Source organism: Kineosporia babensis (genome assembly GCF_021129305.1).
GTDB classification, from domain to species: domain Bacteria; phylum Actinomycetota; class Actinomycetes; order Actinomycetales; family Kineosporiaceae; genus Kineosporia; species Kineosporia babensis.
This window is the reverse complement of record NZ_JAJOMB010000001.1, coordinates 341,484-395,868: the sequence shown is the minus strand read 5'-3', so window position 1 is coordinate 395,868 and position 54,385 is coordinate 341,484. Positions and strand designations below refer to the sequence as shown.

General features: G+C 68.6%; 60 protein-coding genes and 6 tRNA genes (1 of these 66 running past the window's edge). 35 read left to right on the top strand and 31 right to left on the bottom strand.

Annotated elements, in window-relative coordinates:
• Window positions 1-75 precede the first annotated feature (75 nt).
• Together LR394_RS01830 and LR394_RS01825 are read right to left on the bottom strand one after the other, a co-directional pair.
• Window positions 76-384 carry an AzlD domain-containing protein gene (locus LR394_RS01830; RefSeq protein ID WP_231438541.1) on the bottom strand — a complete coding sequence of 103 codons (309 nt, stop codon included), beginning with the start codon at window positions 382-384 and terminating at the stop codon, window positions 76-78.
• A 94-nt stretch (window positions 385-478) separates the two neighbouring features.
• Window positions 479-1,150 (bottom strand): AzlC family ABC transporter permease, encoded by a 672-nt coding sequence (locus LR394_RS01825; protein WP_231438540.1) that lies wholly within the window; start codon window positions 1,148-1,150, stop codon window positions 479-481.
• A gap of 85 nt (window positions 1,151-1,235) precedes the next feature.
• On the opposite strand from LR394_RS01825, the gene LR394_RS01820 reads away from it, so the two are divergent.
• The 3 genes from LR394_RS01820 to LR394_RS01810 all read left to right on the top strand — a co-directional run bounded on the left by LR394_RS01820 (window position 1,236) and on the right by LR394_RS01810 (window position 2,951).
• Window positions 1,236-1,805 carry a helix-turn-helix domain-containing protein gene (locus LR394_RS01820; protein WP_231438539.1) on the top strand — a complete coding sequence of 190 codons (570 nt, stop codon included), beginning with the start codon at window positions 1,236-1,238 and terminating at the stop codon, window positions 1,803-1,805.
• A 215-nt stretch (window positions 1,806-2,020) separates the two neighbouring features.
• Entirely contained in the window at window positions 2,021-2,470 is a 450-nt protein-coding gene (locus LR394_RS01815; RefSeq protein ID WP_231438538.1) for a DUF1810 domain-containing protein, read from the top strand.
• An 85-nt stretch (window positions 2,471-2,555) separates the two neighbouring features.
• The gene (locus LR394_RS01810; RefSeq protein ID WP_231438537.1) at window positions 2,556-2,951 is read left to right on the top strand and encodes a universal stress protein; all 396 of its coding nucleotides are present in this window, start codon (window positions 2,556-2,558) and stop codon (window positions 2,949-2,951) included.
• 87 nt (window positions 2,952-3,038) lie between these two features.
• Here LR394_RS01810 and LR394_RS01805 read toward each other — a convergent pair whose 3' ends face one another.
• On the bottom strand, window positions 3,039-3,878 hold the full coding sequence (locus LR394_RS01805; RefSeq protein ID WP_231438536.1) for a universal stress protein: 840 nt from the start codon (window positions 3,876-3,878) through the stop codon (window positions 3,039-3,041).
• Window positions 3,879-4,153: 275 nt separating this feature from the next.
• Between LR394_RS01805 and LR394_RS01800 the strand changes: the two genes are divergently transcribed.
• Window positions 4,154-4,795, top strand: a complete 642-nt coding sequence (locus LR394_RS01800; RefSeq protein WP_231438873.1) for a response regulator — start codon at window positions 4,154-4,156, stop codon at window positions 4,793-4,795.
• A gap of 27 nt (window positions 4,796-4,822) precedes the next feature.
• On the opposite strand, the gene LR394_RS01795 is transcribed toward LR394_RS01800, so the two are convergent.
• Window positions 4,823-5,329, bottom strand: coding sequence for a putative immunity protein (locus LR394_RS01795; protein ID WP_231438535.1), 507 nt, complete (start codon window positions 5,327-5,329; stop codon window positions 4,823-4,825).
• 24 nt (window positions 5,330-5,353) lie between these two features.
• Between LR394_RS01795 and LR394_RS01790 the strand changes: the two genes are divergently transcribed.
• Window positions 5,354-5,842, top strand: a complete 489-nt coding sequence (locus LR394_RS01790) for a GNAT family N-acetyltransferase (protein WP_231438534.1) — start codon at window positions 5,354-5,356, stop codon at window positions 5,840-5,842.
• Here LR394_RS01790 and LR394_RS01785 read toward each other — a convergent pair.
• The 6 genes from LR394_RS01785 to kdgD are packed head-to-tail and all read right to left on the bottom strand — an operon-like array spanning window position 5,823 to window position 11,666.
• Complete coding sequence (locus tag LR394_RS01785) at window positions 5,823-6,404, bottom strand: phosphate-starvation-inducible PsiE family protein (protein WP_231438533.1); 582 nt, start codon at window positions 6,402-6,404, stop codon at window positions 5,823-5,825. The two genes, LR394_RS01790 and LR394_RS01785, sit on opposite strands and share 20 nt — an antisense overlap.
• Before the next feature lie 53 nt (window positions 6,405-6,457).
• Window positions 6,458-6,832, bottom strand: coding sequence for a universal stress protein (locus LR394_RS01780; protein WP_231438532.1), 375 nt, complete (start codon window positions 6,830-6,832; stop codon window positions 6,458-6,460).
• Between the two features lie 11 nt (window positions 6,833-6,843).
• Window positions 6,844-7,779, bottom strand: a complete 936-nt coding sequence (locus tag LR394_RS01775; protein ID WP_231438531.1) for a 2-hydroxyacid dehydrogenase — start codon at window positions 7,777-7,779, stop codon at window positions 6,844-6,846.
• A 43-nt stretch (window positions 7,780-7,822) separates the two neighbouring features.
• On the bottom strand, window positions 7,823-9,181 hold the full coding sequence (locus LR394_RS01770; RefSeq protein ID WP_231438530.1) for an enolase C-terminal domain-like protein: 1,359 nt from the start codon (window positions 9,179-9,181) through the stop codon (window positions 7,823-7,825).
• Window positions 9,178-10,755, bottom strand: a complete 1,578-nt coding sequence (locus LR394_RS01765) for an aldehyde dehydrogenase (NADP(+)) (protein WP_231438529.1) — start codon at window positions 10,753-10,755, stop codon at window positions 9,178-9,180. The genes LR394_RS01770 and LR394_RS01765 overlap by 4 nt, the downstream gene beginning before the upstream one ends.
• Window positions 10,755-11,666 (bottom strand): 5-dehydro-4-deoxyglucarate dehydratase, encoded by a 912-nt coding sequence (kdgD, locus tag LR394_RS01760; RefSeq protein ID WP_231438528.1) that lies wholly within the window; start codon window positions 11,664-11,666, stop codon window positions 10,755-10,757. Before kdgD ends, LR394_RS01765 begins: the two co-directional genes overlap by 1 nt.
• Window positions 11,667-11,859: 193 nt before the next feature.
• Here kdgD and LR394_RS01755 point away from each other — a divergent pair, with 193 nt between their 5' ends.
• The 5 genes from LR394_RS01755 to LR394_RS01735 are packed head-to-tail and all read left to right on the top strand — an operon-like array spanning window position 11,860 to window position 17,226.
• On the top strand, window positions 11,860-13,416 hold the full coding sequence (locus LR394_RS01755; RefSeq protein WP_407936959.1) for an ABC transporter substrate-binding protein: 1,557 nt from the start codon (window positions 11,860-11,862) through the stop codon (window positions 13,414-13,416).
• Window positions 13,413-14,342 carry an ABC transporter permease gene (locus LR394_RS01750; RefSeq protein WP_231438526.1) on the top strand — a complete coding sequence of 310 codons (930 nt, stop codon included), beginning with the start codon at window positions 13,413-13,415 and terminating at the stop codon, window positions 14,340-14,342. The genes LR394_RS01755 and LR394_RS01750 overlap by 4 nt, the downstream gene beginning before the upstream one ends.
• Entirely contained in the window at window positions 14,339-15,274 is a 936-nt protein-coding gene (locus LR394_RS01745) for an ABC transporter permease (protein WP_231438525.1), read from the top strand. The genes LR394_RS01750 and LR394_RS01745 overlap by 4 nt, the downstream gene beginning before the upstream one ends.
• A complete protein-coding gene (locus LR394_RS01740) occupies window positions 15,274-16,239 on the top strand; it encodes an ABC transporter ATP-binding protein (protein ID WP_231438524.1) in 966 nt (321 codons plus the stop codon). The genes LR394_RS01745 and LR394_RS01740 overlap by 1 nt, the downstream gene beginning before the upstream one ends.
• Before the next feature lie 3 nt (window positions 16,240-16,242).
• Window positions 16,243-17,226 carry an ABC transporter ATP-binding protein gene (locus LR394_RS01735; RefSeq protein ID WP_231438523.1) on the top strand — a complete coding sequence of 328 codons (984 nt, stop codon included), beginning with the start codon at window positions 16,243-16,245 and terminating at the stop codon, window positions 17,224-17,226.
• A 46-nt stretch (window positions 17,227-17,272) separates the two neighbouring features.
• On the opposite strand, the gene LR394_RS01730 is transcribed toward LR394_RS01735, so the two are convergent.
• The 4 genes from LR394_RS01730 to LR394_RS01715 all read right to left on the bottom strand — a co-directional run bounded on the left by LR394_RS01730 (window position 17,273) and on the right by LR394_RS01715 (window position 21,150).
• Window positions 17,273-17,866: a hypothetical protein gene (locus LR394_RS01730; protein WP_231438522.1), complete on the bottom strand. Its 594-nt coding sequence runs from the start codon at window positions 17,864-17,866 to the stop codon at window positions 17,273-17,275.
• 41 nt (window positions 17,867-17,907) lie between these two features.
• Complete coding sequence (locus LR394_RS01725) at window positions 17,908-18,867, bottom strand: 2-hydroxyacid dehydrogenase (RefSeq protein ID WP_231438521.1); 960 nt, start codon at window positions 18,865-18,867, stop codon at window positions 17,908-17,910.
• Complete coding sequence (locus LR394_RS01720) at window positions 18,864-20,126, bottom strand: glucarate dehydratase family protein (protein ID WP_231438520.1); 1,263 nt, start codon at window positions 20,124-20,126, stop codon at window positions 18,864-18,866. Before LR394_RS01720 ends, LR394_RS01725 begins: the two co-directional genes overlap by 4 nt.
• Before the next feature lie 214 nt (window positions 20,127-20,340).
• Window positions 20,341-21,150, bottom strand: a complete 810-nt coding sequence (locus LR394_RS01715; RefSeq protein WP_231438519.1) for an IclR family transcriptional regulator — start codon at window positions 21,148-21,150, stop codon at window positions 20,341-20,343.
• A 103-nt stretch (window positions 21,151-21,253) separates the two neighbouring features.
• Here LR394_RS01715 and LR394_RS01710 point away from each other — a divergent pair, with 103 nt between their 5' ends.
• On the top strand, window positions 21,254-21,673 hold the full coding sequence (locus LR394_RS01710) for a hypothetical protein (RefSeq protein WP_231438518.1): 420 nt from the start codon (window positions 21,254-21,256) through the stop codon (window positions 21,671-21,673).
• Window positions 21,674-21,717: 44 nt separating this feature from the next.
• Here the strand turns inward: LR394_RS01710 and LR394_RS01705 are convergent, their stop codons facing one another.
• From LR394_RS01705 to LR394_RS01680, 6 genes are all read right to left on the bottom strand, one after another.
• Window positions 21,718-22,755 carry a TerC/Alx family metal homeostasis membrane protein gene (locus LR394_RS01705; RefSeq protein ID WP_231438517.1) on the bottom strand — a complete coding sequence of 346 codons (1,038 nt, stop codon included), beginning with the start codon at window positions 22,753-22,755 and terminating at the stop codon, window positions 21,718-21,720.
• A gap of 470 nt (window positions 22,756-23,225) precedes the next feature.
• Window positions 23,226-24,704: a nitronate monooxygenase gene (locus LR394_RS42625; protein WP_231438516.1), complete on the bottom strand. Its 1,479-nt coding sequence runs from the start codon at window positions 24,702-24,704 to the stop codon at window positions 23,226-23,228.
• Window positions 24,705-24,996: 292 nt separating this feature from the next.
• Complete coding sequence (locus tag LR394_RS01695) at window positions 24,997-25,716, bottom strand: MadR family response regulator transcription factor (RefSeq protein ID WP_231438515.1); 720 nt, start codon at window positions 25,714-25,716, stop codon at window positions 24,997-24,999.
• Window positions 25,717-25,912: 196 nt separating this feature from the next.
• Window positions 25,913-26,188 (bottom strand): hypothetical protein, encoded by a 276-nt coding sequence (locus LR394_RS01690; RefSeq protein WP_231438514.1) that lies wholly within the window; start codon window positions 26,186-26,188, stop codon window positions 25,913-25,915.
• A gap of 326 nt (window positions 26,189-26,514) precedes the next feature.
• Window positions 26,515-28,116, bottom strand: a complete 1,602-nt coding sequence (locus tag LR394_RS01685; protein WP_231438513.1) for a phytoene desaturase family protein — start codon at window positions 28,114-28,116, stop codon at window positions 26,515-26,517.
• A gap of 488 nt (window positions 28,117-28,604) precedes the next feature.
• Window positions 28,605-29,501, bottom strand: coding sequence for an SDR family oxidoreductase (locus LR394_RS01680; protein ID WP_231438512.1), 897 nt, complete (start codon window positions 29,499-29,501; stop codon window positions 28,605-28,607).
• Between the two features lie 149 nt (window positions 29,502-29,650).
• On the opposite strand from LR394_RS01680, the gene LR394_RS01675 reads away from it, so the two are divergent.
• Window positions 29,651-30,247 carry a TetR/AcrR family transcriptional regulator gene (locus LR394_RS01675; RefSeq protein ID WP_231438511.1) on the top strand — a complete coding sequence of 199 codons (597 nt, stop codon included), beginning with the start codon at window positions 29,651-29,653 and terminating at the stop codon, window positions 30,245-30,247.
• A gap of 16 nt (window positions 30,248-30,263) precedes the next feature.
• Here the strand turns inward: LR394_RS01675 and LR394_RS01670 are convergent, their stop codons facing one another.
• Window positions 30,264-31,283 carry a LysR family transcriptional regulator gene (locus LR394_RS01670; protein WP_231438510.1) on the bottom strand — a complete coding sequence of 340 codons (1,020 nt, stop codon included), beginning with the start codon at window positions 31,281-31,283 and terminating at the stop codon, window positions 30,264-30,266.
• A gap of 128 nt (window positions 31,284-31,411) precedes the next feature.
• On the opposite strand from LR394_RS01670, the gene LR394_RS01665 reads away from it, so the two are divergent.
• From LR394_RS01665 to LR394_RS01655, 3 genes are all read left to right on the top strand, one after another.
• Window positions 31,412-32,131, top strand: a complete 720-nt coding sequence (locus LR394_RS01665) for an aspartate/glutamate racemase family protein (RefSeq protein WP_231438509.1) — start codon at window positions 31,412-31,414, stop codon at window positions 32,129-32,131.
• 234 nt (window positions 32,132-32,365) lie between these two features.
• Window positions 32,366-32,438: transfer RNA gene (locus tag LR394_RS01660), tRNA-Trp, on the top strand.
• Window position 32,439: 1 nt separating this feature from the next.
• A tRNA-Leu gene (locus LR394_RS01655) sits at window positions 32,440-32,513 on the top strand.
• Window positions 32,514-32,521: 8 nt separating this feature from the next.
• Here LR394_RS01655 and LR394_RS01650 read toward each other — a convergent pair.
• The 3 genes from LR394_RS01650 to LR394_RS01640 form a co-directional block, all read right to left on the bottom strand.
• A complete protein-coding gene (locus tag LR394_RS01650) occupies window positions 32,522-33,115 on the bottom strand; it encodes a TetR/AcrR family transcriptional regulator (RefSeq protein WP_231438508.1) in 594 nt (197 codons plus the stop codon).
• An 18-nt stretch (window positions 33,116-33,133) separates the two neighbouring features.
• Window positions 33,134-33,811: a type 1 glutamine amidotransferase domain-containing protein gene (locus LR394_RS01645; RefSeq protein ID WP_231438507.1), complete on the bottom strand. Its 678-nt coding sequence runs from the start codon at window positions 33,809-33,811 to the stop codon at window positions 33,134-33,136.
• 132 nt (window positions 33,812-33,943) lie between these two features.
• The gene (locus LR394_RS01640) at window positions 33,944-34,135 is read right to left on the bottom strand and encodes a hypothetical protein (RefSeq protein ID WP_231438506.1); all 192 of its coding nucleotides are present in this window, start codon (window positions 34,133-34,135) and stop codon (window positions 33,944-33,946) included.
• Window positions 34,136-34,252: 117 nt separating this feature from the next.
• Here LR394_RS01640 and LR394_RS01635 point away from each other — a divergent pair, with 117 nt between their 5' ends.
• From LR394_RS01635 to LR394_RS01625, 3 genes are all read left to right on the top strand, one after another.
• Window positions 34,253-35,227: an aldo/keto reductase gene (locus tag LR394_RS01635; protein ID WP_231438505.1), complete on the top strand. Its 975-nt coding sequence runs from the start codon at window positions 34,253-34,255 to the stop codon at window positions 35,225-35,227.
• A 470-nt stretch (window positions 35,228-35,697) separates the two neighbouring features.
• Window positions 35,698-36,234: a hypothetical protein gene (locus LR394_RS01630; protein WP_231438504.1), complete on the top strand. Its 537-nt coding sequence runs from the start codon at window positions 35,698-35,700 to the stop codon at window positions 36,232-36,234.
• Between the two features lie 63 nt (window positions 36,235-36,297).
• Window positions 36,298-36,492, top strand: a complete 195-nt coding sequence (locus LR394_RS01625; protein ID WP_231438503.1) for a hypothetical protein — start codon at window positions 36,298-36,300, stop codon at window positions 36,490-36,492.
• A gap of 44 nt (window positions 36,493-36,536) precedes the next feature.
• Here the strand turns inward: LR394_RS01625 and LR394_RS01620 are convergent, their stop codons facing one another.
• The 4 genes from LR394_RS01620 to LR394_RS01605 all read right to left on the bottom strand — a co-directional run bounded on the left by LR394_RS01620 (window position 36,537) and on the right by LR394_RS01605 (window position 40,226).
• Window positions 36,537-38,288: a sensor histidine kinase gene (locus LR394_RS01620; RefSeq protein ID WP_231438502.1), complete on the bottom strand. Its 1,752-nt coding sequence runs from the start codon at window positions 38,286-38,288 to the stop codon at window positions 36,537-36,539.
• A gap of 45 nt (window positions 38,289-38,333) precedes the next feature.
• Complete coding sequence (locus tag LR394_RS01615) at window positions 38,334-38,807, bottom strand: pyridoxamine 5'-phosphate oxidase family protein (RefSeq protein WP_231438501.1); 474 nt, start codon at window positions 38,805-38,807, stop codon at window positions 38,334-38,336.
• Between the two features lie 234 nt (window positions 38,808-39,041).
• Window positions 39,042-39,512, bottom strand: a complete 471-nt coding sequence (locus LR394_RS01610; protein WP_231438500.1) for a universal stress protein — start codon at window positions 39,510-39,512, stop codon at window positions 39,042-39,044.
• A gap of 93 nt (window positions 39,513-39,605) precedes the next feature.
• A complete protein-coding gene (locus LR394_RS01605; protein ID WP_231438499.1) occupies window positions 39,606-40,226 on the bottom strand; it encodes a hypothetical protein in 621 nt (206 codons plus the stop codon).
• A gap of 409 nt (window positions 40,227-40,635) precedes the next feature.
• On the opposite strand from LR394_RS01605, the gene LR394_RS01600 reads away from it, so the two are divergent.
• A complete protein-coding gene (locus LR394_RS01600) occupies window positions 40,636-40,830 on the top strand; it encodes a DUF4926 domain-containing protein (RefSeq protein ID WP_231438498.1) in 195 nt (64 codons plus the stop codon).
• 58 nt (window positions 40,831-40,888) lie between these two features.
• Here the strand turns inward: LR394_RS01600 and LR394_RS01595 are convergent, their stop codons facing one another.
• Window positions 40,889-41,776 carry a DUF2268 domain-containing protein gene (locus tag LR394_RS01595; protein ID WP_231438497.1) on the bottom strand — a complete coding sequence of 296 codons (888 nt, stop codon included), beginning with the start codon at window positions 41,774-41,776 and terminating at the stop codon, window positions 40,889-40,891.
• 277 nt (window positions 41,777-42,053) lie between these two features.
• Here LR394_RS01595 and LR394_RS01590 point away from each other — a divergent pair.
• The 7 genes from LR394_RS01590 (at window position 42,054) to LR394_RS01560 (ending at window position 44,264) form a co-directional block, all read left to right on the top strand.
• A tRNA-Glu gene (locus LR394_RS01590) sits at window positions 42,054-42,126 on the top strand.
• Window positions 42,127-42,147: 21 nt separating this feature from the next.
• Window positions 42,148-42,221, top strand: a tRNA-Asp gene (locus LR394_RS01585).
• Window positions 42,222-42,255: 34 nt separating this feature from the next.
• Window positions 42,256-42,332 (top strand) — tRNA-Phe (locus tag LR394_RS01580).
• Window positions 42,333-42,975: 643 nt separating this feature from the next.
• Window positions 42,976-43,221, top strand: a complete 246-nt coding sequence (locus tag LR394_RS01575; protein ID WP_231438496.1) for a hypothetical protein — start codon at window positions 42,976-42,978, stop codon at window positions 43,219-43,221.
• On the top strand, window positions 43,218-43,628 hold the full coding sequence (locus tag LR394_RS01570) for a type II toxin-antitoxin system VapC family toxin (protein WP_231438495.1): 411 nt from the start codon (window positions 43,218-43,220) through the stop codon (window positions 43,626-43,628). Before LR394_RS01575 ends, LR394_RS01570 begins: the two co-directional genes overlap by 4 nt.
• Window positions 43,629-43,829: 201 nt before the next feature.
• A tRNA-Asp gene (locus LR394_RS01565) sits at window positions 43,830-43,906 on the top strand.
• Between the two features lie 91 nt (window positions 43,907-43,997).
• Window positions 43,998-44,264 (top strand): hypothetical protein, encoded by a 267-nt coding sequence (locus LR394_RS01560; protein WP_231438494.1) that lies wholly within the window; start codon window positions 43,998-44,000, stop codon window positions 44,262-44,264.
• 3 nt (window positions 44,265-44,267) lie between these two features.
• Here the strand turns inward: LR394_RS01560 and LR394_RS01555 are convergent, their stop codons facing one another.
• Window positions 44,268-45,011, bottom strand: a complete 744-nt coding sequence (locus LR394_RS01555) for a class I SAM-dependent methyltransferase (protein WP_231438493.1) — start codon at window positions 45,009-45,011, stop codon at window positions 44,268-44,270.
• A gap of 185 nt (window positions 45,012-45,196) precedes the next feature.
• Here LR394_RS01555 and LR394_RS01550 point away from each other — a divergent pair, with 185 nt between their 5' ends.
• The 7 genes from LR394_RS01550 to LR394_RS01520 all read left to right on the top strand — a co-directional run bounded on the left by LR394_RS01550 (window position 45,197) and on the right by LR394_RS01520 (window position 52,593).
• On the top strand, window positions 45,197-46,123 hold the full coding sequence (locus LR394_RS01550) for a heme-binding protein (protein WP_231438492.1): 927 nt from the start codon (window positions 45,197-45,199) through the stop codon (window positions 46,121-46,123).
• 98 nt (window positions 46,124-46,221) lie between these two features.
• Window positions 46,222-46,995, top strand: a complete 774-nt coding sequence (locus tag LR394_RS01545) for a DUF899 family protein (protein ID WP_231438491.1) — start codon at window positions 46,222-46,224, stop codon at window positions 46,993-46,995.
• Between the two features lie 41 nt (window positions 46,996-47,036).
• Entirely contained in the window at window positions 47,037-47,726 is a 690-nt protein-coding gene (locus LR394_RS01540; RefSeq protein WP_407936958.1) for a class I SAM-dependent methyltransferase, read from the top strand.
• 145 nt (window positions 47,727-47,871) lie between these two features.
• A complete protein-coding gene (locus tag LR394_RS01535; protein ID WP_231438489.1) occupies window positions 47,872-49,179 on the top strand; it encodes a hypothetical protein in 1,308 nt (435 codons plus the stop codon).
• Between the two features lie 5 nt (window positions 49,180-49,184).
• Window positions 49,185-50,369: an AAA family ATPase gene (locus LR394_RS01530; RefSeq protein WP_231438488.1), complete on the top strand. Its 1,185-nt coding sequence runs from the start codon at window positions 49,185-49,187 to the stop codon at window positions 50,367-50,369.
• A complete protein-coding gene (locus tag LR394_RS01525) occupies window positions 50,366-51,661 on the top strand; it encodes a vWA domain-containing protein (protein ID WP_231438487.1) in 1,296 nt (431 codons plus the stop codon). The genes LR394_RS01530 and LR394_RS01525 overlap by 4 nt, the downstream gene beginning before the upstream one ends.
• A 65-nt stretch (window positions 51,662-51,726) precedes the next feature.
• Window positions 51,727-52,593 carry a diacylglycerol/lipid kinase family protein gene (locus tag LR394_RS01520; RefSeq protein WP_231438486.1) on the top strand — a complete coding sequence of 289 codons (867 nt, stop codon included), beginning with the start codon at window positions 51,727-51,729 and terminating at the stop codon, window positions 52,591-52,593.
• On the opposite strand, the gene LR394_RS01515 is transcribed toward LR394_RS01520, so the two are convergent.
• Window positions 52,580-53,245 carry a dihydrofolate reductase family protein gene (locus LR394_RS01515; protein ID WP_231438485.1) on the bottom strand — a complete coding sequence of 222 codons (666 nt, stop codon included), beginning with the start codon at window positions 53,243-53,245 and terminating at the stop codon, window positions 52,580-52,582. The two genes, LR394_RS01520 and LR394_RS01515, sit on opposite strands and share 14 nt — an antisense overlap.
• Window positions 53,246-53,374: 129 nt before the next feature.
• On the opposite strand from LR394_RS01515, the gene LR394_RS01510 reads away from it, so the two are divergent.
• Together LR394_RS01510 and LR394_RS42620 are read left to right on the top strand one after the other, a co-directional pair.
• The gene (locus LR394_RS01510; protein WP_231438484.1) at window positions 53,375-53,881 is read left to right on the top strand and encodes a hypothetical protein; all 507 of its coding nucleotides are present in this window, start codon (window positions 53,375-53,377) and stop codon (window positions 53,879-53,881) included.
• Between the two features lie 43 nt (window positions 53,882-53,924).
• On the top strand, window positions 53,925-54,385 hold the beginning of the coding sequence (locus LR394_RS42620; protein ID WP_407936968.1) for a sensor histidine kinase. Its footprint extends 631 nt past the window's final position; the window shows 461 of its 1,092 coding nt (coding positions 1-461); its start codon is at window positions 53,925-53,927; its stop codon lies off the right edge, out of view.

Below are 54,385 nucleotides of genomic sequence, written 5' to 3'. Positions count from 1 at the left end.
CAAACCACCGACGCCGAGGCCGCCCTCTTCCACGACGCCGAAGGCCGGTGCCAGGACTCGGATCCAGTCCCGCACTCAGGCCACGCCGAACTGACGCAGCACCGCCGTGGTACCGGCCGCCGCAATCACCACCAGCGGAAACGGAGCCTTGGCGAGCACCAGCACCACCGCCAGGCCAACCCCCGCGAACCGGGCCCAGCCCGCGAAAGCGCCGTCCTGGACCAGGGTGCTCGTGGCGATCAGGGCGGCCAGCAGCGTGGTGGCCGCCGAGGTCATCCAGGCCTGGGCCGATTCGGAGAACTGGTAGTGGTCGGCCAGCAGCGGTCCGGCCCTGCGAAAGGCGAAAGTTCCTGCGGCCAGGGCGAAGATGGCGGCGATCGGCATGATGGCGGGCCTTCGGTGATGAGGGACCTGGTGGTCGGGTCGGTCGGAACGCCTGCGGTGGGGCGGCTGGTTGAGTGGGTATGCAGGGCCGGCTCTACCGACCGCGGTCAAGGACCTTGCCTTGGCGGGCAAGGGCGATGAGGCCGGTGAGGGAGGCGAGCACGGGTAGTCCGGCGGCCAGGAAGGGGGTGCTGAGAACGGCTACGGCCGAGCCGATTCCGGCCGAGAGGCGTAGCCGGGTGCTGTTGAGGGCGGGCAGCACGATGGCTGCCAGTACGGCCGGGAAGGCGGCGTCCAGGCCGAGGGCGTCGGTGTCGCCGATCCAGGAGCCGGCCGCTGCACCCACTGCCACGCCCAGGTTCCAGCAGATGAAGAGCGAGATCCCGCAGGCCCAGAACACCGCTGCCCGGCGTTCGCGGTCCCGTTCGGTGATGGCCATGGCTACGGTCTCGTCGGTGACGATCTGCGCACCGAACGCCTGACGTAGCGGACTGCCACCTTTGATCGCGTCGGCCACGCTGAAGCTGAACGGCAGCAGGCGGGCGTTCAGGAGCAGGCCGGTGGCCACGGCGGCGGTGGCCGAGCCGCCGGAAAGGACCGTGCCGACCGCTGCGAACTGGGCGCCACCAGCGAAGACGAGCAGTGACAGGACGATCGGGATCCAGGGTTGCAGGCCGCCGCCGACCGCGATCGCCCCGAACGACATGGCCACCAGGGCGTCGGCCACGCACAGTAAGGCGATGGCCCGCGCGTGCTTTCTCTCCACCGTTCGCCATACTGAACGCATGTCCGTAAGGATGAACGCACCCTAGGGCGTTCGTCAAACAGAACGAGTGATCGGTATAGCGAACATGCTTCCCGAAGACGAAGTTCAGCTCGATCCGAAGGCCGTGCTGGCGGCCGCCCTGCGCAGCGAGCGCGAGCGCAGCGGGATGTCGCTCAGCGAGCTGGCCAAGCAGGCCCGGCTGGCCAAGTCCACGCTGTCCCAGCTGGAGTCGGGCGCCGGTAACCCGAACGTGGAGACGCTCTGGGCGCTGGCCACCGCGCTCGATCTGCCGGTCAGCCGGTTGGTCGATCCGCCGCGCCCCAAGATCGGCGTGGTCCGCAACGGCGAGGGTACGGCGCTGCAGTCCGAGCAGGGCGACTATGCGGCGTATCTGATGTCGGCCGGGCCGGCCGGGGTGGCGCGGGACTTGTACCGGCTGAACGTGGAGATCGGTCCGGGCCGGATCTCCGACCCGCATCGGGTGGGCACCATCGAGCACGTGATCGTGGGCTCGGGGCAGGCGCTGGTCGGGCCGACGAGCAACCCGGTCGAGCTGGGCCCGGGCGACTACATGGTCTACCCCGGCGACGTGGAGCACATGTTCCAGGCGCTCACTCCGGGCGTGATCGCGACGCTGATCAGCGAGAGCCGCTGACCGGCGCGGTCCTGCACCCGGAGAGAACCAGGCCCTAGGGGGCCTGTCCTGCGGATCTTTGCCTACTGCGGGGCACCCGTGACGCCGTCTGACCGCGTCCGGCGTGGCCCCACGCAAAACCATTGCGAGGGGCCCCACCGGCCACGTCAGCCAGCGCCCCGGGCACCTCCTCGCTACGGCCCTGATCCACAGGACAGGCCCTAGGCTCGCGACCCATGAACGATGACCCCTTCGACCTGGCCCGGTTCGTCGAGGCGCAGGACTCCGGCGGCACCTACGCCCGGGCGGTCGCCGAGCTGCGCGCGGGCGAGAAGGTCGGTCACTGGATGTGGTTCGTGTTTCCGCAGGTCGCCGGGCTGGGGCTGAGCGCGATGTCGGTGCGCTACGCGATCGACGGCCTGCCCGAGGCCCGCGCCTACCTGGCCCATCCGGTGCTTGGCCCGCGTCTGCAGGAATGCGCCGGCATCCTCGACGGCCTGCCCCGGTCCGACGCCGACCAGATCCTGGGCCCGGTCGACGCCGCCAAACTTCGTTCTTCGATGACGCTTTTCGCGTACGCCGCTCCGGAGCGCGAGGAGTTCCGCTCGGTGCTGAAGAAGTATTTCGGCGGGGTGGAGGACAGCGCCACAACGGCTCGGCTGGGCGAGGCGTTCCCCGAGGAATAGCTTCGGGACCTTCGGCCCCTCTCAGGGTGGGAACGGCTGCTCAAACTGATCTGGAATCCCATTTGCGCCGATTCCGGAGGCCCTCATGACGCGTCCCCTGTTCGCTCCGCTCGAGCAGACGAGCCGGGACGTGGTGGTGGTCGGCGTGAGCTACTCCGAGTGCAGCCGTGGCGCGATCGTCTTCGGCGCCGACGAGGCCTACCGCCGGGGCGCCGCGCTGCGTCTGGTGCAGGCATGCGAGCCGCCCGAGCAGGACTCGACCCAGTCCGGCCTGGACACCCTGGCGATGATGATCCACGCCGAGTACCCCTGGCTGCCGGTGATCACCTGTGCGCGGCCGGGCCGGGCCGAGGAGGTCCTGCTCCAGGAGTCCGCCCAGGCCACGCTGATGGTGCTGGGGTCGCAGGAGTGTCAGGCGCTGGCCGGGGCCGCCGCCTGCCCGGTGATCCGGATCCAGCACCGGCACGAAGCCCTGGCCTGACCAGGCTCTGGATCAAACGCCGGAACCAAAGCGCCCCTGATCATGCCCGGCCCGCCCCACCAGCCAGGGCGAGCCGGACATGAGTCCTCAGGAGACGGCCGTGACCGGCAGTTCGCGGGGGATGGCCAGCACCGGGCAGGGCGGGGCCAGCAACACCCCGCGGCTGATCGACTCGCGCACCGGCCGGTAGAGCTCGCCCGGGCGGCTGCCCACCACCAGCAGTTCGGCGTCCTGCCCGAGGTCGGCCAGTGCATTGGCCGGGTCGCCGGTGGTCCGCACCACGCTGAACTGCACGTCCGGCACGCTCTTGACCGCCTCGGCGACACCCCAGCCGGAGTTGCCGTGGCTCGGCTCGACGTGCAGCACCTGCAGATCGAACCCGCGGCGCCGGGCCTCCACCGCCGCCGCCTTGACCACCTGCATGTCGGAGGGGTGCGGCCCGACCGCGGCCAGGACGAACGGATGGGCGCCGAGCGGGCGGCGGGGCGCGTTCTCCGGCACCACCAGCACCGGGCAGCCGGCGGCCCGCAGCAGGGCGGCGCTGACCGAGCCGGGCTCGCAGGCCGGGGCGTTGTAGCGGCCGGAGGAGCCGATCACCAGCAGCCGGGCGGCGCTGATCGGGAAGGCGCCGGGCTGGATGTCCGCGTCGTCCAGGCAGTATCCGCTGATGTTGGGCAACGGGTAGCGCAGCCGCAGCGCCTCCACCGCGTCGGTCAGCCGTCGCCAGGCCGCCACCACACTGGGGGCGTCGTCGCGATGGGTGTCGCGCGGGTCGCGCCCGGCCCCGGTCCGCCGGCGCAGGTCGGTGATCAGCGTCAGCGGCAGATGCCGGCGTTCCGCCTCCTGGGCGGCGCGGTCGAGCAACTGGGTGTGCTGCCAGCGGCCGTCGAAACCGGCCACGATCCGTGGCGTGTGTTCACCGTTCATGGCCATCTCCCATCTTCCCGGCGGCCTCATCGACCAGATCGATGGGTGTGAACCGCATCTCCAGAATCCGCTGCGTTACCACAGCAGTTCAGAGGCCCTGGACATCGGGGTTCGGGACCTAAGTCCCGTCACTGTGCGCACAGGTGGGGTCCAACGACTTTCGCCTGTACCGGAATAGATCGATACGGTTGGGGGCGAGAGGCTTTCCGCAACCGGGCGGAGGGCATCGAGAGGTGGTCCGGCGGACCGCCAGCGACGAAGGCGAGGAGAGGACTTTGATCCGGGTCTTCCTGCTCGACGACCACGAGGTCGTCCGGCGTGGACTGGTCGCCCTGCTCGAGGCGGCCGGTGACATCGAGGTCGTCGGGGAATCCGGCTCCGCCCAGGAGGCGCAGCGCCGAATCCCCGCCCTGCGCCCCGACGTCGCCATTCTCGACGCCCGGCTTCCGGACGGTAGCGGCATCGACGTCTGCCGTGAGGTGCGCTCGGCCGACCCGAACATCAAGGCGCTGATCCTCACCTCCTACCAGGACGACGAGGCGCTGTTCAGCGCGATCATGGCGGGCGCCGCGGGTTACGTGCTCAAGCAGGTGCGCGGTACCGACCTGCTCAACGCGGTGCGCACGGTGGCGCAGGGCCAGAGCCTGCTCGACCCGTCGGTGACGCTGAAGGTCCTGGAGCGCATCCGCAACGGCGAAAAGCCCTCCGAGCCGGACCAGCTGGCCTCCCTCACCGCCCAGGAGCGCCGCATCCTGGAGCTGATCGCCCAGGGAATGACCAACCGGCAGATCGGCGAGACCCTGTTCCTGGCCGAGAAGACGGTGAAGAACTACGTGTCCTCGCTGCTGGCCAAGCTGGGCGTGGAGCGGCGCACCCAGGCCGCGATCCTGGCCACCAAGCTGATCAAGGGCAACTGACCGTCGTCCGGCCGATGGTCGGCTCTTTCAGCGAAGTGCGTCGTCGAACTGACGGACGAGTTTCGTGACCCGCGTACTGCCCGCAGGCGCGGGCGGGTAGCGACGCAGGACGTCGACCACGACCGGCCCGGCCAGGCTCGGCATCGAGACGAAGTCCTCCTGGCCGGTCAGTTCGAAGGCTCGCGTGGCGTGGGCCGCTGACCCCAGGATGTGCATCACCTGGGTCGCCTTGGCCAGCGGATGCAGGAACGCCGCCCCACAGGTGTGCGCGGCCGCGCGGGCCGCCGAACTGGCCGAAGCGTTCATCGCGTCGTGGCTGTCCCGGGCGGCCTCGTGCGCCGCCCACGCGCAGTCACGCAGCCGCTTCGTGCGGGCCGCCCCCTCGGCGAACGCCTGGGCCGCCTCGATCGCCTCGCGCGGGCGTGGGTCGTCCGGATCGGCCTGTTCGTAGATCGGCAGGACAGTCTGCGCGCAGGCCACTGCGAAGCCGGTGACCGCGCGGATCTCGTCCAGGCTCAGCTCGAAGTCCGCCACGAGTACCTACTCTAAGGTGGCCGGGTGCAGATCAGAGCTCTCGAGGACGCCGACTGGCCGGCCGTGTACTCGATCATCCGCGAGGTGATCGAGGGCGGCGAGACGTACGCCTACGACCCGGACTGGTCCGAAGAGACCTGCCGGGAGGTCTGGGCCGGAGAAGGGCAGCTGCTCACCGTGGTCGCGGTCGACGACGACGGCACGATCCTCGGCACCGCGCACTCCGGGCCGAACCGGCCGGGGCGCGGATCACACGTCTCCACAGCCAGTTTCATGGTCTCGTCCACGGCCCGGGGCAAGGGCGTGGGCCGGGCGCTCGGGGTGCACGTGCTGGACTGGGCGCGCTCGCAGGGGTATCACGGCATGCAGTTCAACGCCGTGGTGGAGAGCAACACAGTGGCCGTGAAGCTCTGGCACTCGCTGGGTTTCGAGACGATCGGGATCGTGCCCGAGGCCTTCGACAGCAAGCGCCACGGCCGGGTCGGCCTGCACGTCATGTACCAGAAGTTCTAGCCTGCTCGATGTCCGGCTGAGGGTTCTCCTGGCCCTCGGCCGGCTCGCGCTCCTTCCTGCGCAGCAACAGCACGCTGACCGACAGCAGGATCACCAGGAATCCGAGAAGGCCGATCTGCCAAGCGAACTCGGACGGGTCCCGGGTGCCGCTGGTGGTCGGGCTGCCCTCCAGCACGTTGGCCACCTCGACCGACAGCAGGATGATCTCCTTGATCGAGACGATGATCCCGACGATCAGGAACGGCTCGGCCACGATCTCCCGCCGGGCCAGCGTGGTGCGGACCGCGAAGATCAGCTCGACCAGGATGAACACCAGCAGCAGCCGGTCCAGCAGCTTGAGCACCGCCTGGTCCGGCTTGTCGGTGATCCCGCCCAGCTCCATCGCCGCATCCACCAGTAGCACCCCGGCGCCGACGACCAGCAGCGCGGCCACCGCCACGTAGATCGCGTCCTCGGTCAGGCGCAGCGTGCGCTCCCCGAAGTCGGCGATCTTGTGACTGGTGCCGTCCACACCGTCCATGGCGTCGTCCGCGGTCTTCGAGACCTCTTCTGAGCTGGGCATGCCGCCAGTGTCGGGTCGGAAGTCGATCTTCGCGACCCGACACCGCAGAGCAGTCAGCCGACCGTGCTGACCTGAGGTTTCACCGCCACCACCGGGCACTGGGCCTCGAGCAGCACCTGCTGGGAGATGCTGCCCATCAGCAGCTTCCCCACCGGCGAGCGCCGCCGCAGCCCGATCACCAGCAGCGTCACCCCCTCGGCGTAGGAGGCATCGATCAGTTCGGCCGCCATCCCGGCCTCACCGGCCGGCCGGGAAGAGATCGCCACTCCGGAGGCACCGGCGGACTTCACGTCCACTGCGCAGGCCTCGGCGTCGGCCGGATCACTGATCACCAGCAGATCGCTCTGGTGGTGCAGCGCCTCGTCGATCCCGTGCCGGAGCGCGGCCCGGCCCTCCGCGGTGGGGAAATAACCGACGACGATGCTCATTTCGGTTCCTCTCAGTAGACCGGGTTCAGCACGATGGCGGAGTGCAGGAAGCTGTCCAGGTTGGCCAGCGTCAGGCTCTCCATCTCGGCGCGGGTCTCCACCGTGCCGCTGCCCACGTGCGGCAGCAGCACCACGTTGTCCAGCTCCAGCAGCGGCTGCGGCACCTTCGGCTCGTGCGCGAACACGTCCAGCCCGGCCCCCGCCAAACCCCCACTGACCAGCAGTTCCACCAGGGCGTCCTCGTCCACGACGCTGCCCCGGGCAATGTTGACCAGATACCCGTGCGGCCCGAGCGCGGTCAGTACCTCGCGGCTGACCAGCCCCTGCGTGGCTGCCCCACCGGCTGCCGCGACCACGAGAACATCTACGTCGCGGGCCATCTCGGCCAGGTCGGCGTAGTAGCGGTACGGGCTGGCCGCCACCTGACGACGGTTGTGGTAGCTGATCGTGGAACCGAAAGCGACCAGCCGGTGGGCAATCGCACCCCCGATCCGGCCTAGTCCGAGGATGCCGACCTTGCGGTTGCTGGCCTGGCGGGTCAGCGGAAACTTGCCCTCCGGCCACTGCCCCGCCCGGACGAAGCGGTCCGAGGCGCTGAAACCGCGCATCACGTCGAGCAGCAGGGCCACTGCGGTGTCGGCCACGCAGTCGGTCAGCACGTCCGGGGTGTTGCTGACCAGGATCGAGCGCTCGCGGGCGGCGTCCACGTCGGTGGTGTCGTAACCGACGCCGAAGTTGATCACCGCCTTCAGGTTGGGCAGCTGCGCCATCAGCGCACCCGAGACCCCGGTGCCGCCCGAGGTGACGGCCACGTCGACGCCCGCGGCCTGCTCGGCCAGGAAGGCGGTGCGCAGTTCACCCTCCTCCGGCAGCAGCAGCGCCTGGTAGCGCCGTTGGAGCGTCTCGGTCAGCGTGGGCATCAGCGGCCCGACCTGCAGCACGGTCATGTTCTGGATTCCAATCGAGGACGCCGGTGGCCGGCTCGGGTTTTCAGCGGTCCAGGGCGGGGCGCTTGGGATCGAACGACCAGCCCGGGATCAGATACTGCATGGAGATCGCGTCGTCCCGCGCGCCGAGGCCGTTACGCCGGTACACCTCGTGCGCCTCGGCCAGCCGGTCCTCGTCCAGCGTCAGGCCCAGCCCGGGGGCGGCCGGGACCTTCACACAGCCGTTCTCGATCACCGGGGGCCTGCGGGTCAGGCGTTGCCCGTCCTGCCAGATCCAGTGCGTGTCCAGCGCCGTGATCTCGCCCGGGGCGGCCGCCCCGACGTGGGTGAACATGGCCAGCGAGATGTCGAAATGGTTGTTCGAGTGCGAGCCCCAGGTCAGCCCCCAGGCCTCGCAGAGCTGGGCCACCCGCACCGAGCCGGCCATCGTCCAGAAGTGCGGGTCGGCCAGCGGAATGTCCACCGCCTGGGCCTGGATCGCGTGCCCGAGCTGCCGCCAGTCGGTCGCGATCATGTTCGTGGCGGTGGGTAGCCCGGTGGCCCGGCGGAACTCCGCCATCACCTCACGCCCGGAATAGTCGCCCTCGGCCCCGCACGGATCCTCGGCGTAGGCCACCACACCCCGCATCGAGCGTCCGTACTCGATCGCCTGCCGCAACGGCCAGGCGCCATTGGGATCCAAGGTGATCCGTGCGTCCGGGAATCGTTCGTGCAGCGCCGTAACCGCGGCAACCTCGTCGGGGCCGGGCAGCACGCCGCCCTTGAGCTTGAAGTCGGCGAAGCCGTACCGCTCCTGAGCCGCCTCGGCCAGCGCCACCACCGCCTCGGGGGTAAGCGCCTCCTGGTCCCTGAGAACCTCCCAGCGGTCGCCGTCGCCCTGTCGATAAGGCAGATCGGTCTTGCCGCTGGAGCCGACGAAGAACAGGTAGCCGAGCATGCGTACCTCGTCGCGCTGCTTACCCTCGCCGAGCAGATCGGCTACAGGAACGCCCAGGTGCTGACCGAACAGGTCGAGCAGCGCGGACTCCAGCGCGGTGAGCACATGCACGGTGGTGCGCAGGTCGAACGTCTGCTTACCCCGGCCGCCCGCGTCCCGGTCGGCGAAGGCCGCGCGTACCTGGCGCAGAACGGCGTTGTAGTGGCTGATCGGCTGGCCCACCACGAACGGCGTGCTGTCGGTCAGCGTGGAGCGGATCGCCTCGCCGCCGGGCACTTCGCCCAGGCCGGTATTGCCTGAGGAGTCGGTCAGGATCACCACGTTGCGGGTGAAGTAGGGCGCGTGGGCCCCGCTCAGGTTGAGCAGCATGCTGTCCTGGCCGGCCACCGGCACCACCCGCACGCTCGTGACCACCGGAACCGCGCCGGTGTTCGCGGCCGTACGGGCATCGTCGCCCACGGTCATCCGAAAACCCCATCCACCTGTCGGAAGATCCCCAACGCATTTTCGTCGTCCAGCCCGGCCGGCCGCAGCGAAGCCGGCAGATCCTGATAGGCCACCGGCCGCAGGAACCGCTCGATCGCCAGCGTGCCCACCGAAGTGCTGCGTCCGTCGAACGTGCTCGGGAACGGTCCACCGTGCACCATCGCCTGCCCCACGTCCACACCCGTCGGCCAGCCGTTGAAGATCACCCGGCCAACCTTCAGCTCCAGCTCCGGCAGCAAATCCGAAGCCACCGCCAGGTCCGCCTCAACGGCGTGCACCGTCGCGGTCAGCTGTCCCTCCAGTGCGTCCACCACCAGGGGCAGCTGAGAAGCGTCCGTAAGCCGGACCACCAACGAGGTTGCCCCGAAGACCTCCTCGTGCAGTGAATGGTCTTCCAGGAAGGCAGAACCCGTGGTCGTGTAAAGGTGAGTAATCCCCGGGGCGTCGATCGAATCGTCCGTAAGCCCGTCGGCCACCGCGGTCACGGCCTTGTGCGATGAGAAGCGCTGCGCGCCCTCCGCGTAGGCAGAACAGATTCCCCGGCTCAGCATTGGCGCTGCGGCAGAAGAGCTCACAGCAGAGGACGCGGCGGCCAGGAACGCGTCGAGCGCAGGGGAGTCGATGGCGAAGATCAGACCAGGATTCGTGCAGAGTTGGCCGACACCCGTGGTCAAGGAGGTAACAAAGGACGCCCCAAGCCCCTCCGGATCAGCCTCCAGTGCGGAGGGGAGCAGGAAGACCGGGTTAACGCTGGACATTTCGGCGTAGACCGGAATCGGAACCGGGCGCGCGGCGGCGGTGGCTGCGAGCGCAAGGCCGCCCGTACGCGAACCGGTGAAGCCCACGGCGCGGACACGGGGGTCCGAGACGAGTGCGGTACCTAGGGACGAACCGCCGCCGTAGAGCAAGGAGAAGACGCCTTCGGGGAGACCCGACTCGGCGACGGCAGCCTGGATGGCCCGGCCAACGATCTCCGAGGTGCCCGGATGCGAACTGTGCGCCTTGACGATGACCGGGCAGCCGGCGGCCAGAGCAGAAGCGGTGTCCCCGCCAGCCACCGAGAAGGCCAGGGGGAAGTTCGAGGCGCCGAACACGGCGACCGGACCTAGGGGGATCTTGCGCTGGCGTAGGTCTGGGCGGGGAAGGGGTTTGCGGTCGGGCAGCGAGGGCTCGATGCGGGCGCCGATCCAGCTTCCCTCTCGCAGCACCCGGCCGAACAGCCGCAGCTGGTTCACCGTGCGGGCGAGTTCACCGCGCACCCGGGGCTCGGCAATACCGGTCTCGGCCTGAACCCGGGCAACCAATGGCTCGGCCACGGCTTCCAGGTTGGCGGCGATCCGGTCCAAAAAGTCCGCGCGGGCGGGGCCGTCGGTCTGGCGGTAGGTCTTGAACGCCGCCCACGCCAGCTCCGAGGCTCGCGCTACCTCCTCGGCCCCGCCCAGCCCGTAAACCGGTTTCAGCTCGTCGCCGGTACGCGGGTCCCGCCCGGCCACGCTGCCCGCCGATCCGTAGACCGCCGCCGCCCCGATCAGCATCTCGCCGGTGAGTTCCATCAGGCCACCTTCTTGACCAGGTCGGTCAGATCAGCCAGCTCGGCCTCGGTCAGGTCCACCAACGGCGGGCGCACCGAACCGGCCGGACGCCCCACGGCCTGCAGCCCGGCCTTGACGATCGAGACGGCGTAGCCCGAGCGCCGGTTGCGGATCTCCAGGTAGGGCAGGACGAACTCGCGCAGCCGCCGGTACACGTCCTCCCGGTCGCGGTTGCGCACGGACTGGTAGAACTCCCCGGCCCAGCGCGGGGCGAAGTTGTAGATCGCGCTGGAGTAGGTGGTGGCGCCGAGCTCCAGGTACGGCAGCGCGTAGGTCTCGGCCGTGGGCAGGCCGCCGACGTAGACCAGCCGGTCGCCGTGCGTGGCGTACAGCCGGGCCATCAGGTCGATGTCGCCGATGCCGTCCTTGAAGCCGATGAAGTTGTCGAAGTCGGCCACCAGCCGGTCCACGGTGCTGTGGTGGAACTTGGCGTTGGCCCGGTGGTAGACCACCACGCCCAGTTCGGTGGTGGAGCAGACCTTGGCCACGTGGGCGTACAGGCCCTCCTGGTCGATCTCGGTCAGATAGGGCGGCAGCAGGAAGATGCCGTCGGCCCCGGCCCGGTCCGCGGCCTGGGCCATCTCGACCGCGATCCCGGTGCCGTAGCCGGCCGGTCCGACCACCGGTACCTCGGTGACCTCTTCGGCGCTGATCTGCACCACGCGTTCCACCTCGGCCGGGGTGAGGCAGAAGAACTCGCCCGTCCCACCGGCCGCGAACAAGCCGGTGGCGTCGAACTCGCGCAGGTGCTGCAGGTGCCCGCGCAGGCCGTTCTCGTCCAGATTGAGTTCGGCGTCGGTGTGCGTGACCGGGAACGACAGCAGGCCCGACCCGAGGGCGTCGCGCAGTTCGGTGGGCGAGAAACGAGACATCGTCGGCTCCTGAAAGTCGAGGGTTGCCGACCACGCTAGGCAGCCATCTCGATACCTGTCCAAGCTCACTTGAGCATGGATCGATACCGCAACAGCATCGCTACTCCGTGGTTGACGTCACAAAGGAGCCCACCTACGGTACGTCTACGAATCCAGATCGCGTTCACATCCGTGGACAGCCGGAAGGAACTCAATGTTGAGCCCACCGATTCGCCGATCCCGGGGACTGCCCAAGGTAGCGGGACTGCTCGGGCTGGCCCTGGTCGCCAGCGGCTGCACGGTCGCCAACTCCGAGTACGTCACCGGAGGCGGGGCGGACGGCCTGAGAATCGTTCTGCCCCAGGAGCCGCCGACTCTGGAGGCCTGTCAGAGCTCGCTCACCGCCACCGGCGTGGTGGTGCGCTCCAACATCACCGAGCCACTCCTCGAGCGGGACCCGGACTCCGGTGAGCTGGAGCCGTTGCTGGCCACCGAGTGGGAGCAGACGTCGCCGGAGACCTGGACGTTCAAGCTCCGCGAAGGCGTGACGTTCACTGATGGAACGCCTTTCGACGCCGAGGCCGCGGCCTTCACCATCGACCGCGCGGTGAACTCCGATCTCGCCTGCGAGGTGGAGGGTTACGTCTTCGGCGACACCGACCTCGAGGTGGAGGCGGTGGACGAGACCACCCTCACCGTCACCTCGCCCGAGCCCGACCCGATCCTCCCGCTGCGTCTGTCGTTCGTCGAGATGGTGTCCACCAAAACCAGTACGACCGAGAAGGTGCGCGAGCCGATCGGTACCGGCCCCTACCGGGTGGCCGACTGGCAGGCCGGACAACGACTTTCGCTGGAGAGCAACCCCGGCTACTGGGGAGAGGTGCCGGCCTACAAGAACGTGAACTACGTCTGGCGCGCCGAGGGCAGCGTCCGGGCGGCGATGGTGGCCAACGGTGAGGCGGACATCGCCACCAGCCTGGCCCCCGAGGACGGCGCCGGCGAGCTGGCCGTGGCCTACGCCAACAACGAGACCACCGCCCTGCGGATGCAGGCCGACCAGCCGCCGCTCGACGACATCCGGATCCGGCAGGCGGTCAACTACGTGATCGACCGGAAGCTGCTCGCCGAAACACTTTTCGAGAAGCTGGCCCAGCCGGCCGGGGAGCTGATCCCGGACGGCATCGTCGGCTACGAGCCCGACGAGCAGATCTGGCCGTACGACGCGGCCCGGGCCAAGCAGCTGGTCGACGAGGCCCGGGCCGACGGTGTGCCGGTGGACACCGAGATCCGGCTGATCGGCCGCAACGCCCAGTTCCCGCGGATCACCGAGACGATCGAGGTGATCCAGGGCGAGCTGGCCAAGGCCGGGCTGAACGTGAAGATCGAGATGATGGACACGAACGCCCAGCTGGAGTACCAGATCCGGCCGTTCCCGAAGGACACCGGCCCGTACCTGCTGATGATCATGCACGGTAACCAGGCCGGGGACGCGGCGTTCACCCTGGACCAGTACATGCTCGCCGAGGGCTACCAGAGCTCCTGGGGCACCGCGGAGTTCGACCAGAAGATCCGCGCCGCCGAGGCCCTGGTCGGTCAGGAACGGCAGGACGCGATGGCCGCGCTGTGGCAGTACGAGCAGGAGGAGATCACCCAGTACGCGTACATCGCGCACATGAGCGCGATCATGGCCAAATCCCCGAACGTCTCGTACCGGCCGAACTCGGCATCGGGTGACGAGATGCGCCTGGCAGAGATGAGTCCCGTGTCATGACCGGATTCCTGCGCCGCCGTGCGGTCACCAGCCTGCTGCCGCTGATCGCCGTGCTGCTGGGGGTGTTCTTCCTGGCCCGGCTGACCGGCGACCCGGCCAACCTGTACCTGCCGGTGTCGGCCACCCCCGAGCAACGGCAGAACTTCATCGAGGCCAACGGCCTGGACGACTCGATCTGGGTGCAGATGTGGGACTACCTCGGTGGGGTGCTCACGCTGGACTTCGGTGACTCGCTGCGCACCGGGGAGTCCGCCGCCGCGATGGCGCTGCGGGCCTTCCCGGCTACGCTGCAGCTGGCCTTCTCGACCATGCTGATCGCAGTGGTCGGCGCGGTGGTCATCGGCAGCTGGGCCGCCTACCGGCCGAACTCGGTGGCCGACCGGATCTCCAGCTTCCTGTCGATGACCGCGGCCAGCGTGCCGGACTTCTGGTTCGCCATCGTCGGGGTCTGGATCTTCGCGGTGAGCCTGGGCTGGCTGCCCACCTCCGGCGTCACCGGGGGCATGGCCTCCTGGGTGCTGCCGGTGGCCACGCTGGTGATCCGCCCGCTGGGGGTGCTCACCCAGGTGGTGCGGGGAGCCATGGTCAGCGCGCTCAGTGCCCCGTACGTGCGGCTGGCCCGCAGCAAGGGCGCCGGTGACCTCAGGGTGGTCACGCACCATGCTCTGCGCAACGCCGCCGCCCCGGCCCTGACCGTGGCCGGTGACCTGATGGTCGGCCTGATCAACGGCGCCGTGGTGGTGGAGACCATCTTCGGCTGGCCCGGCATCGGCAAGCTGATGATCGACTCGATCCTGGGCCGGGACTTCGCCGTGCTGCAGGCCTGCGTGCTGCTCACCGCGGTCTCGATCTTCGTCCTCAACATCCTCATCGACATCGGCTACGCACTGCTCGATGCCCGCGTCCGAGAGAAGGTTTCGGCATGAGCGCGACGCTGGAGACCCCCCTCGAGGCTCCCCGAAGCCAGAACCCGAAACTCCTCACCCTCCTGCTGAAGGACAAAGTCGCCACCCTGGCCGCACTCGTCCTCTGCTTCGTTTTCCTGACCGCGGTTTTCGGCCCGATGCTGGTGGCCGAGCAGGCTCGTGAGCAGAACCTGCTGAACGCCAACGCCGAGCCGTTCACCCTGGACGGTGGCTGGCTCAACTTCCTCGGCACCGACCCGCTGGGCCGCAGCGTGCTGGCCCGGCTGATCGTGGCCAGCCGCACCACGCTCTCGGTTGCGGTCCCGGCCGTCCTGCTCAGCCTGGTCATCGGCTCGCTGATCGGGATGTGGGCCGGTTACCACCGGGGCCGGCGGGAGACCGTGGTGATGCGGATCGCCGACATCATCCTCAGCTTCCCCTCGCTGCTGATGGCCGTGGTGGTGCTGTACATCTTCTCGCCCAGCTCGGCCAATCTGGTTCTGGTGCTGGCGATCACCCGGATCCCGATCTACCTGCGCACCGCCCGGGCCGAGTCGGCCGAGCTGCAGAGCCGGCTGTTCGTGGACGCGGCCCGCACCTTCGGCACGAAGCCGACGGCGATCATCTTCCGGCACGTTCTCCCGATCATTCTGCCCACCCTGCTGACGGTGGCCACCCTGGACTTCTGCTTCGTGATGCTCTCGGAGTCGTCCCTGAGCTTCCTCGGGATCGGCATCCAGCCGCCCTCGGTGAGCTGGGGCCTGATGGTCGCGCAGGGCCGGACCTACCTCCAGACCGCCTGGTGGCTCTCGTTCTTCCCCGGCCTGGCCATCGTGATCACCACCGTCTCGGCGACCGTCCTGGCCTCCTGGGCCCGGCTCGCCACCGACCCGGCCCAGCGCTGGCGCCTGACCCTGCCGCGGCACAAGCGCGGCCGTAAAGAGGTGAAGTGATGTCCGCACTGAGCGTCCAGGACCTGACCGTCGACATCGAGACCCCCAACGGCCCGCTGCGCGCCGTGAACGGCGTCGGGTTCGAGGCCGAGCAGGGCGAGACCCTGGCCCTGCTCGGCGAGTCCGGCTGCGGCAAGTCGATGACCGCGCAGGCGATCGTCGGTCTGCTCGAGCCGATCGCCTCGGTCACCCAGGGCTCGGTCACCCTCAACGGCACCGACCTGGTGAAGGCCTCCCGCCGCAAGCGCCGCCAGATGGCCGGGCCCGAGCTGGCCATCGTGTTTCAGGACGCCCTGACCGCCCTGAACCCGGTGTACACGGTGGGTACCCAACTGGCCGAGCCGTTCCGGATCCACCGCCGGATGTCGGCCAAGGAGGCCCGCGGCGAGGCGATCGAGCTGATGCGCCGGGTCGGCATCCCGCACCCGGACAAGCGGGTGGACGCCTTCCCGCACCAGTTCTCCGGCGGCATGCGCCAGCGCCTGCTGATCGCCATGGCGGTGGCCCTGAACCCGACCGTGCTGCTGGCCGACGAACCCACCACCGCCCTCGACGTGACCGTGCAGGCCCAGATCATGGCCCTGCTGAAGGACCTGCGGGCCGAGCGGGAGATGGCGGTCGTGCTGATCACCCACGACCTGGCCCTGGTGGCCGAGGAGGCCGACAAGGTGGCGGTGATGTACGCCGGCCACGTGGTCGAGACCGGCCCGGTCTCCGAGGTCTTCGGTGATCCCGGGCATCCCTACACCAAGGGCCTGCTGGACTCGGTTCCGGTGCACGTGGCCCGCGGTGAGGAACTGGCCTCGATCGGCGGTACTCCACCGGACCTCGCCTCGATCCCGAGCGGCTGCGTCTACCAGGCCCGCTGCCCTCTGGCCCGGCAGAAATGCCGGGACGAACGTCCCCAGTTGAAAGCAACCCAAGGCCAACGCAAAGCCGCCTGCCACTTCACCGAGGAGGTCTGACCGATGAGCAACCTGCTCGAGGTGAACGACCTGACCAAGACGTTCGACGTCAAGGACGGCAAACTCAAGGCGCTCGACGGGATCAGCCTGAAGTTGGGCAAGGGTGAGACCCTGGGCCTGGTCGGCGAATCCGGCTGCGGCAAGTCCACCCTGGCCCGCACCCTGCTGATGCTGGAGAAGCCGGACGCCGGCACGGTCCGGTTCGACGGCACCGACCCGTTCGCCCTGCGCGGCAAGCAGCTGCTGGCCTGGCGCCGGCGGGTACAGATGGTGTTCCAGGACCCGTACGGTTCGCTGAACTCGCGGATGACGGCCGGCCAGATCATCGCCGAGCCGTGGAAGACCCACAAGCACATGTACGCCAACTCCCGTGACCGGGCCGCCCGGGTGCGAGAACTGCTGCACCTGGTGGGTCTTCGCCCCAGCGACGCCGATCGTTACCCGCAGGAGTTCTCCGGTGGTCAGCGCCAGCGCCTGGGCATCGCCCGCGCCCTGGCTCTGCAGCCCGACGTGATCATCTGCGACGAGCCGGTTTCCGCCCTCGACCTGTCGGTCCAGGCCCAGGTCCTGAACCTGCTCAACGACCTGCAGCGCCAGCTTCAGGTGAGCTACGTGTTCATCTCGCACGACCTGTCGGTGGTGCGCCACGTGGCCGACCGGGTGGCCGTGATGTACCTCGGCCGGGTGGTCGAGCAGGGCCCCACCGAGGCGGTTTTCGAGCGGCCGAAGCACCCCTACACAGCTGCTCTGATGTCGGCCGCGCCCAAGCTGCACCAAGCTGACCGGGGTGAGCGGATCCTGCTCAAGGGCGAGATCCCCTCACCACTGAACCCGCCGTCGGGCTGTCGCTTCCGGACCCGCTGCTGGAAGGCCACCGACATCTGCGCCAGTGCCGCACCGCCGCTGGTGCAGGACCCGGAGTCGAAGGACCACGGCGCCGAGTGCCACCACCCGATGGAGTCCCCCAGGCAACTGGCCCTGGCCTGAAAATGAGGGGACGGCGGTGGGCGAGCACCGCCGTCCCCTCACCGGCTCAGTAGGTCTCTTCCCACTGCAGCTGTGCGTCGAGTTCGGGATCCTCGGCGAAGTCCACCGCGACCGGGATCGCACCGCTCGGGCTGGCCGCCGCGCCGGCCCGCAGCGCCTGCTGCTGCAGCAGTTCCACGTCGACGGTGGTGTCGGGGGCGAGCCGGTAGCGGATCTGGATCACGTCGCCGGACTGGTCCGAGGACAGGCCGCTGCCGACCTGCACAACCCCCGGGAAGTCGACGACCGCACGGAACATGGTCTCCGAGATGGCCACCAGGGAAGGGCCGTTCAGCGGGGCACCCCACTGCACGTCGATCTGGATGGACAGCTCCGTCTCGAGCCGCTTCAGCAGATCGTCCTCGGGCCGGTCGGTGAACCGGATCCACATGTTGCCGTCCTCCAGCAGCCCGTGCACCACATAGCTGGGGTCGGCCTCGAGATCCTCGGCGAAGGGCACGAACTCCTCGGTGCCCCGGAACCGCTCGGCCAGGACCTCCAGCGGCGCGCCGAGCTCCTGCGCGTAGAAGGCGATATCGCTCAGCAGCTCCTGGCTGAGCGGGCGGGGCGGGGCCCCGCCCTGAATGGTGACCGATTCCATGCCCCCATGATTGCAGGTGGAAAGGCCGGTTTTGGGGGAGTTCAGCGACTGATCAGGTTCCGTAACGGTGCGCCCGAGGTCAGGGCCCGGACGTTCGCCACCACGTCGAGAGCCCGCCCGCGGAAGGTCTCTTCGGTGTGCCCGGACTGGTGCGGGGTGAGCACCACGTTGTCGAAACCGGTGAAGTCCAGGTGGGAGGGCGGGGGAGCGTCGGCGTCGCGCGGGTTGCGCCACCAGACGTCGATCGCTGCCCCGCCGATCGAGCCCTTGGCCAGGGCGTCGTGCAGCGCCTGCTCGTCCACCACTGCCCCGCGCGCGACATTGACCAGGATGGTGTCGGGCCGCATGGCGGCGAAGGCCTCGGCGCCGATGAGCCCGCGGGTGTCCTCGCTGAGCGGAACGGTCACAACCACAATGTGGGACGTCCGCAGCAACTCGGGTAGCTGGGCGGAGGTTCCCATCCAGTCCACTCCCGGAGCATCCTTGCCCGAGTGCCGCACCGCCCGCACGTCCATGCCCAGGGCCCGGGCCAGAACCGCGACCTGCGAGCCGATCTCGCCGAAGCCGACGATGCCCATCGTGCGACCGGCCAGAACCCCGCCGAAGGGCACGCCCGGATCGGTCATCACCGTGCGCCATTGACCCTGGGCCAGCTCCTGGGAGGCCCGGGGCACGTGCCGCAGCAGCATCATCGAGACCATCATCACGTGCTCGGCGATCGAGCGGCCGTGGTGAAAGGTGTTGGCCAGCAGCGTCTTGCCGGGCAGGGCCGACTGGTCCACCTTGTCCAGCCCGGCCCCGGTCACCTGCACCAGACGCAGGTCGTCGCCGCAGGCCCGGATCAGCTCGGCCGGAGCCGAGGCGCCGACCAGCACCTGCGTGCCGGGGGCGGCCTTCAGAGCGGCGGGCAGGCCGTGCGTGAATACCCACTCGTGCTCGCTGTCGGCCGTCAGCTCGGCCCGGAACCGCTGCAGGATCTGTTCGGTGATGAGGATCTTCACCAGAGCGGGGCCTTCCAGGAGGGGTCGATGCTGCGCATGTAGCCGGTGTCGTCGCGGTTGCGGATGCCGCTGGCCAGATACTGCTGGTGCATCCGGGCCAGAGCGTCGCGGTCCAGTTCGATGCCCAGACCCGGCCCGGTCGGAACCTGCACCGCTCCTTCGCTGAAGCTCAGCGCACCCGGGACGATCACGTCGTCCTCGGGCTGCTTCCAGGGCCAGTGCGTGTCGCAGGTGTAGTCCAGATTCGGGGTGGCGGCGGCCAGGTGCACCATCGCGGCCAGGCTGATGCCCAGATGCGAGTTGGAGTGCATGGACAGCCCGAGATCGAAAGTGTCACAGATGGACGCCAGGGCCTGGGAACGCTTCAGGCCTCCCCAGAAGTGGTGGTCGGACAGGACGACCTGCACGGCGTCGTGCTGGACGGCCGGCTTGAGCTGGTCGAACGCCACCACGCACATGTTCGTCGCCAGCGGCATCGGCACTTCCCGCGCCACCTGGCCCATTTCGGGGATGCCGGCCGTCGGGTCCTCCAGGTATTCCAGCACGCCTTCGAGTTCCTGGCCGACCTTGATCGAGGTCGGCACCGTCCAGACCGCATTCGGGTCCAGACGCAGCGGAGTGCCTGGAAACGCCTTGCGCAGGGCCTTGATCGCGGCCACTTCTTCGTCCGGGTGGAACACGCCGCCCTTGAGCTTGATCGACGAGAAGCCGTACTCGTCGATCATTTTGGTGGCCTGGCGGACCAGGCCGTCCGGGTCCAGCGCGGCGCCCCACTCGTCCTCGTCCTGACCTGGATGGGCGGCCCACTTGTAGAAGAGGTAGCCGGTGAAGGCCACCCGCTCGCGCACCGCTCCGCCGAGCAGGTCGCTGACCGGCCGGCCGATCGTCTTGCCCTGCAGGTCGAGGGCCGCGACCTCGAACGGCGAGAGCACCCGGTCGCTGGTCGAGGAGGTGGTGACCATCCCGGCCATGCCGTGCCCGCCGACCTCGGTGTCCTGCTTCAGGGAATGCACCACCCGGCGCCGGATCTCGTGCAGATCGAAGATGTCGGCCCCGATCAGGGCGGCGGCTGCGCGCTCGATGCGGCGCAGATGGGGCTCGTCGCCGTAGGTCTCGCCGAGGCCGTACTGCCCGCTTGCGGTGCTGACTTCGACGATCGTGCGCAGAGCGAACGGCTCGTGCACGCCAACACTGTTGAGCAGCGGGAGGTCTCGGAAGGCCACCGGCGTCACCTGGACGGCACTGATCAGCTCGGACATGGCAACCCTTCATTGGGAGACGTCCCGAGCATCCTCACACGGTTCACATCCGTAGACAAGGGTCGCGGATGTGGACGCCCGAGCCAGGTAGCAACTGTCCGACGCGTCGCCGGGCGGCAACCTAGGCGGCGGCACCGGCGCCGGTCCGACGCGCAGCCCGGCTATGGCCGTGCGACAACCAGCCACCGCCGGGCGGCCTGGGGGCAGGCTCGGGCTAGGCCCAGGCGTTGATCGGGGAGATGACCCGGCTGATCCGGTCCCCGGCGTTACGCAGGGCCTGGATCACCTCGGCCTCCCGCTGCGGGTTCAGCCGGGCGATCGGGATCGAGGCGCTGATCGCGTCCACGGTCGGCTCGGCATAGCGCAGCGGCACGGCGAAACACTTCAGCCCGAGGCTGTTCTCCTGCTCGTCCACCGCATAACCCCGCGCCCGGGTCGCCGCCAGATCCTCCCCGAGCGCAACCCGGGTGGTGATCGTGTGGGGAGTCAACGCGTCCATGGTTCGGGGTAGGTGCTCTTCCAAATCGCCCGCGGCCAGATCGCTCAGCAGCGCCTTGCCCAGCGAGGTGCTGTAGGCGGGCAGCCGACGGCCGACCCGGCTGTACGGGCGCAGGTACTGGCTGGACTCGCGGGTGGCCAGATAGACCACGTCGGCCCCGTCCAGCCGGCCGAAGTGGAAGGTCTCGTCGAGCTGTTCGCGCAACTCGTCCAGCACCGGTGCGACCAGCGGCAGGTACGGGTCGGTGTCCAGATAGCTGGTGCCGGCCAGCAGCGCGCGGATGCCGATGCCGTACAGCGTGCCGGTCGAGTCCGCGCGCACCCAGCCGTGCTTGGCCAGGGTGCGCAGCAGGGCGTGCAGGCTGCTGCGGGGAACACCCAGAGCCTCGCTGAGTTCGCGCAGGCGGGCGGGGCGGTTCTGCCGGGCGGCCAGGTGCTCGAGCAGTTCGACGGTGCGGGCCGCGGACTTGACCTCACGAACGCCGCTGCTCTCCACCGGTTCCGAGTTCGACGACGCTGTGGACACGGGCCCTCCCATCGGTGAGACGAGTGCAGGCCACCCTAACAGCGCCGTCCACATATGTGGATATTCATTCAGCGTGCGGGACCTGCCCCGGCATGATGTCCGGATGGAGGAGTTGCTGTTCCCTTGGGTAACGGATCCCAGGGACGACCCGGCCGCCAACAAGCGGCTGATGACGGCGGTGCACGAACTGCTGCGGCGCGACGGCGGGGCGATTGTCAGGTCGTTGCGGCCACCCGTGCTCGGGAGTAACTACACCGACCTGACCCTGAAGTTCGGCGATCAGGAGTTGTGGCTCCTGTTCAACTCGGCGGCCAAGCTGGTGGCAGGCAAATCGCACAACCGCTTCGTCGACATCCCGCACGCAGAGGTCTTCTCCTGGCAGGGTTTCCATGTCGGCGGCAGCGAGTTGAACCAGCCCACGCTGCCCTCGCACCTGGCCCGGCTGAGCAAGACCGAGGCGAGCTGGGCCCGGGGTCACCGAGCCGACCGGCTGGGCGACCTGTTCTTCAACTGGTTCGACTGACCTGATCTGCCGAGATCAGCCGAACCAGCTGAAGAACCCTGGCCTCAGGCGGCCCGGGTGGGCTCGTCGTCCTTGATCTTGACCTCGCCGGCCAGAGCGGCGGCCCGGGCGTCGCGGCGGTTGGCCAGGGTGCTGGTGATCGTCACGGTGATCAGCACGGCGACGATGAAACCGAGCGAGGCCCAGGTGGGTACGGCCGGCACCGCGTGGATCGGCTCGCCGCCGTTCAGGAACGGCAGCGAGTTCTCGTGGAAGGCCTCCATGATCAGCTTCACCCCGATGAACGCCAGGATGACCGACAGGCCGGTGTCCAGGTGCCGCAGCTTGTCCAGCAGGTCACGCACCACGAAGAACAGCTGCCGCAGGCCCATCAGGGCGAACGCGTTGGCGGTGATCACCAGGAACGGCTCCTGGGTGAGGCCGAAGATCGCCGGGATCGAGTCCAGGGCGAACAGCACGTCGGTGACCCCGATGGCGAGCATCGTGATCAGCATCGGGGTGGCGATCCAGCGGTGGTTCTGCTTGATGAACGGCTTGCCGCCGTGCCAGACCGGGGTGCTCGGCACCACCCGGCCGATGAAGCCGACGATGGCCGGCGGCTCCTCGTCCTCCACGTCGGTGTCGTCCTCGTGCTTGGAACGCATCAGGTTCCAGGCGGTGTACAGCAGGAACGCCGCGAAGATGAAGAACACCCAGGAGAACTGGTGGATCGCCGCGGCGCCGACGGCGATCAGCCCGGCCCGCAGCACCAGGGCCATCAGGATGCCGATGGTCAGCACCCGCAGCTGCAGGTACTCCGGCACCGAGAACCTGGTCATCAGCACCAGGAAGACGAACAGGTTGTCGGCGCTGAGGCTGTACTCGGTGAGCCATCCGGCCACGAACTGCCCGCCGTAGCTGGGCCCGAAGCCGATCAGGATGGCAGCCCCGAAAGCCAGAGCGACCGCGACGTAGAAGAGCACCCACCGGGTGGCGTGCTGGATGGTGATGTGTGTCTGTCCCCGGTTCAGGACCAGGTCGACAGTTGTGATCCCGAGGACCAAGGCGATGGTGGCGATCCACCAACCCGCGCTGACGTCCATTCAAGGGCCTCCGGCTTCTTCCCATGCGAAAGTAACCGGAGGTCTCCTCCACCAGAATGCAGGCCGCTCAAAGCGCTGCGTTCGGGCCGGTGACGCCGGGCATGACCGAGCAACGCTGACCGGTCTGGTGTCGAGATGCCGTGCTGACGACTGTCACCGCTTAGGGAGTACTCCCCTCCACTAGCTGACACAGTGTGCCTCGCCCCCTGGGGCGCGGTCCACTTCCGGTGAACTACGACACATGCGGTAAGGGGAACTTCACAGAGCGCCGCACGTATGCGTTGTCTTCCGAGACCGTTCAATGCCTTTTGCCCGGTCCTTGTTCCCCATGGGACCGTCCAGGTGCCGATTGAGGACGACTGTCCCCGCCCGTCCGTTGCTCCGGCACCTCTACGAAAGAACAGGTCGGGAAGAACCCTGGGAACTGTTCTGCGGCAAGACCTTGCCGAGAATCGCCGAGGCTTCCCGTCTTACTGAGCCAGAGCCATGCTCTCGCGCGGCGCCTGAGCCAGCTCCGGGCCGCCCAGCAGGTAGTCCAGCGCCTGCGTGGCGTTCCAGCCCTGCGGGTGACGGCGCAGCAGCTCCTTGGCCGCGGTGAGGTCCGAGCCCAGGGTCAGCAGCGGGTCTTCCTTGATGCCCTGGCGGACCTGCGGCATGCCGATCGTGGCCATCAGCCCGTTGCACAGGCACTTACGGCCGACGGTGTTGTCCAGCTCGCCGCCCTTGCGCACGTAGTCGTCCTCCGGCTCGGAGGGGCAGCGGTAGCCCACTTTGCCCGGGCTACGCTCGAACGGGGTGCGCAGGTAGGCCAGGTCGCAGATCCGGGTGCGGGCCGCGTAGCCCTCGGGGGTGCCGGTGGTGCCGTCGAGCTCTGCCACCTTGAACGGGAAGCCGGTGGGGGAGGCCAGCGCGTCCGTCTTCACCTCGAGGCGGTCCTCGGACAGCGCCGACAGCAGCTTGCCGCGGTTCTCCGGGCTGGTACCGGAGTCACTGCTCAGCGCGAAGATCGTGCCGACCTGCACCCCGGCCGCGCCCAGGGCCTTGGCCTCCTGCACGTGCTCGGGAGTGGCGTAGGCGCCGGCGATCCAGAACGGCAGGCCGTACTTGGCGATCTTGGAGAAGTCGGCCTCGTCCCGGCTGCCGTAGACCGGCTCGCCCTGCTCGGTGATCTGCATCCGGCCGCGCGGCGGGGTGTTGTGGCCACCGGCCACGTGCCCCTCCACGACGAAGCCGTCCGGGGTGGTCGCCTGCTCCTTGGTCAGATAGGCGGCCAGCGGGTGCGAGGAGATGATCGCCAGGAACATCGGGCGCTTCAGTGGCGCCAGGGTGCCGGCCGGCACGATCGCGGACGGGTCGAGCGAGGTGGCATAGGTCTGGGTGGCGCCGTCGACATGCACCTCCATCGAGGTGTGCTCGTGCCGGCTGAGCTGATCGATCAGCCGCGGCAGCTTCGACGGGATGCCGGCGCCGACCAGCACGTAGTCCACCCCGGCGAGCATCGCGCCGTACAGCGCGGGCACGATCGCCAGCTGGATCTTCTCCAGGATGTTGATCCCGACCAGGCCGTCGTGGCCCTCCTTGGCCAGCCACACCTCGACGAAGGCGCTGGCCACCATCAGATCGCGGCTCTTGCTCACCGGATTCATCGTCAGGTTGGGCACCGGCAGGTAGGCCTGGTCCGGCTCGCGGCCCTCGGGCTTGTAGTAGCGCTCGAGGATCCACTGCGACACGCCGGGCACCGGGAAGTGCTCCAGAGCGCGGCGCATGTGACCGCCCGGGTCACCGTCCTGCAGGCGGCGCACCACCACGCTGTCCAGCGCGGTGCCGGAGACCACGCCGAGCTGGCCGGCCATCGCGACCTGCTTGGCCAGGTTCCAGTCGGAGACCGCAGCACCCATACCGCCCTGGATGACGGTGGGCAGGGCCGTGCGGGCGTCTTGCACTGCCACGTCGGTTCCAGTCTGCACGGGTCGGGCCTTCCTGCTGGAGTTCAGCAACCTACGCTTTCGTAAGTTACGCCTTCGGAAGGGTAACTTACGCGGCCGGAGGTTGGATGGCTAGGGCGCGGCGGCCGGTAGATTCGCCCAGGTTCTGTCCTGCAGTTGTCGATAAGGGCCGTCTTAGCTGGTCAACGGGTCCTTGCAGGCGCCGGTGCCAGATAACGAAGAGGTAAAGCTCACAGGGTTTTCGTGGGCCCGTAAAGCTTTTCAAGATCACCTGGACGCGGCGGCGCGGGGGCACTCAGAGGTAGCCCAGCTTGCTCGCCGCGTACACCGCCTCGGCCCGGCGGGACACGTCCAGCTTGCGCATCAGGTTGCTCACGTGGAACTTCACCGTGGTCTCGGAGATGTAGAGCCGATGGCCGATCGCCCGGTTCGAGCAGCCCTGGGCCAGCAGCCGCAGCACCTCCACCTCGCGTTCGGTCAGGCGCGGGCGGCCCGGATCGGCGCCCGGGCTGAGGCTGCGCACCATCGCGGCGGCGCTGCGGGCGTCCAGAGCGCTGTCGCCCCGCCCCACCGCGCGGATCGCCCGTACCAGCTCGGAAGTGTCCACGTCCTTGACCACGTAGCCGCGAGCGCCGTGCTGGATCGCCGCCAGCACCAGCCCGTCGTCCGGCAAGGTCGTCCGCACCAGCACCCCCAGGCCGGGGAATTTGCTGGTCAGGCCGGCGCACACGGCCAGGCCCTCGGTGTCCGAGGCATCCGAGAGCTTCAGGTCCAGAAGCACCACGTCGGGCCGCGACTGTTCCACCACGGCCAGCGCGTCGGCCGCCGACGCCGCTTCGCCCACCACCCGAAGATCGGCTTCCCGCTCCAGCACCGCGCGCAGTCCCTGGCGCCCGATCGCCTGGTCGTCGACCAGAACGATGCCGATGTGGGACTGGGGGCACCTCCCGTGCCCGAAGGGTTTGGGGGAGTGCGGCTGGGCGGGTGTCGTCATCGGCACCGGGGCGGTGGTCATTGCGGATCCTCCTGATCCTCAGCGGTTTCTCCGGCACTGGCAGTGGGACTTTAACCTCGGTGCGGACCCCACCAGGTGGGAGCGCGGCGCGTAGATCGCAGCTGCTCAACTGCATGCTGGGTAAGGCCTTTGGCGGCCACCAGGCGCTTGACCACGTTGTCCGGACCGGCGCTGTGCGCCTCGGATCGCGCCACCTCTACCAGGCCCGCCGACAGCACGTACTGAGTGACGCTGACGTGCGGTACGCGGGCGATGCGATGGCGCTCGGCGTCGAGGGTGTCCGGTCGAGGGCGGCGCTCAGCAGCTGCTGGGCGCTCTGCAGTTCCTGGCTGCGCTCGGCCAGATCGGTTGCGTGCCGCGAGGCTTCGGCGGTGAGCTGCTCGGAGCGGTCGTCCAGCGCCAGGCACCGGGTATGGCGCAGGGCGTTGACGATCCGGGTACCGGCGTCACGACGTCCAGGTGAGCTCAGCACACGTGGTTCCTCCCGCGCGACGCCCTCGTCCTCAAGGACGGTAGGCCGCCCGGAGCCGCTCGTAAAGACCTCTTTGTCCAGGATGGGCCTCTCCGATCGACCGGGCCCGATCCGGTCCGCACCGGCCGGGCTGCCCGTGCCGGCCAGGCTGCCTGTGTCGGCCGGATCGCCAAAGGTGCGGGAGAGCAGGGGCACCCGAAACGTGTACACCTGGTACCGGGTGGGCCGGGGGTACGCATCGCGAGGTCTTCCGAGCCCACCGCCCAAGGCGACTCAGCAACGTCTTCAATCAGATCTGCCGAGGGCTGCCGTCAGAGGCGGCGCAGTCAGGACGAGCCGTAGATCTTGCGCATGGCCGCCTTGCGCACCGCCTGAACCGGCTTGCCCATCCGGCCTTCGGCCGCCAACGCCGAGCGAGCCGCGATCCACCCACAAGCGCCGTGCACCCCACCGCCCGGGTGGGTAGCCGCGCTGGCCAGGTAAAGGCCGTCGACGACGGTCTCGGGGCGGCCGAGGCCGGTGGCGGGGCGGAAGACCAGTTGCTGGTGCAGCTGGGCGGTGCCCCCGTTGATGGCGCCGTGGCGCAGGTTGCCGTCGGCCGCCTCCAGATCGGCGGGATGCTGCACGGTGCGGTGACGGACCTGGCTGCGGAAGCCGGGGGCCAGGCGATCGAGGGTCTCTTCCATGGCCTCGGCGACCTGGGCAGCGTGCGGGGTGTCGTGGCGGTGCCGGGGTAGATGGGTGTAGGCCCAGACGCTCTCGGTGCCGGCCGGGGAGCGGCTGGGGTCGGCGGTGGTCATCTGGCCGAGCAGGGCGAAAACCTCGTCGGGCTCGCGGTTCGAGGCCAGATCGCTCGACCAGCGGGACAGGCCGGACAGGTCGGTGCCGTAGTGCACGGTGCCGGCCCGGCGGGCGGCCTCGGCCTTCCACGGGATCCCGCCCTCGACCAGCCAGTTCACCTTCACCGTGGGCAGGTCCCACTCGAACCGGTTCAGATCCTGGCGCAGCCGGGCCGGAAGGTGCTCGGTGCCGACCAGGTCGTTGAACAGGCGCGGCGCGTCCACATCGGCCAGCACCGCCCGGCGGGCCGAGACCTCGCGGCCCGACGCCGTCCGTACCCCGGTGGCCCGACCGCCGCGCACCACCACGTCCACCACGTTCTCGCCCGTGTCGATGCGTGCCCCGGCGGAGCGCGCTCGGTGGGCCATCGCCTGCGACAACATGCCCGAGCCGCCCTGGGGGACCGGGAATCCGACGTCCTGGGCAAGCATCACCAGCAGCCAGCCGAACAAACCGCTGCCGGGGGCCTCCATCGGCACGTCGGCGTGCATGGCATTGCCGGAGACCAGCAACTTGCCGTGCTCGCCGCCGAACCACTCCTGGGTCAGCCGGATCACCGGCGCAGCGGCGATCCGGGCCAGTTCCAGGGTGTCGCGGGTGCCTGCGCGCCAGAGCAACTTGCCCCCGGAGCGTACGGGCGGGAAGGGGGTGAACAAGGCCTCCAGGAGGGGCTCACGCACCCGCTTCCACTGCTCGTGCAGCTTCAGCCAGGTCTCTCCGTCGCCCGGGTGGTCCTGGTCCAGGGCGGCGGCAGTGGCGGCCGGGTCGCGGTGGATCACGGCGCAGGTCTCTTCTTCGGGGCCGCCGACATGCGCGATCACGTTCGGCGCCTGCACCCAGGTAAGGCCGTGCTGCTCCAGGCCGAGTCGCCGGATCACCGGGGAGGCTGCCGCAAGGGGGTAGAACGCGCTGAAGAGATCGGAGGTGGTCTCCGGGGACTCCGGCCAGAGCGAGCCCGAGCGCACCGCGCCGCCCACCTCGTCCTGCGCCTCCAGCACCAGCACGTCCCAGCCGGCATCGGCCAGCGCGGAAGCGGCGACCAGGCCGTTCGGTCCGGCCCCGATCACCACGGCGTCAACGGTCTCCACCTTGCACTCCGATCCCCGCGTCCGGCACTGCGGGCCGCGTGCTCGAACCAGCCTTTTGCGTGCTCATCCCAGCAGCCCGGGTCGGGGCCCGCGACTTCGGGGGCCACCACGCCCGCATTTGCAACGATTGCATCCGCTCCGGCAGCACACGGGCACCAGCAACGCGCCAAGAGCGTTCCAGGACCGCTTCGGGCCGGGGCGGGCGTCCGCTTCTGCCCGATCTTCGGCTACGTCTTGCAGTCAGGCGTATCCAGAGGGAAAGCTGGAGCCCGATCCCAAAGGCGGGGCGAGCACGGAGGAAACCATGAGTGGTCACGTGAGACGCACAGCTCGCCGATTATTTCGCTTGAACGCTTCGCAGCTCTCGTTCTGAGAGCTCGGGCCGGCCGGACCCCGCGGGTGTCGCCGGATCCAGCCGCCCACCCCCTGCCGTGGAAAACCGTGCACTTCGTGCTCCATTGAGCGCCGAACCGCACCGGTGACCACTCTTACCTGAGCGCCAGGTACGCGCCGATCCCCATGTCGTCCGCGACGACCTGGAGAGCCTCGGTCGCCTTCTCGTGAACCGCCTCGATCGCCGAGAACTGTGCCTTCGGGGCGACCAGAGTCCGCAAAGGGCGCTTGCCCTGTGGTGTTTCGACCAAGGTGGCCAATGCGTCACTGACCTGGCTGGCCGGGCCGATGCGATCGGCCTGTTCGGTGGAATGCCGGACGATGTCGGAGACGAAGCTGTTCAGCGTCTCGCCGTAGAGCGCGAGCCGCTCCTGGTCGGCGGGCATCGCCGCATTGCCCCCGATGTTCGTGGGATAGGACGCCGGCTCGATGATGACGGATTCGATGCCGTAGGGCGCCAATTCGTGATGCCAGGCCTCGGTCAGAGAACGCAACGCGGCCTTGCTCGCGGCGTAGAGCCCGTTGAACGGCGGCGTCAGCCAGGCGCTCAGTGAGCCGACCTGGATCAGGGCGCCGTGCCCCTGCGCCCGCAGGTACGGGATGGCGGCGTTGTTGACCCGCAGCGCGCCGAGCGTGTTCACCTCGAACTGCTGCTGCGCCTCGGCCGCGGTGTACGCCTCCAGCGGCCCGGCGAAGTTCCGGCCCGCGTTGTTGATCACCACGTCGAGCCGGCCGGCGGTTTCGGTCAGATCGAGGACGGCTGCGGCCACCGATGCGTCATCGGTCACGTCGATCTCGAGCACCTGCAGATCGAGCTGCTCGGCCTGGGCGAGCGCCCGCAGTTCGGCCGCGGCCGGCTGGTTGCGCCCTTCGAGGTCGCGCAGGCCGGCGAAGACCCGATGGCCTCGCCGGGCCAGCGTCTCGGTGGTGAGCCGGCCGAAACCACTGCTGGCGCCAGTGATCAGGACGGTTCTGGGGTCGGTGGAACGCATGGCGAGCATCTCCTCGGACGACGAAGTGGGGTAGGGCCCCGCTTTGGTTCGACGATATGGAGGGCCACCCCACTTGTCAATGAGAAGTGGGGTGAGGCCCCGTTTCGGGTTACCATGCAGGAGGCCGGATCGAGCAGCTAGGAGCCGTCGTGGATGTGCAGCAAGAGGTCGTCGCGCGGCGCCCGGCCCGGCCGAAGCGGGCCGACGCCCGTCGCAACTACGACCAGATCGTGGCGGCCGCTGAGGTGGAGATAGCCCGCGCGGGCGCCCGCGCCTCGCTGGAGGAGATCGCGCGTAAGGCCGGGGTCGGCTCGGCCACCCTGCACCGGCACTTCCCCACCCGATGGGCCTTGTTCGACGCGGTCTTTCACGATCAGGTGGAGATGCTCTGCCGCCGGGCCGAAGAACTCGCCGGGGCGCAGGAGCCGGTCGAGGCGCTCGCCGACTGGCTCAAGGCCGTCGCGTTCTACGGCGCGACCAGTCGCGGCCTGGCCTCGGCCCTGCTGGTGAATGTCGCCCGCACCGGCACTCCGTCCGGCAGCAACTGCGACGTGATGCTGGGCGAGGCCGCCGAACGACTGCTGCAGCGGGCTCAGCAGGACGGTGGCGTGCGCCTGGACGTGGCCTCTTGCGACCTGCTGACCCTGGTCAACGCTGTCTCGCTGGCCACCGAGACGCACCCCGACCCGGGCCCCGAGGCCGCCCGGCTCACCGAACTGGCCCTGGCCGGCATCCGCCCGAACTGAAGCCCGAACCCGAGGGCTACACCGCCAGTCGCAGCTGCTCCAGCACCGCCTCCACCGCGGGCACCCCGTGGCTGCTCGGAGCCAGCACGGCCGAAACCGTACGCGCTGGATAGTCTTCCAGCGGAAGCACCTTGACCGAAGGGTTCAGGCTGGCGCTCAACGCCATTCCCGGCAGCGCCGCCACCGCGATCCCCGCCGCCACCAGCGCCTGCACCACCACGTAATCATCGGTGCTGTGCCGGATGTCGGGCGTGAAACCGGCCTTCACCGCCTCCCGGACCAGGTGCTTGCGGCAGGAGACGCACCCGGCGATCCAGCGCTGCCCGGCCAGATCGCCCAGCGTCACCGATTCCCGCTGAGCCAGGGGATGACCCGGCCCGAGCACCGCGTGCAGCGGGTCGTGCAGCAGCTTCACCGCCTCCAGCGGCCCCCGCTCGAAATCCTCTTCCGGATAGTCGAACACGACGGCCAGATCGCACTGCCCCTCGGCCAGCAGAACCAGCGCCTCGGGCGGCTCCACCTGGGTGAGCCGCACGTCCAGGCCGGGATGCTCGGCGCTCAGGTTCATCAGCGCGGTAGAGACCAAAGTGGCGCTGGCGGAAGGGAAGGCCGCGATCCGGACCCGCCCGGTGCGACGCCGGGCCAGATCGGCCAGGGCCTCACCGGCGGCCTCCAGGCGAGCATCGATGGCATCGGCATGGCGCAGCAGCAGTTGCCCGGGATCGGTCAGGGCGATGCCGCGCCCGACCCGGGTGATCAGCGCCAGCCCGAGGTCCTTCTCCAGCTTGCGGATGTGCTGGCTGACCGCCGGCTGGGTCCAGCCCAGCTCGCGGGCCGCGGCTGCCATCGAGCCGGAATGCGCCACCTCGCGGAACACCAGCAGGCGCCGAGGGTCGAGCTTGGCCGTGCTCCCGGCCTCGCCCAGCACCGAGCGCTCCGGCTCCTGGTCGGTCTCGGCCGGATCCGCCGAGGCCTCCACCGGCTCGGGGGCGTGACGGTGCCCCACGAACTCCTCGTCGTCCGCAATTCCAGCCATGCCCCCATTCACCCACACCCGGCGCGGAAACCAAAGCTGAGCTTGGGCGTCACTGGAACCAAGTCGTTCTTGCGGCAGGGTCCTTGTTGCGCGACGGTGAAGAAGGAGATCACCTGAGGAGGCGTCACATGCAGACGATCGGTTTGCTCGGCGGAATGAGCTGGCAGTCCACGGTGGAGTACTACCGGATCGCCAACGAGCTGGTCGCCGCGCGTCTGGGCGGGCTGCACTCGGCACGCCTGGTGCTGGCCTCGGTGGACTTCGCCGAGATCGGCCAACTACAGCGCGCCGGGCAGTGGGACGAGGCCGGACGGGTGCTCGCCGAACAGGCCCGCAACCTTCAGGCGGCCGGCGCCGACATGGTTCTGATCTGCACGAACACCATGCACAAGGTGGCCGACCAGGTGGCCGCCGCGATCACCGTGCCGCTGCTGCATCTGGCCGACACCACGGCCCGGGCGGTCCAGGCCCGGGGTGTGCGCAAGGTCGCCCTGCTCGGCACTGCCTTCACCATGGAGCAGGACTTCTACCGCGACCGCCTGGCCACGCACGGCCTGGAGGTGCTGGTGCCCTCGGCCGAGGAGCGGGCGCTGGTGCACTCGGTGATCTTCGAGGAGCTGTGCGTCGGCATCATCCGGGAAGAATCACGGCAGGCCTACCGCGAGATCATCACCCGCCTGGCCGAACGGGGTGCCGAGGGCGTGATCCTCGGCTGCACCGAGATCGAGCTGCTGATCTCGCCGGCCGACTGCCCGGTGCCGTCCTTCCCGACCACCCGCCTGCACATCGAGGCCGCGGTCGAGCTGGCCCTGGCCCCGCAGATTCCCCGGCCGGTGGCCGCGCTCTGATTAATCCCTCGCCAAAGTCGTTGCCGACCTGGCATGCTCATCACCGCACCGCCGACCAGAAGCCCGAGAGGAGCCGGAACGATGAACATCACCACCCTGCTGTCGCTCCGACTTACCAGCTGGCGTCTGCCCTGGCCGGAGCTACCTTCGTGATGCGCTGATCTCAGCGTCCGACGCAGGCGCCGCTCCGGATCGTCCGGAAGCGGCGCCTTTTTCGTGCGCCGAGCACGACCTACGGGTGTAGCTCAATTGGCAGAGCAACGGATTCCAAACCCGTGTGCTGGGGGTTCAAGTCCCTCCACCCGTGCGCCCGTATGGCCCAACCGGTAGAGGCGCTGTACTCAGAATGCAGAAGTTGGGGGTTCAAATCCCTCTACGGGCACTTCATTTTCACAGACCGAGGAGATGCCGGGTGACCAGGGTGGCGTTGTCCATCGGTTCGAGGCTGCGGTGCACCTTGGCCAGCACGCTGGCACCCAGCCACAGCTCGTACAGCGACTGGGCCGTCGCCCGGGGTTCGCCGGGCGACTTGAGCGAACCGTCCGCCAGGCCCCCGAGCACGGCCTTCTCCAGCCGGTCGACCACCTCGGTGGTGCCGGCCTTGAGGGCCAGCCGCATCGGCTCGGACATGTCGGCCACCTCGGCGCCGAGTTTCACTGCCAGGCAACGCCCTTGGCAGTCGTCCAGGCCCTGGGTGGCCCGCCAGTTCTCCCAGTAGGCCAGCAGCCGCTCGCCCCAGCTCAGCTCGGCGCGGGCCATGATCCGGTCGATCTCGAGCAGGTAGTGCTCGAAGTACCGCTGGATCACGGCCTCGCCGAACGCGTCCTTGGAGCCGAAGTAGTGGTAGAACGAGCCTTTCGGCACCCCGACGCTGGAGAGCACCTCGTTGATCCCGACCGCGGCGTAGCCCTTGGTCGCGAAGATCCGCTCGGCCGCCTCGAGCAGCTTGGCTCGGGTGTCCTGATCGGGGCGTCGGGGGCTCATGGCGTCAGGGTACGAGGCTCAGCTCAGGGCCTTGACCAGCGCGTCCGCGGTGGCCGCGGACGAGCCCGGGTTCTGCCCGGTGATCAGCAGGCCGTCCTGCAGCACGTACGAGCCCCAGTCCGGGCCCTTGGAGTACAGCCCGCCCTTGGCGGTGAGCTCGTCCTCGACCAGGAACGGCACGATCTCGGTCAGGCCGACCGCGGCTTCCTCGGAGTTGGTGAAGCCGGTGACCTGCTTGCCCTGGACCAGCGGCGTCCCGTCCTCGTTGAGCACGTGCCGCAGCACCCCGGGGGCGTGGCAGACCAGGGCGGCGGGCTTGCCGGCCCGGATCGTGTCCTGGATCAGGTTGATCGAGTTCTGATCCTCGGCCAGGTCCCACAGCGGGCCGTGACCGCCGGGGTAGAACACCGCGTCGTAGTCGGCGACGTCCAGGGTGGCCAGCACCTTGGTGTCGGCGAGGGCGGCGGTGGCCTCGGCGTCGGCCTCGAACCGGCGGGTGTCCTCGGTCTGGGCGTCGGGCTCGTTGCTCTTCGGGTCCAGCGGCGGCTGTCCGCCCTTGGGTGAGGCCAGGGTGATCTCGGCGCCGGCGGCCTTCAGCCGGTAGTAGGGGGCGGCCAGCTCCTCGAGCCAGAAACCGGTCTTCTTGCCCGTGTCGCCGAGCTGGTCGTGCGAGGTCAGGACCACGAGAATCTTCATGCCAAGCAAACTAGACGACTGGTCTACTGGCGTCCATTCGAGCCGTTGCGCCCCGGGCAAAAGCAAGAAACCGGAGGTGCGCCCGTGCGGCCCGCCTCCGGTTTCCGGATGTCCTTGCTCAGGTCGTGTTGATCAGTCGTCATGGCGGCCCACCCGGCCTCGGGCCAGTCGCCGGCTCTTCTCGGCCCGGCGATTGCGGCGGGCGCCGTCACCGTTCGCGGCCGCGGCGACCCGGCTCAGTTCCAGCCGATGCTGCAGTTCCTGCGGGCTCATCGCCCGGCGGGCCACGAGCGAGGAGTCCGTCCAGGTCTTGGAGAGTTTCACAGGCACGTTGATAAGGCCCGAAGCGAGGAGTTGTCACCCGGTTTTCAGCCGTCGGAATGGCTTGCGCCCAGGGCCGGGTTGGGTGCGGTGACCGCACACGAAAGGGAGCGTCGGAGCATGCAGTACACCCGTCTTGGCCGCTCGGGCCTCAAAGTCAGCCGGATCTCGCTGGGCACCATGGGTTTCGGGGTCTCGCCCGACCCGGCCGCGGGCTGGCCGCTGACCGAGGAGGCCGCGCAGCCGTTCTTCCAGCAGGCGCTGGATCTGGGCATCACCTTCTGGGACACCGCCAACGTCTACTTCGGGGGCTCGTCCGAGGAGATCGTGGGCCGGGCGGTGAAGAAGTACGCCCGCCGCGACGACATCGTCCTGGCCACCAAGGTCTACTTCCCGATGCACCAGGGCCCGGGCGGCGCGGGTCTGTCCCGCAAGGCGATCATGGAGCAGGTCGACGCCTCACTGAGCCGGCTGGGCGTGGACTACGTGGACCTCTACCAGATCCACCGGTTCGATCCTCAGACCCCGGTCGAGGAGACGATGGAGGCCCTGCACGACGTGGTCAGGGCGGGCAAGGCGCGCTACCTGGGCGCCTCGTCGATGTGGGCCTGGCAGTTCGCCAAGCTGCAGCACACCGCCACCACCGGGGGCTGGACCAGGTTCGTGAGCATGCAGAACCAGTACAGCCTGCTCCAGCGCGAGGAGGAGCGGGAGATGTTCGGCCTGCTCGCCGACCAGGGCGTGGGCAGCATCCCGTGGAGCCCGCTGGCCAAGGGCTGGGTGGCCCGGCCGTGGCAGACCTCGACCAGTCGCACCGGCACCGACCAGCTCACCCGGCGTTACGACGTGGAGGCCGACAACAAGCCCATCGTCCAGGCCGTGCAGCAGGTGGCCGAGGCGCGGGGCGTGCCGATGGCACAGGTGGCGCTGGCCTGGGTACTGAAGAACCCGGCGGTGGCGGCGCCGATCGTCGGCCCGTCCAAGCTGGAGCACCTCAGCGATGCGGCCGCCGCGGTGGAGCTGGAGCTGAGCGCCGAGGAGATCGAGATCCTGGAACGGCCCTACACCCCGCGCCTGCCCAGCGGCTTCAGCTGACCTCGGACCGGCCCGGCGCGTGAGCTTCATCGGTGCGGTCCGCGGGACGCTCCGGACGCGAGCGCGTGCGTACCGAGATCGCCGGGCCGGTCTTCAGCGTGTACCCGTGCACCGGGGGCCGAGATGGTCCGCGCCCGAGGCCAACCCGGTCCCGATCGGCCCGGGAGGTTTCGACCGGGATCGAACCGGGCTCGGGTTCCTGTGAGATTCTTCGGGTAAAAGGCTTCCGGAGAGCGACATTACACAGAGAAGTTGATCGCGGGCGACGACAGCCGGGTGCAATTCGTGCCAAGCTGTACCACCGAGGACGGGCGCGGCGCCTTTACCGGCGCAACGGTTCGCCGAGTCCACTTGGCCTGCCCTGCGGGCCGATCTGAACTCATGTCCGTTCGGGGACCTCTGGCCCTGAAAGGACATTCGGTCGTGGCCGAGTTCCGCACCAAACGCCTTGAGTACGGGGGCATCACAAGTTGAACGTTCTAGTCGTCGTCGAGTCCTGTTTCTCCAACACCCACCGCTTCGCCGAGGCCGTGGTCATGGGTCTGCGTGAGCGCGGGATCGAGGTGCGGCTGACCGACGCCGCGGATCAGGACTGGGATCTGACCGACGTCGACTTGCTGCTACTCGGTGCGCCGATCCATAACCGTGGGCTACCGAACCGATTGTCCCGGATGCTGGCGGGTACTCAGGGCGCCAGCCCGAAGACGTTCGGGGTGGCCGAATGGCTCGACGGGATGCCGGAGTGGGCGGGCGGCCGGGCCGCCGCGTTCGACACCGGCACCGGTCGCGGGTTCATCCACGGCTCCGCGGTCAACGCGATCGCCAAGCGGCTGGAGCGCCACGGGGTGGAGCTGGTGGCCAGCGAGCGGTTCCTGGTCGAGGCGATGGAGGGCCCGGTGGTGCCCAAGCAGCTGGCCCGGGCCCGGCTCTGGGGCACCGCGCTGGCCTCCTACGTGGGCAAGACCGGGGAGACCGCCCGGCTGTGGATCTCCTCCAAGCCCAAGTAGGCCGGATTCTCATGGACGCGCCCGGTCGCCCTGAAGATCCAGGACCCGACCGGGACGAAGACGGTGGCCCAGCGCGACAGCACCGCCCCGGACGGCAGTGTCCGCGACCTCAGCTGGAACGGCCTGTCCACCCGAGGCACCCAGCTGCCCGCGAGCGTCTACAAGTGGACGCTCGCCGGACGATCCGAGGACGGTGACGGAACGCTGGTGGCCGGGGACGGATCGTCCATGGTTACCGGCACGATCACCCTGGACTGAGCCGGACGCCGGGGTGATCCGGGCATCCGGATCACCCCTTCTCCTCAGTTGAGCGGAACCTGCCAGACCACAACGGTTCCGGACGAGCCGTCGTCCCGGGCGGCGTAGGCGCACGAGCCCCCGTGCCGCTCCGCCCGGGTCCTCATCGTCGTCGTTCCCGTGCCCTGTTTCGCGTCCGTGGCCACGCCCTGGCCGTCGTCCTCGATCTCGAGCGTTACCTGACCCGCATCGACCCCCAGCCGTACCTCCACGTGGGTGGCCCGGGCGTGGCGGGCGGCGTTGGACAGCGCCTCGCGCAGCACCGCCAGCAGATCGTCGTAGACCACCGCGGGCACCAGCGTGTCCACCGGGCCGCGGAAGGTGAGCACCGGCTCGAAACCCAGGGCCCCGGTGGCCTCGTTGACCACACCGAGCGCCTCGGAGCGCAGGCTGGTCGACTCCTCTTCCTGCTGCTGCAGACTGAAGATCGAGGTCCGGATCGCGTGGATCGTGGTGTCCAGGTCGTCGATCAGCCCGGACAGCTTGCTCGCCTGCGCGGGCTTGTCGATGCTCATGCCGATGCTCTGCAGGCCCAGGCCGACCGCGAAGATCCGCTGGATCACCAGGTCGTGCAGGTCCCGGGCGATCCGGTCACGGTCCTCGAGCACCGCCAGCCGCTGCCGGTCCGAGGCCTGCCGGCTGAACTGCACGGCCAGCGCGGCGTGCCCGGCGAACGACTCCACCATCTTCATGTCCGCCTCGGAGTACGGCTCGTGGTGCACCGGGCGGGCGATCGCCAGCACCCCGATCACGTGCTCGCCGACCACCAGAGGCACGTGCACGGCCGGGCCACCGTACTGGTTGGAGATGCCCGGGCCGGTGACGAACCCGTTGGACAGGAACGCCCGGCGCTCGAAAAGCCGCTGATCGTCCAGGTGGTAGGAGGTGCCCAGGGTGGCCGCGGTGTTCTCGCCGTGCGCGGCCCGCACGCTCAGGCCCCCGTCGGCGTCGTTCAGCAGCAGGAAGCTGGCCCCGCCACCGGCCACCGTGGAGGCCCGCTCCACCACCAGCCGCATCGTCTCCTCGATCTCGGCCCCGGCCAGCAGCGACTTGGTCACGTCACCGGCCGCGGTCAGCCAGGCCTCGCGGCGGCGGGTGACGTCGAACAGCCGGGAGTTCTCGATCGCGATCCCGGCGGCCGCGGCCAGCGCGATGATCAGCTGCTCGTCGCGTTCGGTGAAGGTGCCGCCGTCGCGCTTCTCGGTCAGGTAGAGGTTGCCGAAGACCTCGCCCCGCACCCGCAGCGGCACCCCCAGGAAGCTGCCCATCGGCGGGTGGTGCGGCGGGAAACCGGCCGAGGCCGGATGGTCGGAGAGCCGGTCCAGGCGCAGCGGCACCGGCAGGTCGATCAGCACGCCGAGGATGCCCTTGCCCCGCGGCGGCTCACCGATCTTGATCCGCTGGTGGCCCGGAATTCCAACCGTGATGAACTCCGACAGCTCCCGGCCCTCGGAGTCCAGCAGGCCCAGCGCCGCGTACTTGGCCTCGGCCAGATCGGCCGCGAGTTCGGTGATCCGGCGCAGCGTGTCGGGCAGGCTGAGGTCGCTGGCCACCGCGATCACCGCGTCCAGCAGCCGGTGCAGCTGCTGCTCGGTGTCGATGATCTCCTGCGAGCGCCCGATCAGTTCCTGGAGCAGCCGCTCCAGGCCGAGCTTGGGCAGGGGAGGGGGCTGACCAGCACTCCAGTACTGGTGCGCCTCCTTGGCCTCCCGGTTGTGCCCGTAGCGTTCTTCCGACGTTTCGTTGTCATCGCTCACCGCTGCTGGAACCTCGTCGCCCGCCGTCCGATCTGCCCGGCGAAATCATTTCACAGGTGGCTCTAGGTAGCGGCCGGTGACCCGCTCCAGAGCCACCGCCAGGGTGCGGTCGTGCCGGCCCGGCATCCACGCCTTGGGCTTCTTCACCTGGCGCCCGGCCAGCGAGTCACCTTCACGCAGCTCGAAAGAGCGGCCGACCACGGTCACGCTCCAGCCCAGGTGCGTGTCCTCGTCGATCTTGTCCACGTGGAAGGCGACCACGGTGTTGCGGGCCGCCCGCTCGATCATCGAGCCGTCGGCGAACGGGATCAGCAGCACGTCGTCGGCGACCGCCACGTTGACCGGCAGCACGTCGGGCATCGCCTGGTAGGTGAAGACCAGCTGGCCGATCTGGGCGGTGGCCAGCAGATCCAGGCACTCCTGACGATCGAGCACGCGAACGCTCACCTCCCGTACCCCGTCACTCTCGGCGGCGGCCGGCGGCGCGGCACTGCCGGGTTGCTGATCGGTGCTGGTCACGAGGGGGTCAGGCCTTCCGGGTTCCGACAGACGTCCAGGTGCGGGTCTAGCGAGTTTGCTGGTGTCGGCGACGGGGACGGCAGGGCCGAAAGTCCTGAGCATGGGGGGCTCCGATCGGGGATGCGCCGGGGGTGCGCGGAGGAACTGCGGTTGATCTTGGAAGTGCGGTTACGCGAACCGAGGCCAGGAAGGTTCTCCTGGCCTCGGGTGTGGGTGAAGCTGTCTCGCGTGGTTTCAGCCGGCTACTAAAGTTCCCTCCTTCCGTTGCGCGGTCTCGGGGCGCTGGTCGCCGTGGACCACGACGACCGGGCAGGTGGCGTGTTCGGAGACCTTGGTGCTGACCGAGCCGAGCAGGACTCCGGCGACCCTTCCGTGGCCCCGGCTGCCGACCACCACGGTGGTGGCGAAGCGGGCCTCGTCGATCAGGATCCGGGCGGCGCCGCCTTCGCGGACCACCTCCTCCAGTTCGACCGGCGGGTGGCCTTCGAAGGTCTTGGCGATGGTCTCGGTGAGCACCCGGCGGGCGTCGCGGGCCGGGTCCCAGTCGATCGGCCAGGAGGCCCAGGCGTAGGTGGTGGGCAGTTCCCAGGCGGTCACGGCGCGGAGGGTGGCTCCGGAGCGGACCGCCTGCTGCGCGGCCCAGCGCAGGGCTTGTGCGGACTGGGTGGATCCGTCGACCCCGACAACGATGCGGTTGGTGGTCATGACCGGATCTCCTTCCCGGATAGTGCTGGGGTTTGAGGGGTTCCGGGCCTACCGCAGGAGGGGGAGGGGTAGGCCCGGCGGTTCAGATCGAGCTCAGTGCATCCACTTCTGGTCTTTGATCACCGGGAGCTTCTCCCAGATGTTGCCCAGGCCCCAGGTCTTGCCGGCCGACACCGCGACCAGGGCGAACAGGACCAGTGCGTAGATCAGGTGGTAGTCCATGAACGGGTTGGTGCTCCCGGTGGGCTCGCCCGCGCCGGTGGTCTGCGCCATCGGCCATTCGGCCACCCACATCATCACCATGATCAGCGAACCGCTCACCGCGGCGACCTGCATCGCCACTCCGGCGATCACGGCCACACCGACCGCGAACATTCCGACCATGAACAGGATGTCGACGATCGCGTTGCCGGCCATGTTGTTGAAGACCGACGCGAACGGGCCCTGGTCGATGAAGCTGAGAAAGCCCTTGGTCGGCGAGTTGCCCTCGATCCAGGCCTTTTCGGCCGCCGAGGAGTACCCGAGACCGAAGGTCTTGTCCAGGGCCGCCCAGAGGAAGATGAACCCGACGGACACCCGCAGGACGGCGAAGAGCTTTGCCGCCAGGCTGCTTACGGCGGGGGTGGACATCTCGGCTACGCCTGGGGTGGTGTCTGCGAGGCCGCTTGCCGACGACGAGCCCTTGCTGGCAGGGGCCGCGTGTTCGATCGACATGACCATTCCTCTCTGGGAATTTCTATCTTCGGTTGATGCCTTGAGTCTTCCCTCGGTCCGGGTGGGTGGCAGCGGCCAAAAGAACGCCGTGTTCTCGTCAAAGGTCCCGCCAAAGGTCCCGGCCGATCGGGCAAGGGCGACCGTACTTTCGGCCGGTCCTGGCGCCATCGATAAAACGGCCTCCGACCTGGGCATTCGTAATTTGCGGCGGAGGGGTGCAAGCTGGCGTCCGATCCCTCGGATCGCGGCGTTCGGGCCTTCGTGATCATGAATGTCCGCAGCGGTCCGGAGGGTCACCGAAAGTGGATCAAGAAGAAGATCGACAGCGGAATTCCAGGAACGTCCCGGATGCGGAGAAAAAGCCGGGCGTTCAGGCGGTCAGCGTCGACCAACCGTGTGAGGTGTGCTGGTGCTGCACAACTTTGATCTCGTCTCCCTGTCCGTCACGCTGCCGGAGCACGGTCTGCTCCCGGGGGCGCTCGGCACGGTGGTCCAGGTGATCACCGATCCGGCCGAGGCTTACGGCATCGAGTTCGGCGGTCCCGACGGGCTGGTCCCGTCGCAGGTCATGGTCGCACCCGACCAGGTCCGCAGACTCTCCTGAGCACTTCTCGGGAAGGTTGAGGTGATGTCGCCGCCGGCCACGAGCGACGGCGACTTCACTACTGCAGCAGTCTCAGTGCGGTCCGGATGATCGTGTCGCTCGGCGCGTACAGGGCCTGAGCGGCGTTCTGGCCGGTCTCGGCGAGATAGGCGTCCACCAGGCGATTACCCACCGCGTAACCCGCGCCCGTCGGCAGCCCCACCGGTGTCCCGCCGAACCGCTGCGCCGCTGCATCCCCGTGCACCCAGGACACGAAGTTCTGCATCCCGGTAATCCCCAGCCCCTCCAGCACTTTGGCGAACACCTCGTCGTCGTTCAGATGAGGCACGCCCATGGCCGTGTAGCCGAGCTCCGGCCCGTACATCTGCCGGGCGAACGCATCGGCCAGCCCTTCGCTGACGATCTGCTCACCCACCGCCACCGTCGCCGGGTCCCAGACCACGCCACCGGGCGCGTAACGCAGGTTGTGGTTGAGTTCGTGCACCGCGGTGGCCTCCAGCCGGGCCAGGTTCTCCGCCGTGGGCCAGAGCGTCAGCGAGATGTACCCGGTCACCGATCCGTTCCCGCTGAACCCGCCGACCGTGTGCCGGAAGTAGGCGTCGCCCGGATCGCCCAGCACGAACAGAACGGTGATGTCGGGGACGTTCACTCCGGCGAGCGAACCGCTCTGCAGGCGGACCGCGTCCTCAAGTGCCTTCTCGATCCGCGCCCAGGCGCCGGCCTCCTCCAGTCGGCCCAGAGCGTCCAGAATCTGGTCTTCGTCCCGATCCAGCGGGAAACCGAAGCTCATCCCGTGCATCGCGACCACGTCGACCTCGCCGGGGAAGTAGCGGTACAGGCCCCGGGCCGGCTCGACCATGGCTCTGAGCAGATCCGGCCGGGCCGCGGGCGGGGCGGTCACGATGCGGCGGATGGCCGGGGCGGTGTCCAGAACGGTGATGGTCATGGTCCGAAGCTAGGCGCTGACGCTGCGTCAACTTCAAGGGCGAGCGCGTCCTGTGGCGCTCGTCTCCCTTCCTCGGCGCACGGTCTTCGAAGTGAGCTTATGGACGTCTGCCCGCCCCTCGGGTGGATCCGGTCCCGTTTGGTTTCGGGGCAGGTCAGGTGCCGTTTGGTGGCCCGGCGGGCCTCCGGACGGGAAGTCGCTTTGGAGATTCGGGCTTGAACCCCTAAGCTTCTACATGTCCGCAACGGAGACCTAAACAGTCCGTCGTGAGTCCAGGGCCCCCATCGTCTAGTGGCCTAGGACGCCGCCCTTTCAAGGCGGTAGCACGGGTTCGAATCCCGTTGGGGGTACGGTGTACGCACCACAAGCAAGGCCCTGTAGCGCAGTTGGTTAGCGCGCCGCCCTGTCAAGGCGGAGGCCGCGGGTTCAAGTCCCGTCAGGGTCGCAACACCTGAGTCAGCACATCCGGCTCAGGACCCGGCCAGGTAGCTCAGTTGGTACGAGCGTCCGACTGAAAATCGGAAGGTCGACGGTTCGACCCCGTCCCTGGCCACCATCGTGAAGTGCTGCGCCGCTAGTCGAAGAATCCCGAGGGGATCTTTCGACTGGCGGCGCTCTTCTTTTGCCGCTGCTTACCTATGGGTGGTGCATGTGGGTTACACGGCCTGAAGGGCCATTACGCCAGGTCAAGCTTCAGCTGAACGAAGACCCGGCTGGGTGGGCTTCCAGACTCGCCTACGGGACTGGTCAGGGGCCAGCGGCCGGCGGAGGTCGGTGCTTTCCCGGAGCTACCCGCACAACGGTGGCCGCTCTGCACGCGGTCGGGGTGGAGTGCGGCGAACTTCTAGATGCAGACGCAAGCTCCCAAGCCGTAGCAGCTGCCCTGACCTGGCATCACTGAACGAACCCGGCAGGCGTACTGGCGCCACAGGTTGCACGACAGTTGATCGAGGACATGCGTCACCATCTCGACCAGCAGGGCTGGGAAGGACATCTCTGCATATGCGAGAGCGGATACCACGCCGGGGTCACCACGGACTTCCTCTGGGGGCCGGACGATTGCCAGTCAGCGATCGCCCAGTTCCAGCTTTCGGATCTGTCCCAGATGGTGGCAGCTCTGAACCACTAGACGACCATGGGAGAGGTTCGCAATGTGGCAGAGCGGCCCTGGGCGCTGGTCGGCCGGTAAAATGCCGTCCATGGCTGAGCCGCTTCCGGATTACTCGGATCTGCATCGCCTGGTCGACCGCCTGACCCTCGACCAGGTGCGGGCCGTCCGTGCCGTCGTGCTGCAACTCGTGCCGCAGGAACCGGCCGAGACCAGCAACGCGGGCGATGACCGTCCGCGCCGGTTCAGCGTGACCGGGATAGGGCACGCGGGACCCGATCTGGCCGCGCGATCTCAGGACATCCTGCGTGCCGAGTTGGGGGATCACCCGCAGTGATCGTCTGCGACACCGGCCCGCTGGTCGCGCTGCTGAACGCTGACGACGCGCATCATGAGGCGTGTGTGAATCTGCTGGAGCGCGAGCGTGGTCCGGTTCTCGTGCCGGCGCCGGTGCTGACTGAGATCTGCTACCTGACCGAATCCCGGATGGGGCCGAAGACGGAAGCCGCGTTCCTTGATGCTGTGGCTGCGGGGGAGTTCCAGCTCGAGCAGACGCTGCCCTCTGACCTGCGCAGGATGGCTGACCTGGTGCGGACCTACGCAGACTTCCCGCTGGGTGCCGTCGACGCCTCGGTGATCGCAGTGGCCGAGCGCCTGGGCGTGACCAGAGTGGCCACTGTCGACCACCGTCACTTCCGGGCCGTGCGGCCGACTCATTGTGCAGCTCTGGAACTCTTGCCCTGAGAGGCGTTTGGAGTCCGGTCAGAGCCTCGATGCGGTGAAGTTGTCACGGATCATCCGCTGATTCGGTGTTGCACGCGGGTTGCACGACTTGCTGTAAGCTCGGCTCTGAGCTGCTCAAAGGCAGTGGTCAGGGCCTGCCTGAATTGGAAGGGCGACGGTTCGATCCAGTCCCTGGCCGCTTTTCTGTGAGAAGCAAAGCAAGGCCCTGTAGCGCAGTTGGTTAGCGCGCCGCCCTGTCAAGGCGGAGGCCGCGGGTTCAAGTCCCGTCAGGGTCGCCACACCTGCCCTCGGATCCGACTTAGGTCGTATCGGCGGGATCATCCATTAGAGGGCCGTATCGGTCCGGTTTGCGCTCATAGGCTTCCGGTCATGAAGCAGCAGCCTTCCTGGCCCCGGTTCTTCCTCTACCTCGCCGAGCTCCTGGTACTGCTCGCTGCCCTGGGCGGGCTGCAGTTGCTGCGGCTCGGCCCGTGGGAGGGCAGCCCGTTCTTCTGGCAGGGCCTGGTCACCCTCGTCGCCGGCGTGAGCCTGATCAGCGGGATCGGGCATGCGGCGCTGGGCATGGCGAAGGCCCGTTCCACCGACCCGGACAAGTACGAGGAGTACAGCGACCCGATGCCGCCGCTGCCGATGTAAGCGCTATCCGGGCCGTCGGGCCAGCAGCATGAAGGTGTTCGGCAGGCGGCCGTGCCAGGCGGCGGCATCCGTATCGTCCTGCGGGCGCCAGAAGGGCTCGGGGTGCTCCGACAGGTGCACCAGGCTGAGCCCGGCCGTCACCAGGGCAGTGACGATCTCACCGAGCGTCCATTGCCATTCCACGGCGCCGTCGGCCGGGAAGCTGTCGTTGACGAATGAGTGAGCGAAGTAGCTGCGGTCGGGCCGGATCCGGGGCTGATCCGCGTCCCAGCTCCACAACGGCACGGCCGGATGCGACTCGTAGATGAAGAGGTGGCCGCCCGGACGTAGCAGGCGGGCGGCGTCCTGGGCCCAGGGCGTGAGGTCCGGCATCCAGATCAGGGCGCCCTTGCCGGTGTAGACCAGATCCGCGCAACCGGTCGCGAGCGGTGCCCCAGGCAGTTCGGCCACCACGTACCGGCAGGCCAGCCCCAGTTCATCGGCCCGGCGCTGGGCAGCCGAGGTGGCTACCCGGCTGAAGTCCACTCCCACCACCGAACGGGCGCCGGAGCGGATCAGGTCCACGTCGTCCAGGCCGTGTCCGCTCTGCAGATGCACCACGGCCGGTTCAGCTATCAGCGCCGGCCGGAGCACAGTCCGTTCCCGGGGCAGGAGCGAGCCGCCCTCGCGGGCCTGGCGCAGCAGGTCGTCGTACTCCCGGACGTGCTTCTGCGAGGCCTTTTCCCACACCTGCCGGTTGCTTTCCACCTGAGGCTCCACGGGCCGGATTGTCCGTAACCGGGCTGTGGACGGCAATCGATTTGGCGAGCGCACCTTCGGGCAGTTGCGGATGAACCGTTCGTCGTAGATGGCCGCGATCCTCGTGCCGTACCGTCTCGCCAGATCGGTCATAACGGTCATCTTGCCGCCGACTTCAATGGAAGAAGAATCCCGTGGAACTCGCGAAAAGCTTCGTGCTCCAGCCCATGCCACCGGTCGAGGAAGAGGCCGGGCTACAGGCGGCTGCGGTGAAGAAGGGGCACCCGCTGGGCCGGCTGGCCGATCTCGAGGGCAAGTGGCAGGGCACCGGCTTCAACGTGATCTGGCGCCCGCACTTCCATCCCGAGGTGCGGCACTTTCTCGAGCTCAACCTGACCGAGGAGACGTTCGAGTTCCAGCGCATCGCCGGGGCGATCCCCAACCGTGGCCTGGTGCAGAAGGACATCAACATGTTCGGCCTGAACTACCTGCAGCAGATCACCGACCGCAACACCGGCGCCGGCCTGCACTTCGAGCCCGGGATCTTCGCCCGGGTACCGGCCACCACGAACCCCAAGGAAGGCGCCACCATCGTCCGGATGGCCTCGATCCCGCACGGCACAACGATTCTCGCCCAGGGCAACTCCACCGCCGCCGACGAGACCCCGCGCCCGGTGATCCCGAGAACTGACATCGTGCCGTTCTTCAGCGGCAACCCCAAGGACACCGGCGAATTCGACGAGCAGCACCTGAACCGCAAGACCCGGTTCCGCACCTCGGGTCCCGGTCTGAAGGGGATCACCCAGAAGCTGCTGGACGACCCGAACAGCCTGCTGCGCGATGCGATCGCCAAGCAGAACATCACCTCGAGCATCAAGCTCCAGACCAGCACGAGCACGAAGACGGTGGTCAGCGGCGGCGGGGTGGCGAACACGGCGTTCCTGGCCGGCGGGGACGAGCCGAACGCCGTCGCCAGCAAGGTCAGCTCCACCTTCTGGCTGGAGAAGCTGGACAACGAAGGCCGGGCCTCGCAGCTGCAGTACACCCAGCGGGTGCTCCTGGACTTCGACACTCTGAGCTGGCCGCACGTCACCGTAGCCACCCTGCGCAGGGTGGGGTGACGCCCTCCTGCCCTTCCCGGCGCTTCAAGCTCCGATGAGTTCGGCGCGGCCCACCGGTCTGAGCTGGTGAGAGTTCTACGCCGACCGCGGGAGGACACATGAGCACGCAGGACGAGTTGCGCACAGGCCGCCCGCCGGTGGTCGACCGGGCCACCTGGCAGGCCGCCCGCGACGAGCTGCTGGTGCGGGAGAAGGCGCACACCCGGGAGGGCGACGCCATTGCCGCCGCCCGGCGTCAGCTACCGATGGTGGAGTTCGACAGCACGATCGAGGTGGTCGGTCCGGACGGCCCCACGCCGTTCATCGAGCTGTTCCAGGGGCGTGAGGAACTGCTGGCGTACAAGCACATGTGGTGGGACGGCGCGCCGCATCAGGGGCAGTGCGAGGGCTGCACGATGTCGGCCTGGCACATGAAGGACATCGCGCCCTACCTCAACGCCCGCGGGGTCTCGCTGGCCTTCTTGACCACCGGTGAATGGCCCGAGGTGGCCGCGTTCACCGAGTTCATGGGCTACACCCAGCCCTGGTACTCGGTGCGTGGTCTGGACGAGCCGATCGGCGGTGAGATGGGGCACGTGACCTCTTATTTGCGCGACGGGGAGCGGGTTTTCCTGACCTACTCGATGACCGGCCGGGGTAACGAGGCGACCAGTCCGGTCTTCGCGATGCTGGACACGACGCCCTACGGCCGTGGGGAGGCGTGGCAGAAGAACCCCGAGGGCTGGCCGGAAGGGCAGCACGCCTGCTGGTACTGGCGGGTGGACTCCGACGGTAAGCCCACGTGGGGGCCGACCGGGCGGCCAGCTCCGCAGTGGACGCGGCCTGGTGCCACTCCGGAAGGGACACTGGGCCGTCAGGGAGATCATCACTGACGGCAGGGAACCTCGTATGCTCACGGGCCGTTCGTCGGCGCATGGGGCAAAAAGAGCGCAAGGGGTACCGCGGCACGGGGCCTGGCACGTTTACGCCGGACGGGTGCGCGGTGGAGTTGTACGAACGGCTCCCGATCGGCGATGAGCCGGACGTCATCGCCGGCGCGGTACCCCCGGGCGCGCGCATCCTGGAACTGGGCTCCGGCGCCGGGCGGATGACTCACCCGTTGATCGCGCGCGGGTTCGAGATGACTTGCGTGGACGAGTCCGGGGAGATGCTGGAACGGGTGCGTGGGGCTCGGACGGTTCGCAGTGAGATCGAGAACCTTGATCTGGGAGAGCAATTCGATGTCGTGCTGCTGGCTTCCTTCCTGGTGCACGCCCCGGACGAAGAGCTCCGGCAGAACCTGCTGAGCACCTGTCGGCGGCACGTGCGGGACGGCGGCTGGGTGCTGATCCAGCGGGAAGGAGCCGATTGGCACCAGAATCTGCCTCGGACCCGGAGCAACGGAGACGGCGTGGTCACCGTGCTGTCTTCGGAGCGGGTTGCCCCCGGCGTGCAGTCGGTGCAGGTGGAGAACGTCTATCCGGATGCCCGATGGACGCACACGTTTCTCTCGCGGCCGCTCACGACCGAAGAGTTCGAGAACGCAATTGAGGACGCGGGACTCGCCGTGGACGCCTATCTCACCGATGACGGTACCTGGGTCAGGGTCAAACCACACCCGTGAAGCAGCCGAGCAGTGATGAAAGTGGCTTCCCGGAGCTGAAATCGGCCTAGGGGTTGCGCCGAGGGCCAGGATGGGTTCATAGTTCTGCCGTGATCACTTCTCGCATGATTGGCGTGACCGCCAGCGCTCGATGAGCGTCCCGGGCGTGGCAAGCTCCGCGCTCCTCGATCCGATCAGGGCAGCAGCCCTCCTCGAAGCCCGGCAATCGGGCGTCCCCGCTTCGCTCACGGCAGCAGCCACCGAACATCGTCTGGCTGGTGACTGGCGTTCGGCCTGTGCGGCCGCGGCCGTCGATATACGGTTCGATCTTCGCCAAGTAACCGGCCGCGATCTACGCCGACGAATTTCCCGTGACCTTGCTGTTTTCGCGCCAGACCTGCTGCGCTGGCACCTACCCAGAAGTCTTCCGGGTGGCGGGCCGCAGAAGGATCTGGTTATATCTCTGGCTGAATACCCCAGCGGTGCAACGCTGGTTGTGCGTACCCCCGGGTCCGACTGGGCGGCCGGTGAACGGCTGATACTCGATCTTCTCGACCATCCGCCGGTGGGCCGAAAAGCCGCCCAGTGGAACATCGTCCATCATCGGTATCTGTGGGACGCCGGTTCGGCGGGTGAATATCTTTACCGGGCGGTCGTGGACCAGCAGGTGCTCGCCGCCCAGGACCGCGGTGATTTCGCCGAGGCTTGGCGATCGGCCGGCTTCCGGCTGAAGCTCAGCGATCCGGCCACCCAAACCAGCCTGATGCAAAGACTTCCGGTCGATCTGGAAGCGATAAGCAGGCAGGTACAGGGAATTACGGTGATCCGGCCGGGTAAAGGTCTGGCCATTGTCCTGGTTCCGCAGGAACCGTACGCCTCGGGAGTCGACGCGTACGTCGTGGACTCGAACCAGGCCGCCGGCCTGCCGTTGCTACCCTGGGCGGCCTGGCACCGGCCGTTCGACCACGAGCTGATCCGGCTGGGCCTGGCCGCGCCGAGCGATCTGCATCCGTTGGTGCGAAACCTCTTTGCAGGAACTCCCCAGACTGTTTCGACCTTGGTGCGCGAAGTGCGATGCCAGGGCCAGATCCACCGGCTGCGCCGCGAGCAAGGCCGGTGGATCGCTCTGGACCACGACGACGAAGAGGCCCGGGCCGAGGAACTGCTGGCCGCGTTGATCGAGCCGGGTGGGCCGATGAACGGCTGCCGGGCTGCAGCCGAGGAATGGCAGCGCAAGCACGCGGCGCAGGAGCGCAGATTCGCTGCCGGCCCGCGGTACCGCTCCGCTCTGGCCGGGCAGATCTCCTGGGCCCTGCCGAAGGATGCTTCGCAGGCCAACGTGGCGCTCCTGCCCAAACCGAGCGGTCGGGAACACCTTCCGCGCGGCCGCCGCAACACCAAACCACTGATCGGGTCCTACATCCTGCCGTTCGGCGAGCGGAGGCGGACCCAACTCGACGGCGACAAATGGTGACCCATATGACTCAGCAGATCGCAGCCCAGCTCATCCGCCTGACCCAGGACGCCACCACCGAACCCGGTCGCGACCCGTACCTCAGTGCCCTGGCGCTGGCCGTGCAGGCCGACCTTCCGGTTCTGCTCTGGGGCGCCCCGGGAATCGGCAAGACCGCCACTCTGGAACGCCTGGCCCAGGATCTCGATCTGAGCCTGGAGACCGTGGTCGCCAGCGTGCACGACCCGACCGACTTCAACGGTCTGCCGATCCCCGGCGCCGACCCGGCCAACAACGGCGTACCGATGGCCCCGCCGGACTGGGCCATCCGGCTCAAGCACAGCCGAGAAGGCCTGCTCTTCCTCGACGAACTCTCCTCGGCGACGCCCGCCGTGCAGGCGGCCCTGCTGAGGGTGGTGCTGGAGCGCAGGGTGGGCAGCCTGCCGTTGCCGAGCAGCGTCCGGGTGGTGGCTGCCGCCAACCCGCCGGAGAGCGCGGCCAACGGCTGGTCGCTGGCCGCGCCCCTGGCCAACCGGTTCGTGCACCTGCCCTGGCGGCACGATCCGAAGGTGGTGACGAGGGGCCTGAACGGGTGCTGGCCGCACGTTCGGCCGCCCGAGCTGAACCCGGATGCCTTTCCGCAGGCGGTGAACCGGGCGCGCCGGGCGGTCACCGGATTCCTGACCGTGCGCCCGGACTACACCCACCGCCTGCCCAAGGACGACGTGGGCAAGGGCAGTGCCTGGCCTTCGCCGCGGACCTGGGAGATGGCGTTGCGCCTGCTGGCCTTCGCGTACGCCAGCGACACCGACCATGAGGCGCTGGCGGTGGCTCTGCGCGGCGCGGTCGGTGACGGCGCGGCGCTGGAACTACTGGCCTACCTCGAGCGGGAGGATCTGCCCGACCCGGAAGAGGTTCTGCTGCAGCCGGATCTGTTCGAGATCCCAGAACGCGGTGACCAGGTCCAGGCGCTGCTGCAGGCCGTGGTCGAAGTGGTCGAGGTCCGCAAGACGCCGGAAAGATGGCTGTCCGCCTGGCAGGTGCTGAACCGGATCGCCGAAGCGGGGCCGGTCGACCTGGTCGCCGGCGCCGCCGTGCACCTGGCCGCGCTGCGCGAACGCGACTGGCCGGCTCCGGTGGAGCTGAACGCGATGAAGGGCCTGGCCGATCTGCCAGGGTTGCTGAGTTGCGTCAAGGAAGCGGCCGCATGATCGAGCTGGACGAGCGAAAGCTTCTGGCGGCAAGGCTTCTCGTGGCCCAGGTGCACCCTTATCTAGCGGGTGCCCTCTGGGCGATGACCATCGTCCCCAGTCGTCAGGTACCCACCATGGCCGTGGATCGCTACTGGCGTTGCTACGTCTCGCCCGCGTTCGTCCAGATGTACAGCGTGAACGAACTGGCCGGGACCTGGCTGCACGAGGTGGGGCATCTGCTCCGGGGCCATCACGACCGGGCCCAGCAATTGTGGGAGCGGTCGCTGGCCGGGCAGGGGTCGACGGATCCGGCGGTGATCTACGCCCGGCGGACGGCCGGCGGTTCCTGGCTCGATCCAGAGCGGCCAGACCTCGAGAACCTGCGGATGAACACAGCGATGGACTGCGAGATCAACGACGACGAGGCGAGTTTTCGTGATGGAATCCGCCTGCCGGACGGCGCTCTCCAGCCGCGGGATTTTCGGTTGCGAGTGGGGCGTCCGTTTGAATCTTACCTGCGGGGTATGTCCGCGACGGCGGTCGCGGGGCGCCGGGCGTGGGTGAACTGCGGTTCCGGGGCGCATGGAGGGGATGTGCCCTGGGACCTCGGTCCGGATGGCGGCCGGCCGCTGACTCCGGCACAGGCCGAGGTGATTCGGATACGCACGGCGGAACGGATCAAGCGCTCTCAGGGCTGGGTCAGCGGGAGCTGGACCCGTTGGGCACAAGACGTGGGCAAACCGACGCAGAACTGGGAACGCCTGCTCACCGCGGCGGTCCGGGCTGGGCTGAGCTCCAGCGGTGGAGTGGGTGACCACTCCTTCCGCAGACCCAGCCGCCGATCTGCCGCTCTGCACTACCGGGTGGTGTTGCCGACACTGACCAAGCCCAGCCCGGAGGTGGCGGTGGTGATCGACACGTCGGGTTCGGTCAGCGACGACGAACTGGGTGCGGCCCTGGCCGAGACCGCTGGGGTGATCCAGGCTGCGGGCGGGCGAAAGGTGACCGTCTACAGTTGCGACAGCGCCGTGCAGACCGTGCAGCGGGTTGCCTCGGCCCGGGAGATCCGCCTGGCCGGCGGGGGAGGCACGAATCTGACTCGGGGGATGGCCCGGGCCCTGAGCGCTCAGCCGGCTCCAGACGTGCTGGTGGTGCTGACCGACGGGCACACCGGCTGGCCGGTGTCCGCGCCTCGGGTGCCCACCGTCATCGGTCTGCTGGGGCCGGAACCGGAACTGGACGAATTCGGCAACTGGTTTCCGAAGCCCCCTCCGGCCTGGGCCCGGACCGTGCGGATCAAGACAAGTTGATATCGATACCAGACCTGAGCCCCTCCCGACGTGCCCGGGCGCCGCTCAGCCGTGATGATCACTCCATGCGCTTCGAGCGGGTCGTCCTGATCTTCAACCCCAACAGCACGCGCGACGCCAAGGGCACGGCGCAGGAGTTGCAGCAGGCGCTGGCCGAGAAATACCCCGAACTCCCGGTCGAGCTCCAGCCCACGGAGTACGCCGGGCACGCAACGCTGCTGGCCGCCGAAGCCGCGGCCGGGCCGCGTCCGTTGATTGTCGGTGTGAGCGGGGACGGCGGCTACAACGAAGTGGTCAACGGGATCATGCAGGCCGGCAACCCCGAGGCGGTGGCCACCGTGGTGGCCGCCGGTAACGCGAACGACCACCACCGGGTCACCGCCCCGCGCCCGCTGCCCGAGGCGATCGAAGCCGACGAGGTGCGGCCGCTGGACCTGCTCAAGCTGACGGTCCAGGGTGAAAGCCGTTACGCGCACTCGTACATCGGCATCGGCCTGACCCCGGTGGTCGCGGTCGAGCTGGAGAAGGGCAGCAAGGGCTCGATCCGTGAACTCTTCACCGTGATCCGCTCTTTCGGCCGCTTCCGGCCGCTGCGGATCGAGCTGGAGGACGGCCGCCGCATCCCGATCGACAGCCTGGTGTTCTCGAACATCCCGCAGATGGCCAAGGTGCTCAAGCTCAGCACCAACGGCAATCCGGAGGACGGCGTGTTCGAGGTGACGCTGACCGCGCACGAGCCCCGCTGGCGGGTGCTGACCAAGGCTGCCCGCGCCGCCACCACGGGTCTGGGTGAGCAGCCGGCCACCACCGAATTCCGTTTCCGGGCACTGAAAGCCGCGCCGATCCAGATCGACGGTGAGGTGCAGGACGTGGAAGCGGGCGATCTGGTGCAGGTGGAGATCGTCCCGGCCGCGCTGCCTACTCTCCGATGAGCCGGCGCGACTCCATCATTCGCCGGTTCTCCTCCTCGCCCTTGGCCATGTCGCCGTACTTGGGCGGCACCCCCAGGGCGTCGTAAGTGAACTGCACAACGCCGCTCTCGTAGCTGACCGCATGGCTCAGACGCAGCGCCGCGGGTGCCGTGCCCGCGCCGAACACCTTCTTGCCCGAGCCGAGCAGTACCGGGTGCTGCCACAGGCGTAGCTGATCGACCAGGCCGAGCTGCAGCAGCGACTGCAGCAGGTTGAGACTGCCGATCACGTGGATGTTCTCGTGCCGCTGCTTCAGTTCGGACACTGCGGTGGCCAGATCGCCCGGCAGCACGCTGGCCCCCGCCCACGACAGCGGCCCGCTCAGCGTGCTACTGGCAACGTATCGGGGCACACCGTTGATCAGCGCAGTGAACGGGATCTCGGCGGGCGCTTTCGGCCAGTAATCAGCGAAGATGTCGTACGTACGGCGGCCCAGCAGCAGAGCGTCCATGCTTCGGGCCTGCTCGAAGATGGCGGCGCCGGTCTCGGCGCTGAGCGTGGGGGCCTGCCAGCCGCCGTGGATGAAACGGCCTTCCTCGTCCTCCTCCGGCCCGCCCGGTCCCTGCCCGACCCCGTCCAACGTCATGAACTCGGTGACGATCAGCTTGCCCATGGTTGCTCTCCCCGGTCGTGGTGAAGCCCGTTGACCAGATAGACGACGGCGCCGGGCAGAACTCATCTCCACCCGGATCTCCACCCCTGGGTGCAGGTACATTCACGCAGGTCACAGCAGTCTTGAGGCATGACAACGACCGAGTGGATCACCGACATCGTCCTCCTGCTCCTGGTACTGCGGCAGCTGCGCGAGGGCCGCCTGACCCCGCGAACCTTCGTCCTCCCGCTGGTCATCGTGGCCGTGGTGGCGCACAGCTACCTGGACTCGATCCCCACCGGCGGCAACGACCTGGTCCTGATCGCGGCGCTGGTCACCGTGGGCGCCGTCCTGGGAATCGCCGGCGGCTTCTACACCCGGGTGCGGGCGGTGGGTGAAGACGTGCTGGTCAAGGCCGGTGCGGTGGCGGCCGTGCTGTGGGTGCTGGGGATGGGCTCGCGGATGGTGTTCCAGCTGTGGGCCGAGCACGGCGGCGCCGAGGCGATCACCCGCTTCAGCATCGAGCACTCGATCACCGGTTCGCAGGCCTGGGTGGCGGCGTTCGTCCTGATGGCGCTGACCGAGGTGGTCACCCGGCTGGGCACGATCTACCTGCGCAGCCGGATGCTTGCCCCGGCCGCCCTCCAGATGGCCTGAAACCGTGGGTTATCGTCGCGGCGTGTTCAGCCGGAGCCAAAGCATGCAGTGGCTGGCCACGGTCGGTGTCTGCATTGCCGGGATCGCCACGGTCCGCCCGATCGAGCCCGGGACCGCGGTACTGCTCGCGCTGAGCTGTCTGTTCCTGGCCGGGCGCCACCTCTCCCTCGGACCGACGGTGACCTTCGCCTGGCTGATGGCCGGCGTGCTCAGCTCGGTCGGGCTGATCGCAGTCAGCGATCAGGGCACGGCCTACCTGTTCACCTACTTCCTGGCCGGCAGCGCGGGGGCCCGGCTGGAAACCCGGCGAGCCGTGGCGGTGGCGAGCACGGCCTCGCTGCTCGGGGCTCTGGCCGTCGGAACGTTGCCCTGGGAATTCGGCCTGACGCTGGGGCTGCCGGTACTGATCGGAATGTCCCGGCGCAGTTCACGGGAAGCCACCCAGGCCATCCTCGATGCCGCCCACCGGGAAGCCGAAGCCGCCCGACGCGAAGCCCAGGCGGT

Coding starts and splice junctions, on each gene's coding strand:
- LR394_RS01830 (WP_231438541.1), bottom strand. CDS start 384: ATGCCGATCGCCGCCATCTTCGCCCTGGCCGCAGGAACTTTCGCCTTT.
- LR394_RS01820 (WP_231438539.1), top strand. CDS start 1,236: ATGCTTCCCGAAGACGAAGTTCAGCTCGATCCGAAGGCCGTGCTGGCG.
- LR394_RS01815 (WP_231438538.1), top strand. CDS start 2,021: ATGAACGATGACCCCTTCGACCTGGCCCGGTTCGTCGAGGCGCAGGAC.
- LR394_RS01810 (WP_231438537.1), top strand. CDS start 2,556: ATGACGCGTCCCCTGTTCGCTCCGCTCGAGCAGACGAGCCGGGACGTG.
- LR394_RS01805 (WP_231438536.1), bottom strand. CDS start 3,878: ATGAACGGTGAACACACGCCACGGATCGTGGCCGGTTTCGACGGCCGC.
- LR394_RS01785 (WP_231438533.1), bottom strand. CDS start 6,404: ATGCCCAGCTCAGAAGAGGTCTCGAAGACCGCGGACGACGCCATGGAC.
- LR394_RS01780 (WP_231438532.1), bottom strand. CDS start 6,832: ATGAGCATCGTCGTCGGTTATTTCCCCACCGCGGAGGGCCGGGCCGCG.
- LR394_RS01775 (WP_231438531.1), bottom strand. CDS start 7,779: ATGACCGTGCTGCAGGTCGGGCCGCTGATGCCCACGCTGACCGAGACG.
- LR394_RS01770 (WP_231438530.1), bottom strand. CDS start 9,181: ATGACCGTGGGCGACGATGCCCGTACGGCCGCGAACACCGGCGCGGTT.
- LR394_RS01765 (WP_231438529.1), bottom strand. CDS start 10,755: ATGGAACTCACCGGCGAGATGCTGATCGGGGCGGCGGCGGTCTACGGA.
- kdgD (WP_231438528.1), bottom strand. CDS start 11,666: ATGTCTCGTTTCTCGCCCACCGAACTGCGCGACGCCCTCGGGTCGGGC.
- LR394_RS01755 (WP_407936959.1), top strand. CDS start 11,860: ATGTTGAGCCCACCGATTCGCCGATCCCGGGGACTGCCCAAGGTAGCG.
- LR394_RS01750 (WP_231438526.1), top strand. CDS start 13,413: ATGACCGGATTCCTGCGCCGCCGTGCGGTCACCAGCCTGCTGCCGCTG.
- LR394_RS01745 (WP_231438525.1), top strand. CDS start 14,339: ATGAGCGCGACGCTGGAGACCCCCCTCGAGGCTCCCCGAAGCCAGAAC.
- LR394_RS01740 (WP_231438524.1), top strand. CDS start 15,274: ATGTCCGCACTGAGCGTCCAGGACCTGACCGTCGACATCGAGACCCCC.
- LR394_RS01735 (WP_231438523.1), top strand. CDS start 16,243: ATGAGCAACCTGCTCGAGGTGAACGACCTGACCAAGACGTTCGACGTC.
- LR394_RS01730 (WP_231438522.1), bottom strand. CDS start 17,866: ATGGAATCGGTCACCATTCAGGGCGGGGCCCCGCCCCGCCCGCTCAGC.
- LR394_RS01720 (WP_231438520.1), bottom strand. CDS start 20,126: ATGTCCGAGCTGATCAGTGCCGTCCAGGTGACGCCGGTGGCCTTCCGA.
- LR394_RS01710 (WP_231438518.1), top strand. CDS start 21,254: ATGGAGGAGTTGCTGTTCCCTTGGGTAACGGATCCCAGGGACGACCCG.
- LR394_RS01705 (WP_231438517.1), bottom strand. CDS start 22,755: ATGGACGTCAGCGCGGGTTGGTGGATCGCCACCATCGCCTTGGTCCTC.
- LR394_RS01695 (WP_231438515.1), bottom strand. CDS start 25,716: ATGACCACCGCCCCGGTGCCGATGACGACACCCGCCCAGCCGCACTCC.
- LR394_RS01680 (WP_231438512.1), bottom strand. CDS start 29,501: ATGCGTTCCACCGACCCCAGAACCGTCCTGATCACTGGCGCCAGCAGT.
- LR394_RS01670 (WP_231438510.1), bottom strand. CDS start 31,283: ATGGCTGGAATTGCGGACGACGAGGAGTTCGTGGGGCACCGTCACGCC.
- LR394_RS01665 (WP_231438509.1), top strand. CDS start 31,412: ATGCAGACGATCGGTTTGCTCGGCGGAATGAGCTGGCAGTCCACGGTG.
- LR394_RS01650 (WP_231438508.1), bottom strand. CDS start 33,115: ATGAGCCCCCGACGCCCCGATCAGGACACCCGAGCCAAGCTGCTCGAG.
- LR394_RS01645 (WP_231438507.1), bottom strand. CDS start 33,811: ATGAAGATTCTCGTGGTCCTGACCTCGCACGACCAGCTCGGCGACACG.
- LR394_RS01635 (WP_231438505.1), top strand. CDS start 34,253: ATGCAGTACACCCGTCTTGGCCGCTCGGGCCTCAAAGTCAGCCGGATC.
- LR394_RS01610 (WP_231438500.1), bottom strand. CDS start 39,512: ATGACCACCAACCGCATCGTTGTCGGGGTCGACGGATCCACCCAGTCC.
- LR394_RS01605 (WP_231438499.1), bottom strand. CDS start 40,226: ATGTCGATCGAACACGCGGCCCCTGCCAGCAAGGGCTCGTCGTCGGCA.
- LR394_RS01595 (WP_231438497.1), bottom strand. CDS start 41,776: ATGACCATCACCGTTCTGGACACCGCCCCGGCCATCCGCCGCATCGTG.
- LR394_RS01575 (WP_231438496.1), top strand. CDS start 42,976: ATGGCTGAGCCGCTTCCGGATTACTCGGATCTGCATCGCCTGGTCGAC.
- LR394_RS01560 (WP_231438494.1), top strand. CDS start 43,998: ATGAAGCAGCAGCCTTCCTGGCCCCGGTTCTTCCTCTACCTCGCCGAG.
- LR394_RS01545 (WP_231438491.1), top strand. CDS start 46,222: ATGAGCACGCAGGACGAGTTGCGCACAGGCCGCCCGCCGGTGGTCGAC.
- LR394_RS01540 (WP_407936958.1), top strand. CDS start 47,037: ATGGGGCAAAAAGAGCGCAAGGGGTACCGCGGCACGGGGCCTGGCACG.
- LR394_RS01530 (WP_231438488.1), top strand. CDS start 49,185: ATGACTCAGCAGATCGCAGCCCAGCTCATCCGCCTGACCCAGGACGCC.
- LR394_RS01525 (WP_231438487.1), top strand. CDS start 50,366: ATGATCGAGCTGGACGAGCGAAAGCTTCTGGCGGCAAGGCTTCTCGTG.
- LR394_RS01520 (WP_231438486.1), top strand. CDS start 51,727: ATGCGCTTCGAGCGGGTCGTCCTGATCTTCAACCCCAACAGCACGCGC.
- LR394_RS01515 (WP_231438485.1), bottom strand. CDS start 53,245: ATGGGCAAGCTGATCGTCACCGAGTTCATGACGTTGGACGGGGTCGGG.
- LR394_RS01510 (WP_231438484.1), top strand. CDS start 53,375: ATGACAACGACCGAGTGGATCACCGACATCGTCCTCCTGCTCCTGGTA.